Source organism: Streptomyces chryseus (assembly GCF_014650755.1).
Lineage (GTDB): Bacteria > Actinomycetota > Actinomycetes > Streptomycetales > Streptomycetaceae > Streptomyces > Streptomyces chryseus.
The window spans coordinates 625,264-681,412 of record NZ_BMVO01000001.1 but is presented as its reverse complement, the minus strand read 5'-3'; the positions used below and the strand labels follow the sequence as shown (position 1 = coordinate 681,412).

The 56,149-nt window shown below is 73.4% G+C and carries 53 protein-coding genes and 1 pseudogene (2 of these 54 running past the window's edge); 27 read left to right on the top strand and 27 right to left on the bottom strand.

Annotated features, from left to right (window positions below; all coding sequences use genetic code 11):
* Positions 1-176: the 3' end of a hypothetical protein gene (locus IE185_RS03160; protein ID WP_189714551.1), read on the top strand. 229 nt of this gene lie to the left of the window's left edge; only the last 176 of its 405 coding nucleotides appear in the window; the start codon falls outside the window, past its left edge; its stop codon occupies positions 174-176.
* Positions 177-255: 79 nt separating this feature from the next.
* Positions 256-501 carry a DUF2277 domain-containing protein gene (locus IE185_RS03155; protein ID WP_138899052.1) on the top strand — a complete coding sequence of 82 codons (246 nt, stop codon included), beginning with the start codon at positions 256-258 and terminating at the stop codon, positions 499-501.
* Positions 502-505: 4 nt separating this feature from the next.
* Here IE185_RS03155 and IE185_RS03150 read toward each other — a convergent pair whose 3' ends face one another.
* The 4 genes from IE185_RS03150 to IE185_RS03135 form a co-directional block, all read right to left on the bottom strand.
* Positions 506-1,156, bottom strand: a complete 651-nt coding sequence (locus tag IE185_RS03150) for a DedA family protein (protein WP_189714549.1) — start codon at positions 1,154-1,156, stop codon at positions 506-508.
* Between the two features lie 244 nt (positions 1,157-1,400).
* Positions 1,401-3,308: an FAD/NAD(P)-binding protein gene (locus tag IE185_RS03145; protein ID WP_189714547.1), complete on the bottom strand. Its 1,908-nt coding sequence runs from the start codon at positions 3,306-3,308 to the stop codon at positions 1,401-1,403.
* Between the two features lie 159 nt (positions 3,309-3,467).
* Positions 3,468-5,156 carry an alkaline phosphatase D family protein gene (locus tag IE185_RS03140; RefSeq protein ID WP_138899122.1) on the bottom strand — a complete coding sequence of 563 codons (1,689 nt, stop codon included), beginning with the start codon at positions 5,154-5,156 and terminating at the stop codon, positions 3,468-3,470.
* 89 nt (positions 5,157-5,245) lie between these two features.
* Positions 5,246-5,902, bottom strand: a complete 657-nt coding sequence (locus IE185_RS03135; protein WP_189714546.1) for an HNH endonuclease family protein — start codon at positions 5,900-5,902, stop codon at positions 5,246-5,248.
* Positions 5,903-6,125: 223 nt separating this feature from the next.
* Here IE185_RS03135 and IE185_RS03130 point away from each other — a divergent pair, with 223 nt between their 5' ends.
* Both IE185_RS03130 and IE185_RS03125 read left to right on the top strand, forming a co-directional pair.
* Positions 6,126-6,959 carry an ABC transporter permease gene (locus IE185_RS03130; protein ID WP_189714544.1) on the top strand — a complete coding sequence of 278 codons (834 nt, stop codon included), beginning with the start codon at positions 6,126-6,128 and terminating at the stop codon, positions 6,957-6,959.
* A 256-nt stretch (positions 6,960-7,215) separates the two neighbouring features.
* Positions 7,216-7,797, top strand: coding sequence for a TMEM165/GDT1 family protein (locus IE185_RS03125; protein ID WP_138897715.1), 582 nt, complete (start codon positions 7,216-7,218; stop codon positions 7,795-7,797).
* 23 nt (positions 7,798-7,820) lie between these two features.
* Here the strand turns inward: IE185_RS03125 and IE185_RS03120 are convergent, their stop codons facing one another.
* Positions 7,821-8,486, bottom strand: a complete 666-nt coding sequence (locus IE185_RS03120) for an HAD-IA family hydrolase (RefSeq protein WP_138897714.1) — start codon at positions 8,484-8,486, stop codon at positions 7,821-7,823.
* Between the two features lie 127 nt (positions 8,487-8,613).
* Entirely contained in the window at positions 8,614-9,501 is an 888-nt protein-coding gene (locus IE185_RS03115; protein ID WP_229843323.1) for a peptidoglycan-binding domain-containing protein, read from the bottom strand.
* 272 nt (positions 9,502-9,773) lie between these two features.
* Here IE185_RS03115 and IE185_RS03110 point away from each other — a divergent pair, with 272 nt between their 5' ends.
* Entirely contained in the window at positions 9,774-11,837 is a 2,064-nt protein-coding gene (locus IE185_RS03110) for an MDR family MFS transporter (RefSeq protein WP_138897712.1), read from the top strand.
* Positions 11,838-11,874: 37 nt separating this feature from the next.
* Here IE185_RS03110 and IE185_RS03105 read toward each other — a convergent pair whose 3' ends face one another.
* A complete protein-coding gene (locus tag IE185_RS03105; protein ID WP_138897711.1) occupies positions 11,875-12,351 on the bottom strand; it encodes a GNAT family N-acetyltransferase in 477 nt (158 codons plus the stop codon).
* A gap of 99 nt (positions 12,352-12,450) precedes the next feature.
* On the opposite strand from IE185_RS03105, the gene IE185_RS03100 reads away from it, so the two are divergent.
* Together IE185_RS03100 and IE185_RS03095 are read left to right on the top strand one after the other, a co-directional pair.
* Positions 12,451-13,092 (top strand): hypothetical protein, encoded by a 642-nt coding sequence (locus IE185_RS03100; RefSeq protein ID WP_138897710.1) that lies wholly within the window; start codon positions 12,451-12,453, stop codon positions 13,090-13,092.
* Positions 13,092-13,661: a hypothetical protein gene (locus IE185_RS03095; RefSeq protein WP_229843322.1), complete on the top strand. Its 570-nt coding sequence runs from the start codon at positions 13,092-13,094 to the stop codon at positions 13,659-13,661. Before IE185_RS03100 ends, IE185_RS03095 begins: the two co-directional genes overlap by 1 nt.
* Before the next feature lie 24 nt (positions 13,662-13,685).
* Here the strand turns inward: IE185_RS03095 and IE185_RS03090 are convergent, their stop codons facing one another.
* Both IE185_RS03090 and proP read right to left on the bottom strand, forming a co-directional pair.
* A complete protein-coding gene (locus IE185_RS03090; protein ID WP_138898565.1) occupies positions 13,686-14,021 on the bottom strand; it encodes an antibiotic biosynthesis monooxygenase family protein in 336 nt (111 codons plus the stop codon).
* On the bottom strand, positions 14,018-15,478 hold the full coding sequence (gene proP / locus IE185_RS03085) for a glycine betaine/L-proline transporter ProP (protein WP_138898564.1): 1,461 nt from the start codon (positions 15,476-15,478) through the stop codon (positions 14,018-14,020). The genes IE185_RS03090 and proP overlap by 4 nt, the downstream gene beginning before the upstream one ends.
* 384 nt (positions 15,479-15,862) lie before the next feature.
* On the opposite strand from proP, the gene IE185_RS03080 reads away from it, so the two are divergent.
* The 6 genes from IE185_RS03080 (at position 15,863) to IE185_RS03055 (ending at position 22,643) form a co-directional block, all read left to right on the top strand.
* A complete protein-coding gene (locus tag IE185_RS03080; RefSeq protein ID WP_189714662.1) occupies positions 15,863-17,941 on the top strand; it encodes a bifunctional glycosyltransferase 87/phosphatase PAP2 family protein in 2,079 nt (692 codons plus the stop codon).
* A gap of 211 nt (positions 17,942-18,152) precedes the next feature.
* The gene (locus IE185_RS03075) at positions 18,153-19,871 is read left to right on the top strand and encodes a sensor histidine kinase (RefSeq protein ID WP_189714543.1); all 1,719 of its coding nucleotides are present in this window, start codon (positions 18,153-18,155) and stop codon (positions 19,869-19,871) included.
* A 112-nt stretch (positions 19,872-19,983) separates the two neighbouring features.
* Positions 19,984-20,412, top strand: a complete 429-nt coding sequence (locus tag IE185_RS03070; RefSeq protein WP_138898592.1) for a roadblock/LC7 domain-containing protein — start codon at positions 19,984-19,986, stop codon at positions 20,410-20,412.
* The gene (locus tag IE185_RS03065; protein WP_028811218.1) at positions 20,409-20,771 is read left to right on the top strand and encodes a DUF742 domain-containing protein; all 363 of its coding nucleotides are present in this window, start codon (positions 20,409-20,411) and stop codon (positions 20,769-20,771) included. Before IE185_RS03070 ends, IE185_RS03065 begins: the two co-directional genes overlap by 4 nt.
* Entirely contained in the window at positions 20,752-21,378 is a 627-nt protein-coding gene (locus IE185_RS03060) for a GTP-binding protein (RefSeq protein ID WP_138898589.1), read from the top strand. Before IE185_RS03065 ends, IE185_RS03060 begins: the two co-directional genes overlap by 20 nt.
* Positions 21,375-22,643, top strand: a complete 1,269-nt coding sequence (locus IE185_RS03055) for a cytochrome P450 (protein WP_138898590.1) — start codon at positions 21,375-21,377, stop codon at positions 22,641-22,643. The genes IE185_RS03060 and IE185_RS03055 overlap by 4 nt, the downstream gene beginning before the upstream one ends.
* A 77-nt stretch (positions 22,644-22,720) precedes the next feature.
* Here the strand turns inward: IE185_RS03055 and IE185_RS03050 are convergent, their stop codons facing one another.
* A complete protein-coding gene (locus IE185_RS03050) occupies positions 22,721-23,944 on the bottom strand; it encodes a cytochrome P450 (RefSeq protein WP_138898591.1) in 1,224 nt (407 codons plus the stop codon).
* A 188-nt stretch (positions 23,945-24,132) separates the two neighbouring features.
* Positions 24,133-25,377 carry a cytochrome P450 gene (locus IE185_RS03045; protein ID WP_189714661.1) on the bottom strand — a complete coding sequence of 415 codons (1,245 nt, stop codon included), beginning with the start codon at positions 25,375-25,377 and terminating at the stop codon, positions 24,133-24,135.
* A gap of 236 nt (positions 25,378-25,613) precedes the next feature.
* On the opposite strand from IE185_RS03045, the gene IE185_RS03040 reads away from it, so the two are divergent.
* Entirely contained in the window at positions 25,614-26,783 is a 1,170-nt protein-coding gene (locus tag IE185_RS03040; RefSeq protein ID WP_138898830.1) for a steroid 3-ketoacyl-CoA thiolase, read from the top strand.
* 21 nt (positions 26,784-26,804) lie between these two features.
* On the opposite strand, the gene IE185_RS03035 is transcribed toward IE185_RS03040, so the two are convergent.
* From IE185_RS03035 to IE185_RS03010, 6 genes are all read right to left on the bottom strand, one after another.
* Positions 26,805-27,632, bottom strand: a complete 828-nt coding sequence (locus IE185_RS03035) for an ECF transporter S component (RefSeq protein ID WP_138898829.1) — start codon at positions 27,630-27,632, stop codon at positions 26,805-26,807.
* Entirely contained in the window at positions 27,629-29,410 is a 1,782-nt protein-coding gene (locus IE185_RS03030; RefSeq protein WP_189714541.1) for an ABC transporter ATP-binding protein, read from the bottom strand. Before IE185_RS03030 ends, IE185_RS03035 begins: the two co-directional genes overlap by 4 nt.
* The gene (locus IE185_RS03025) at positions 29,407-30,549 is read right to left on the bottom strand and encodes an energy-coupling factor transporter transmembrane component T (RefSeq protein ID WP_138899340.1); all 1,143 of its coding nucleotides are present in this window, start codon (positions 30,547-30,549) and stop codon (positions 29,407-29,409) included. The genes IE185_RS03030 and IE185_RS03025 overlap by 4 nt, the downstream gene beginning before the upstream one ends.
* The gene (locus tag IE185_RS03020) at positions 30,546-31,181 is read right to left on the bottom strand and encodes an SCO2322 family protein (RefSeq protein ID WP_138909356.1); all 636 of its coding nucleotides are present in this window, start codon (positions 31,179-31,181) and stop codon (positions 30,546-30,548) included. The genes IE185_RS03025 and IE185_RS03020 overlap by 4 nt, the downstream gene beginning before the upstream one ends.
* A 65-nt stretch (positions 31,182-31,246) precedes the next feature.
* On the bottom strand, positions 31,247-32,503 hold the full coding sequence (locus IE185_RS03015) for an SCO2321 family membrane protein (protein ID WP_138898654.1): 1,257 nt from the start codon (positions 32,501-32,503) through the stop codon (positions 31,247-31,249).
* A gap of 288 nt (positions 32,504-32,791) precedes the next feature.
* On the bottom strand, positions 32,792-33,385 hold the full coding sequence (locus tag IE185_RS03010) for an MBL fold metallo-hydrolase (protein WP_138898655.1): 594 nt from the start codon (positions 33,383-33,385) through the stop codon (positions 32,792-32,794).
* 104 nt (positions 33,386-33,489) lie between these two features.
* Here IE185_RS03010 and IE185_RS03005 point away from each other — a divergent pair, with 104 nt between their 5' ends.
* Positions 33,490-34,434: a GlxA family transcriptional regulator gene (locus IE185_RS03005; RefSeq protein WP_229843320.1), complete on the top strand. Its 945-nt coding sequence runs from the start codon at positions 33,490-33,492 to the stop codon at positions 34,432-34,434.
* Here IE185_RS03005 and IE185_RS03000 read toward each other — a convergent pair.
* Positions 34,415-35,491, bottom strand: coding sequence for a Strvi_7410 family MBL fold metallo-hydrolase (locus IE185_RS03000; protein ID WP_189714531.1), 1,077 nt, complete (start codon positions 35,489-35,491; stop codon positions 34,415-34,417). The two genes, IE185_RS03005 and IE185_RS03000, sit on opposite strands and share 20 nt — an antisense overlap.
* A 200-nt stretch (positions 35,492-35,691) precedes the next feature.
* On the opposite strand from IE185_RS03000, the gene IE185_RS02995 reads away from it, so the two are divergent.
* From IE185_RS02995 to IE185_RS33815, 6 genes are all read left to right on the top strand, one after another.
* The gene (locus tag IE185_RS02995) at positions 35,692-37,158 is read left to right on the top strand and encodes an aldehyde dehydrogenase (protein WP_138897592.1); all 1,467 of its coding nucleotides are present in this window, start codon (positions 35,692-35,694) and stop codon (positions 37,156-37,158) included.
* Complete coding sequence (locus IE185_RS02990; protein WP_138897593.1) at positions 37,155-37,391, top strand: ferredoxin; 237 nt, start codon at positions 37,155-37,157, stop codon at positions 37,389-37,391. Before IE185_RS02995 ends, IE185_RS02990 begins: the two co-directional genes overlap by 4 nt.
* Before the next feature lie 154 nt (positions 37,392-37,545).
* Positions 37,546-40,119 (top strand): class III lanthionine synthetase LanKC, encoded by a 2,574-nt coding sequence (gene lanKC, locus IE185_RS02985; protein WP_138897594.1) that lies wholly within the window; start codon positions 37,546-37,548, stop codon positions 40,117-40,119.
* Positions 40,120-40,201: 82 nt separating this feature from the next.
* A complete protein-coding gene (locus tag IE185_RS02980) occupies positions 40,202-40,321 on the top strand; it encodes a SapB/AmfS family lanthipeptide (protein ID WP_107357889.1) in 120 nt (39 codons plus the stop codon).
* A 141-nt stretch (positions 40,322-40,462) separates the two neighbouring features.
* Positions 40,463-42,232: an ABC transporter ATP-binding protein gene (locus tag IE185_RS02975; RefSeq protein WP_229843319.1), complete on the top strand. Its 1,770-nt coding sequence runs from the start codon at positions 40,463-40,465 to the stop codon at positions 42,230-42,232.
* Positions 42,222-44,144 (top strand): ATP-binding cassette domain-containing protein, encoded by a 1,923-nt coding sequence (locus IE185_RS33815; RefSeq protein WP_189714529.1) that lies wholly within the window; start codon positions 42,222-42,224, stop codon positions 44,142-44,144. Before IE185_RS02975 ends, IE185_RS33815 begins: the two co-directional genes overlap by 11 nt.
* Here IE185_RS33815 and IE185_RS33810 read toward each other — a convergent pair.
* A pseudogene (locus tag IE185_RS33810) lies at positions 44,070-44,297 on the bottom strand (LuxR C-terminal-related transcriptional regulator); the annotation flags it as partial. The gene IE185_RS33815 and the pseudogene IE185_RS33810 sit on opposite strands and share 75 nt — an antisense overlap.
* A 486-nt stretch (positions 44,298-44,783) precedes the next feature.
* Complete coding sequence (locus IE185_RS02965) at positions 44,784-45,395, bottom strand: TetR family transcriptional regulator (protein ID WP_138898340.1); 612 nt, start codon at positions 45,393-45,395, stop codon at positions 44,784-44,786.
* Positions 45,396-45,625: 230 nt separating this feature from the next.
* On the opposite strand from IE185_RS02965, the gene IE185_RS02960 reads away from it, so the two are divergent.
* The 3 genes from IE185_RS02960 (at position 45,626) to IE185_RS02950 (ending at position 48,897) form a co-directional block, all read left to right on the top strand.
* Complete coding sequence (locus tag IE185_RS02960) at positions 45,626-46,945, top strand: glycosyltransferase family 4 protein (RefSeq protein ID WP_138898339.1); 1,320 nt, start codon at positions 45,626-45,628, stop codon at positions 46,943-46,945.
* 117 nt (positions 46,946-47,062) lie between these two features.
* Positions 47,063-47,818 carry a class I SAM-dependent methyltransferase gene (locus IE185_RS02955; protein ID WP_138897729.1) on the top strand — a complete coding sequence of 252 codons (756 nt, stop codon included), beginning with the start codon at positions 47,063-47,065 and terminating at the stop codon, positions 47,816-47,818.
* Positions 47,815-48,897: a prenyltransferase/squalene oxidase repeat-containing protein gene (locus IE185_RS02950; protein WP_138897730.1), complete on the top strand. Its 1,083-nt coding sequence runs from the start codon at positions 47,815-47,817 to the stop codon at positions 48,895-48,897. Before IE185_RS02955 ends, IE185_RS02950 begins: the two co-directional genes overlap by 4 nt.
* Before the next feature lie 42 nt (positions 48,898-48,939).
* Here IE185_RS02950 and IE185_RS02945 read toward each other — a convergent pair whose 3' ends face one another.
* Positions 48,940-49,233, bottom strand: coding sequence for a hypothetical protein (locus IE185_RS02945; protein WP_138897731.1), 294 nt, complete (start codon positions 49,231-49,233; stop codon positions 48,940-48,942).
* Between the two features lie 71 nt (positions 49,234-49,304).
* Here IE185_RS02945 and IE185_RS02940 point away from each other — a divergent pair, with 71 nt between their 5' ends.
* Complete coding sequence (locus IE185_RS02940; protein WP_138897732.1) at positions 49,305-50,087, top strand: maleylpyruvate isomerase family mycothiol-dependent enzyme; 783 nt, start codon at positions 49,305-49,307, stop codon at positions 50,085-50,087.
* Positions 50,088-50,097: 10 nt separating this feature from the next.
* Here IE185_RS02940 and IE185_RS33805 read toward each other — a convergent pair whose 3' ends face one another.
* From IE185_RS33805 to IE185_RS02905, 6 genes are all read right to left on the bottom strand, one after another.
* Positions 50,098-50,679: a type II toxin-antitoxin system RelE/ParE family toxin gene (locus IE185_RS33805; RefSeq protein ID WP_308432710.1), complete on the bottom strand. Its 582-nt coding sequence runs from the start codon at positions 50,677-50,679 to the stop codon at positions 50,098-50,100.
* A gap of 181 nt (positions 50,680-50,860) precedes the next feature.
* Positions 50,861-51,871, bottom strand: coding sequence for an LLM class F420-dependent oxidoreductase (locus IE185_RS02925; protein WP_138897733.1), 1,011 nt, complete (start codon positions 51,869-51,871; stop codon positions 50,861-50,863).
* A 121-nt stretch (positions 51,872-51,992) separates the two neighbouring features.
* Complete coding sequence (locus tag IE185_RS02920; protein WP_138897734.1) at positions 51,993-52,838, bottom strand: DUF5336 domain-containing protein; 846 nt, start codon at positions 52,836-52,838, stop codon at positions 51,993-51,995.
* A gap of 120 nt (positions 52,839-52,958) precedes the next feature.
* Positions 52,959-53,948, bottom strand: coding sequence for an N-acetylmuramoyl-L-alanine amidase (locus IE185_RS02915; protein ID WP_189714527.1), 990 nt, complete (start codon positions 53,946-53,948; stop codon positions 52,959-52,961).
* 22 nt (positions 53,949-53,970) lie between these two features.
* Entirely contained in the window at positions 53,971-54,618 is a 648-nt protein-coding gene (locus IE185_RS02910) for a class I SAM-dependent methyltransferase (RefSeq protein WP_138899735.1), read from the bottom strand.
* 37 nt (positions 54,619-54,655) lie between these two features.
* Positions 54,656-55,096, bottom strand: coding sequence for an ATP-binding protein (locus IE185_RS02905; RefSeq protein WP_229843318.1), 441 nt, complete (start codon positions 55,094-55,096; stop codon positions 54,656-54,658).
* A gap of 84 nt (positions 55,097-55,180) precedes the next feature.
* Here IE185_RS02905 and IE185_RS02900 point away from each other — a divergent pair, with 84 nt between their 5' ends.
* Together IE185_RS02900 and IE185_RS02895 are read left to right on the top strand one after the other, a co-directional pair.
* Positions 55,181-56,029 (top strand): helix-turn-helix domain-containing protein, encoded by an 849-nt coding sequence (locus IE185_RS02900; RefSeq protein ID WP_138897943.1) that lies wholly within the window; start codon positions 55,181-55,183, stop codon positions 56,027-56,029.
* Positions 55,989-56,149, top strand: partial view of a DUF397 domain-containing protein gene (locus IE185_RS02895; protein WP_138897944.1) — the 5' portion only. The gene runs 118 nt beyond the window's last position; the window shows 161 of its 279 coding nt (coding positions 1-161); it begins with the start codon at positions 55,989-55,991; the stop codon falls past the right edge of the window. Before IE185_RS02900 ends, IE185_RS02895 begins: the two co-directional genes overlap by 41 nt.

The window sequence follows — 56,149 nt, the reverse complement described above, 5'->3', positions numbered from 1 at the left end:
CGGAACTGCCGACCATCGGCGTCTCCGAGACGGTCATCGAGGGCACCATCAAGATGTACGCCGCCGAGCTGGAGCAGCTCAACCGCCTCGCGCGCGCCGTCCGCCTCATCACCGAGGCGCTCCTCGGCGGCGGGGGCGGCGGGACCGGCGCCGGGCGGGGATGGCCCGGGCGCTGAAGGTCCGGGCGCCGAGGCCCCGCGTATTTCCGGCCCGACGGCCGTGCCAAGGGCGGGGTCGCGGAGTTACGGTCGAGTCATGTGCCGCAGCATCAAGACGCTCCGTCCGCCCGTCCTCCCCGAAGAGGCCACCTCCGAGGACATCCACGCGGCTGCCTTGCAGTACGTGCGCAAGGTCTCCGGCTTCCGGGCGCCCGCCGCCCACAACCGTGAGGTCTTCGACGAGGCCGTCGACGCGGTGGCCGAGGCGACCCGCAAGCTGCTCGCCGGGCTCGAAGTGCGAGGAGCGGGCGGAACCCGGACAGTGCGAGAAGCGGCCCGGTAGCGGGTTAGAGCGCCGCGGGAGCCTCGGCCGGCGCGGGTGCCGGGACCGGGCGGCGTACGAACAGGGCCGCCAGCGACCCCGCCGCGAACAGCGCCAGCAGTGAGACCGCCGCGCCCAGCCACGACGCGCCCAGCCACTGCCCGCCGAGGTAGCCGAGGCCCACGCTGTACCCGGCCCACGCCACACCGGCCAGGACGGACCAGGGCAGGAACTCCTTCACCTTGCGGTGCGCGGCCCCCGCGCCCAGGGAGACCACCGAGCGGCCCGCCGGAGCGAAGCGGGCGATGACGACGAGGATGCCGCCGCCCCGGCTGAGGGCGGTGCCGAGACGTTCCTGCGCGGTGGTCAGGCGGCGGGAGCGGGCGATGGCCCGGTCGAGACGTTCACCGCCGCGCCAGGCCAGCCGGTAGGCGACGAAGTCACCCAGTACGGAGGCGGTCGTCGCGCACGCCAGCAGCGCGAGGATGTCGGGCACCTGGTGGGCCACCTGGCCCGCCGTCGCGACGGTGGTGGTGCCCGCGGCGGCGGCCGTGGCGGCCGTGATCACCAGGACCCCGCTGGGGAGGACCGGCAGGAAGACGTCCATGACGACGCAGAACGCGACCACCGCGTAGATCCATGGGCTGCCGGTCAGCGCCCCCACACTTTCGAACAACGTGACTCCCCGGTTCGTAACAACGCCGCGACGTCGCAGGGGAGCGGCAGGGGCGGCTGTACAGCCATACAGCGTACGCCTGCCGCTGCGGCGGAGATCGCCGGGGGCGTGACGATGTTGGACATGTCACGTTCAATGCACCTACGGGAATACGGACGGGAACACCGCCGGGAGTACGGCCCGCGTCACCGCCGCGAACGTGCCGGGGATCCGCCCCGGAACGCGGGTCGTGCGGGTCGGCCGCTCAGCCCGGTGTCCGGTGCGCCGGGGGTGAGCTGAGGACCGCTGTCGTGCGCAGGGCCGTCGCCGCGCGCAGTGCCGCGCGCGCCACCGCGTCCGCGTCCGCCAGCGTCACCGAGTCCACGCCGGGCCGGGCGCCCGCCGCCGTCACCCAGTGCACGCCCTCCGTGGGCACCCCGAACGCGAACCGCCGCGGATGGGCCTGTCCCTGACGGTCGATCAGGCGGTACGGGCGGCGGGTGACGTCCAGGCCGCCCGTCTCGTACCCGTCGACCGTGTGCGGACGGCACTGGCCGGTCTTCAGCAGCCGGGCGAGGAGTTCGTCCGCCGTACGCCGCAGATCGGGCTCCGGCAGCCGGGCCTCGACGAGGGTCGTGGCCGTGACCTCCGAGCCGGGGACGTCGGGGGACCGGGCGACGAAGGCGCCGCCGGCCGTCTCCACCGTCGTGCGCGGGCCTATGACGTCCAGTACGCCCGCCTCGATCAGCGCCGTCATCTCCTCGATCCTGCGGCGCGGCGGGCCGATCGAGAGAAAGGCGTTCAGCGGCGTGTACCAGCGGTCGAGGTGGTCGCGGCGCGACGCGCCCGGCAGACCGGCGTGGTCCACGATCTGCCGCAGCTCGTTGCGCAGGTCCCGCAGTACGTCGAGGGCCGCCTTGCGGGGACCGGCGACATTGCCGAGCGCCGCGTGGGCCGCGTCGCGCCGCAGGTGGCGCAGCAGCCAGGCGCGGTGGTCCGCCGGGTCGCGGAAGGTGTGTCCGGTGTACGGCCGGGCGGTCAGGTCCCAGCACCAGCGCTCGTCGTGCGGTACGCCGAACTCGGCCAGCACCTGCGCCTCCTGGGCGCCGCCGTGCGCGGTGGCGAGGAAGCGCCCGCGGAAACCGGTGCCTCGCGCGGCGGCGCCGAGCAGCACCTCGTAGTAGACCGTCTCCACCTCCTTGGCGACCAGCGGCCATATCTCGGCCAGGAAGTCGGGCGGATCTCCGGCGTCCGCGCGGGAGCGGAAGGCCGCGATCACGCGCGGGGTGAGGAGCAGCGGCTCGTGCCTGCCGTACGGGCCCTTCGCGTTGTCGCCGCGCGCCTGGTGCGGTACGCCGCGCCGCGATCCCGCGTACAGGCGCGGCTCGCGGCCCGACGGGTGGTAGACGAGGCCGCCGCCGGCGGCGCGGGTGAAGGCGCCGCCGCGTCCCGCCGTGAGCAGCGCCATGTGGTCGAAGAAGTTGAGGCCCAGGCCGCGCAGCAGGACCGGTTCGCCGGGGGCGAGCGGGGACAGGTCGAGGTCGGCCGGGTTCGCCGGGGGCAGGTGGCGCAGGCCGTGGCGGGCGGCGTGCGCGGCGAGGTGCGACTGCGCGGGGTCCTCGTGCACCGGCAGATGCCCCTGGGCGAGGACGACCGCGCCCAGGCCGGTGAGCGTCTCGCCGTTGTCGAGGGTGAGGGTCTGGGCGCCGCCGGGGGCGTCCTGGAGGCGCACGGCGCGCGCCGCGTGCACCCGCACGGTGACCGACTCCGGGGCCCCGCGCACCACTTGGCCGAAGACCCACTCCAGGTAGCGGCCGTAGCGGGCGCGGGTCGGGTAGTCGTCGGGGCCGAGCGCCGCCTCGCCGGGCGGGGTCCCGCCGCTTCGGGAGGCGGCCCATTCGTACAGGCTCGGCCCCGTCCGTATCGGGCCCTCGCAGGCGACGCTCGGGTCGGTGAAGAGCGTGACCTGGGAGGCGACCGTGTTCATCAGCAGTTCGGCGGACTGCCCGGTGCGCCAGACCTGGCCCGCTCCCGGCGGCGCCGGGTCGACGACGTGCACGGTCAGCCGGGTGTCCGGGGCCAGCGCGGGCACCGAGGCGCAGAGCCGTTCGAGCACGCTGGTGCCGCGGGGACCGGCGCCCACGACGGCTAGGGCTTGGTGCACTGCGGACAAAGCGGTGACTCCCGGGGCGAGCGTGGTGGGGGGCGCTGGAAGCGGAGGGTCCGCATCATCATGCCGGTGGAGTGCGACAAGTCGTAGCCCTGTCGCGCAGGATCCCCGCCGCTGTGGGAAGGATCACGGGACGGCGGGGGATCCGGCCTCGCGGTTCCCTCACCGGCGGGCCGCCCGGGTCGTGTCCGCTTCGGTCAGTTCCCTCTCCAGCACGGTCGTGAGGCCCGTGCCGCCGCCCTTCCGCGCCCGCGCCTGGTCCAGGCGCAGCACCGCCGACCGGCCGCGCAGTGACAAGGACATCAGTTGGTTGCCGAACCACGGCCCGGACGTCTTGCGCCAGCCGATGCGCGGCTCGTCGGCCCGCCCGTGCCGGGCCAGGAAGCGGCCGAGGCGGCGGCCCGTACCGCTCCACCCGAAGCGGAAGCCGAGCCGTATCGAGGCGGGAATGCTGTTGTGCACCGGGGAGCAGGTCAGCTGGAGCACCCGCGCCGCCGGGCCGCCGCCGCCGTGCCAGTCCGGTTCGGCGACGTACGCGTGGTGCACGTCGCCGGACAGGACGCAGACCGTCGCCGGCGCCGACGGGCCCGAGCCCGCCTCCGCGATCAGGTCCGTGAGCTGCTCGAAGGACGACGGGAACGCCGCCCAGTGCTCCAGGTCGGATCTGCGGCGCAGGTCCTCGCCGAAGCGCGCCCAGCGCCCGCCGGGCCCGCCCCGCTCGCCCCGGCACAGCGCCGCGTTCCAGCCCTCCGCGTCGTGGATCAGCGGCGGCAGCAGCCACGGCAGCGAGGTGCCGATCAGCAGGTGGTCGTACGACCCCGGGCCATCCAGCGCCTGGTCGCGCAGCCACCGCGCCTCGGCGTCGTCGAGCATCGCGCGCCGGTCCTCCTCCAGGACCCGGGCCGCCCGGGTGTCGACCATGAGCAGCCGCACCCGCCCGAAGTCGCGCCGGTAGCTCCAGCGCACGCGGGCCGGGTCGCTGTCGGCCCGCGCCGCGAACGCGCGCAGGCTGTCCGTGCCGTCGGGATCCGCCCGTACGGCCGCGAACAGCTCGTCCGCCGCGAGCTCGGCGGGTGTGAGGTTGCCCAGGTGCTGGTAGACCCAGTACGACATCAGGCCGCTGAGGATCCGCTCCCGCCACCAGGGTGTCGCCCGCATCTGCGCCACCCACGACGCGCTGGTGTTCCAGTCGTCTATCACGTCGTGGTCGTCGAAGATCATGCAGCTGGGGACGGTGGAGAGCAGCCAGCGTATGTGCGGGTCGAGCCAGGACTCGTAGTACAGCCGGGTGTACTCCTCGTAGTCCGCGACCTCGGCGCCCGGCGGCTCGCGCAGATCGCGCCGCGCGGCCAGCCACTCGCGCGTGGCCTGCGAGGTCTCGTCGGCGTACACCTGGTCGCCGAGCAGCAGCAGGACGTCGGGCCGCTTCGCCGAGGGGTCGGCCGCGAGGCCCGCCGCGAGCGTGTCCAGGGCGTCCGGGCCCACGGGGTCGTGCTCGCCCTCGGCGGGGGCGGCCCACCGGCAGGAGCCGAAGGAGACGCGCACCTCCTCGTCCGGTCCGGCGGGGGTGCGGATGGTGCTCGGCGGGAAGCCGGAGCCCTCCAGGGGCCACACCCGCCGCCCGTCGAGCAGTACCTCGTACGCCGTCTCCGAGCCGGGGCGCAGCCCGGTCACGGTGACCAGCGCGTAGTGGTGCCCGGCGATCTGGAACGTACGGGACGAACCGCCCGCACCGTCGTCGCACCGCACCTCCGCCGTACAGGGCCGGTCCGCCTCGATCCAGACGGTCGCGGTGTCACCGGCCTCCCGGTCGACGTACCGCAGCAGTGGTCCCAGCCGAAGCCCGGCCATAAGTCGTCCTCCTCAGTCGCCCCGTAGGGTACGGAACGACGGAGGCGGACGGGTAGGTTCCTGCGGTCCCGGTTCGGTTCCGGTCCAGGTCAGCAGTTGTTGAGCACGCCCTGGAGCGCGCTCTTCTCGGCGGAGTCCACGGTCAGGTTCCAGTGGTGCTTCACGTGCACCCACATCCGGGCGTACGTGCAGCGGTAGGCGGTGCGCGACGGCATCCACTCCGCCGGGTCCAGGTCGCTCTTGGCCTGGTTCACGTTGTCGGTGACCGCGATGAGCTGCGGGCGGGAGAGGTCGTTGGCGAACGCCTGCCGCTGGGAGGTCGTCCAGCCGCTCGCCCCCGAGCGCCATGCCTCGGCGAGCGCCACGACGTGGTCGATGTCGAGGTCGGAGGCAGCCGTCCAGGTGGCGCCGTCGTACTCGGAGTACCAGCTTCCGCTGACGGCGGCGCAGGCGGAGTCCTGCTGGACGTTCGTGCCGTCGCGCTTGAGGACGACCTCGCGCGTGTTGCACGCGCCCGACTGGGTGATCCAGTGCGGGAACTTGTCGCGGCTGTACCCGGTGGACGAACCCTCGGCGCGTTCGGTCAGCTGGCCGAGGTACGTGCGGGCGGTGGCGGCGCTCACGGGGGTGGGCGGGGCCGCCTGGGCGGTGGGGGCGGTGAGCAGCACGCTCGTACCGGCGAGGACGGCGGACGCGGCGGCGACGGCTATTCGGCGCCCTGCTCGACGCGCGTAGACACCTGACATGCGAACTCCCTTTGTTGTGGGGGGACCGACCGGGGACCGGGGCCGGGGCGGGCACGCGGACGGGGTGGAACCGCGCCGGTGCCGCCCGTCGCCGGGCTCGGTCAGCTTGGCGGCGCCGGGTTTCCGGGGGATGGGCGCCAGGTAACAGCGTGACGACATGAGCACGTCACATCAAGACTTCTGACGTTCCGACACCGTTCCTCCACGGTCCTAGAGTTGAGTGGTGCCCGCACCGCCCGCGACACCCCTCGCCGCCGACGCCCAGGTCCTGCTGCCCGTCGGCGGCACGCTCGCAGCGGTGCTCGCCGTACTGCTCGCGGTGGCGGTCACGGTCGTCGCGTGCGCGCGGCTGTCCGACGACGGGTCCCGCGGCCGGGGCCGGGCGGTCGCCGCCGCCGGGGTGCGGGCCGCCGTCCAGCTCCTCGCCGTCTCGCTCCTGATCGGCTGGGTCGTACGCTCCGGATGGCTGCTGCTCGCGTTCCTCGCCCTGATGTACGCCGTCGCCGTACGCACCGCCGGACGCCGCGTCACCCCCAACGCCACCTGGTGGTGGGCCGCCGTGCCGATCGCCGCCGGGGTCTTCCCGGTCGTCGCCGCGCTCCTGCTCACCGGGCTGGTGCCGGCCGACGGCATCGCGCTCGTCCCCGTCACCGGCATCCTCATCGGCGGCGCGCTCACCGCGACGGTGCTGGGCGGGCGGCGGGCGCTCGACGAGCTCGCGGTGCGGCGCGGGGAGGTGGAGGCGGGCATGGCGCTCGGCCTGCCGGACCGCGACGCCAGGCTGGAGGTCGCGCGCCCCGCCGCCTCGGACGCGCTGCTGCCCGGTCTCGACCAGACCAGGACGGTGGGCCTGGTCACGCTGCCGGGCGCCTTCGTGGGGATGCTGCTGGGCGGCGCGTCGCCGCTGCTCGCCGGGGTGGTGCAGCTGTTCGTCCTGGTCGCGCTGCTCGCGGTGCAGGCGGTCGCGGTCGCGGCGGTGCTGGAACTGGTGGCGCGGGGGCGGCTGCACCGCGACGCGCCGGACGGGGCGCGGGAGCGGCGGGACCAAGGGCCCTGACCGGCCCGGAACCCGGTCGCGTACCCTGTTCGGAGCAGAAGGGGAGTAGCTCTTCGCCGGACCGTCGACATACTGCTGAGCACGCCTCAGCCGGCGCCCGGAGGCGGACATGGGTCCCATGGGACTCACGGCCGCCAGCGAGACCTTCGGCCGCAGTGTTGTTGTCTTCTACGACGCTGCCGTGCCGAAGCGACCCCTGATTCACGCAGGCTTCTCTCGGTGCGCGCAGCCCGACCGATTGAGGAACCCACCTCCCGTGATCAGTTTCACCGTCATGGCGATCACCTTCGGCACCGTCTTCCTCGCCGAACTCCCGGACAAGACCGCCCTCGCCGGGCTCATGCTCGGCACCCGCTACCGCGCGTCGTACGTCTTCGCGGGCGTCGCCGCCGCCTTCGCCGTGCACGTGGCCCTCGCCATCGCGGCGGGCAGCGTACTGACCCTGCTGCCGCACCGGCTGGTGCAGGCGGTCGTGGGTGTGCTCTTCCTCGCGGGCGCGCTGGTGCTGCTCTTCAAGAAGGACGACGGCGAGGAAGAGGTGAAGGCCCCCGCCGACCAGTCGTTCTGGAAGGTCTCGGGGGCAGGCTTCATGCTCATCCTCGTCGCGGAGTTCGGCGACCTCACGCAGATCATGACGGCCACCCTCGCGGCCCGCTACGACAACCCGGTGTCCGTGGGCGTCGGCGCGGTGCTGGCCCTGTGGGCCGTCGCGGCCATCGGCATCGTGGGCGGCCGCACGCTCATGAGGTACGTACCCCTGGCCCTGATCACGAAGGTGGCGGCGGCGCTGATGCTGGCCCTCGCGGCGTTCAGCCTGTACGAGGCGGCCGTCGGCTGACGGGCGCGGCCCGCGGGCGGGCGTCAGGCGGTGACGCGCAGGTTCAGCGTCCCGTCGGCGAGAGGCTCGATCCGTATCCGCGTGAGGTCGTCCACGTGCACCGTCGGGTGGTGGGCGGCCGCGCGCGGCCCCACGCCCACCACGCGCATGCCGGCTGCCAGGCCCGCCGTGATGCCCGCCTCGGAGTCCTCGAACACGACGCAGTCGGCCGGCGCGTGACCGAGTTCCGCCGCGCCCTTCAGGAAGCCCTCGGGGTCCGGCTTGCTCGCGCTCACCAGCTCGGCGGTGACCCGGGTGGCCGGCATCGGCAGCCCGGCGGCCGTCATGCGGGCCTGTGCCAGCGCCTCGTCGGCCGAGGTCACCAGGGCATGCGGGAGGCCGGACAGGGCGGCCATGAAGGCGGGTGCGCCCGGGACCGGTACGACGCCGTCCACGTCGGCGGTCTCCTGGGCGAGGAGCTCGCGGTTGTCGGCGTGGTTCCGCTCGACGGGACGGTCCGGCAGGAGTACGGCCATGGTGGCGTACCCCTGGCGGCCGTGCACGACCTTGAGGGCCGCTTCCGGGTCCAGGCCGTGCGCCTCGGCCCAGCGGCGCCAGACGCGCTCCACGACGGCGTCGGAGTTGACCAGCGTGCCGTCCATGTCCAGGAGGAGCGCGCGGGCGTTCAGAGCGGTGTCGGTGGCCGGCATCGGCGTACTCCAGAGAGCGGAAGAACAAGACAAGCGGCCCCGCCCGCCGGTCAGGGAAAACGGGCGGAGGCCACTTTGTTTCTCCACGATACAAAAAAGTGGGGGCTCGGCGCCACTCCGGCTCTTCTCAGGGCTCCCGCGTCTCCGCCTCCAGGGCGCGACGGGTGTGCGGACCGTACGTGCCGGCGGGGTCGCCCTCGATGCCCCGGGACGCCTGGTACGCGGCCACGGCCCGCTCCAGCCGGTCGTTGTACCGGCCGTTGTCCGGGCCGTCGTAGTACCGCGCCTGCGCCAGCCTGTCCTGGAGCTCCGAGACCTCCGGCCCCCGGTCGCCCCTGCTCAGCACCGCGCCGGAGGGCTCCGTGGCCCCCTCCCGCGCATCGCTGGGCTGCGCCGCCGGCGGCGCCGGCGCCGAAGCCGCCGCGTCCGGCTCCGGGCCGGCGAGTGCGCCGTCCGGCGCGTCGGCGGAACCCGACGCCGTCGCGACCGCCGGCGCGACGCCCGACGCGGTGGCCGACGCCACGGCGACCGAGGCCGAGGAACCCGGGGAACCCGGTGAAGGGGACGCGCCCGCCGACGGCGTCCGCGTCGCGGAGGTTTCCGACGCCCGGGGGGACTCCGCCGTCGCCGGCGCGCTGGTCGGCACGTCCGGCAGCGCGAACTCCTGCTCCTCGCTCCCGGAGAACAGCCCGCCCGCGAACCCCGCGACGCCCACGACCGCGACGACGGCCGCGCCCGCCGCGAGCCACAGCGCCGGGCCCTTGCCACGCCGCTCCCGGCGGCGCGCGGAACGCTCCGTACGGGAGCCGACCTCGTACAGGTCGTCCGTGGCACCCGCGCCACCGGTGTACGGCGCCGGGTCCGCGTCGCCGTCGTAGGGGTCCGTGTACTCCTGCCGCGCGCCGGGATCCGCCGCGCCCGGCACCTCCAGCGGCATCGTGAGGGCCAAAGCGCCGTCATGGCCGGGCGCGGGATGCGCCGCGGCGCCGTACGCCTGCGGCTGCCCGTGCCTCACGTACGGACGGATCCGCAGCGGGTGGAACTCCTCCGCCGCCCGCTCGGCACACCCGCACCCGGGTCTGCCGTCCTCGGACGCGGCACCCCGGTCCGTACCGCACTCAGGACATGTGTGTCCGTTCACCGTGGGTCCCCTCCCTCGAACTGCCAGCGATTATGCAGACCGGCGGACGGGAAGCCCAGCGCGGTCCCGGCCTCGGCAGGCCATATCGGCCCACAACGATCAGGATGGAAGGGTGCACGACTCCCAGGGGACCCGAGGAGTAGTCCATGGCCCAGCAAGCGAGCGGCGCTCCCGCCGCGAAGCCGGTGGCCGGACCCGGCACCGGACCGGGCGACAGCCGGCGGACCGTTCTCGTAGCCATCGGAGCGCTGCTGCTCGGCATGCTGCTCGCCGCGCTCGACCAGACCATCGTCTCCACCGCCCTGCCGACGATCGTCAGCGAACTCGGCGGCATGGAGCACCTGTCGTGGGTCGTCACGGCGTACATGCTCGCGGCGACGGCGGCCACCCCGCTGTGGGGCAAGCTCGGTGACCAGTACGGCCGCAAGAAGCTCTTCCAGGTCGCGATCGTCATCTTCCTGATCGGCTCCGCGCTGTGCGGCGTCGCGCAGGACATGTCGCAGCTCATCGGCTTCCGCGCGGTCCAGGGACTGGGCGGCGGCGGCCTCATGGTGCTGTCCATGGCGATCGTCGGCGACCTTGTGCCGCCGCGTGAACGGGGCAGGTACCAGGGCCTGTTCGGCGCGGTCTTCGGCGCCACGAGCGTCCTCGGACCCCTCCTCGGCGGTCTCTTCACCGAACACCTCAGCTGGCGCTGGGTCTTCTACATCAACCTGCCGATCGGCGTCGTCGCCCTTCTTGTGATCGCCGCCGTACTGCACATCCCGGCCGGCACCTCCCGCCACACCATCGACTACCTCGGCACCGCCCTCATCGCCTCCGTCGCCGTCTGCCTCGTCCTCGTCGCCTCCCTCGGCGGCACCACCTGGGCGTGGGGCTCGGCGCAGATCGTCGGGCTCGCGGTCCTCGGGGCCGTCCTGCTCGTGTGGTTCGTCCTCGTGGAGCGCAAGGCCGCCGAACCGGTCCTGCCGCTGAAGCTGTTCAGACTGCGGACGTTCACCCTCGTCGCCGTGATCAGCTTCGTCGTCGGCTTCGCGATGTTCGGCGCGATGACCTACCTGCCGACGTTCCTCCAGGTCGTGCAGGGCGTCACCCCCACCATGTCCGGTGTGCACATGCTGCCGATGGTGCTCGGCATGCTGATCACCTCGACGGCCTCCGGCCAGATCGTCAGCCGTACGGGCCGCTGGAAGGTCTTCCCGATCGCCGGTACGGGCATCACCGCCCTGGGCCTGCTCCTGCTGCACCAGCTGACCGAGACCACCGGCACCTGGGAGATGAGCGCGTTCTTCTTCGTCTTCGGCGCCGGACTCGGCCTGGTCATGCAGGTGCTGGTGCTCGTCGCGCAGAACGCCGTCCGGTACGAGGACCTCGGCGTGGCCACCTCCGGCGCGACCTTCTTCCGCTCCATCGGGGCGTCGTTCGGCGTCGCGGTCTTCGGCACCGTCTTCACCAACCGGCTGATGGACAAACTCGACAGCGCCTTCGCGGGGCAGTCACTGCCGCCCGGCACCGGCCCCGACCAGGTGGCGGCCGACCCGAGGGCCATCGCCCTCCTGCCGCCCGGCCTGCGCCCGCCGGTGCTGCACGCGTACTCCACGTCGATCACGGACGTCTTCCTCTACGCCTCGCCCGTCGTCCTCATCGCCTTCGTGATCGCCTGGTTCCTCAAGGAGGACAGGCTGCGCAAGTCGGTGACGGCGCCCGACGCCGGTCAGACGCTGGCGTCCAACCCGGTCGAGCGTTCCTCGTACGACGAATGCGTCCGCGCCCTGTCGGTGCTCGCCACCCGCGAGGGGCGCCGCCACATCTACGAGAAGATCACCGTGAAGGCGGGGTACGACCTGCTGCCCGCCGCGAGTTGGCTGCTGCTGCGCATCAACCGTGCGGGCGCCGTCGAACCCGCCCGGCTCGCCGACGTCACGCCGGTGCCGCTGCGGGTCGTGACCGACGCCTCCCGGCAGGTCGAGGAGCGTGGGCTCGCCGTGCGCTACGGCCTGCAACTGGTGCTGACGGACAAGGGGCGACAGGCCGCGGTGAAGCTCAACAAGGCCCGGGAGGAGTCCCTGGCCGAGCTGCTGGGCGACTGGTGGGGGCCGGACCGGCCGACCGATCTGATCACACTGGTCGAGGAGTTGAGCGCCGAGGTGGGCGGCTCCGACGAGGACCGGCCGCACACCCGGGCGCCCACACCCGACCACCACCTGTGAACGCGGGCGCCCCGCACGGGCGTCCCGGCCGGGCGCCTCACAGCGCCTTGGCGAACCAGTGCTCGGCGTACGGGCCCCGGTTGAACGCCGGGACCTCCTCGTACCCGTGCCGGGCGTACAGCGCGCGGGCCTCCACCAGGTCGTCGCGGGTGTCCAGCCGCACGCGCCCGACGCCCAGTTCGCGGGCCGCCGTCTCCACCGCGGCCAGCAGCAGCGCGCCGCCGCCGGTGCCCCGGAAGGCGGGGCGCACGTACACCCGCGTCAGTTCGGCGGTGCCGGGATCGACCACCCGCAGTCCGGCGCAGGCCGCCGCCGCGCCGTCGTACCGGCCGACGACGAACTCGCCCGTGGGCCGCGCGAGGCGCTCGACGCCGTCGTCGGTCAGCCCCTCGTCGATCTCCCGCTCCGTGGCCGGGCGTCCCCAGTAACGGCTGGCCACCTCGTCGTAGTAGGCGCGGCGCAGGGCCGTCGACTCGGGGGTGTCGTAGCCCTCGGGGATCACGTGCCAGGTCATGGTCATGTCCTTACCGGAGCCCGCGGCCGTTTGGCCAGCGGATTACGGGCAACCCGCTGCGTACAGACCGTTGACAGACCGAGAACCGGGAAGGCAGACATGTCCACAGTGTGGATCATCGCCCTGATAGCGGTGGTCGTCGTTCTCCTCGTCGCAGTCCTTCTCGTCGCCCGGCGGCGCACGGGCGGTGGCGGGCACGGGCTGAAGAGGCGGTTCGGTCCCGAATACGACAGGGTCGTCGCCCGCCACGACGGCGACACGAAAGCCGCCGAGCGCGAGCTCGAAGAGCGCGTGAAGCGGCACGGGTCGATCGAGACGCGGCCGCTGCCCCCCGAGATCCGCGAGCAGTACGTCGCCCGCTGGGCGGCCGTCCAGGAGCAGTTCGTCGACTCCCCGCGGCGCGCCGTCGCCGAGGCCGACCGGCTGCTGGCGCGGCTCGCGGCCGACCGGGGCTTCCCGGCGGACGGGCAGTACGAGGAGCAGGTCTCCGCGCTGTCCGTGCACCACGCCGACACGGTGCAGGGTTACCGCAGGGTGCACCGCGCGGCGCACACCGACAGCAGCACGGAGCAGATGCGCGAGGCCATGCTCGACGCGCGTGAGCTCTTCGAGACGCTCGTCACCGCCAAGCCGGCGGACAGTGGCGGGCACCGCCCGCAGCGCGCGGACGACCGCCGCGGCCGTTCGCACACCCCGTGGTCGCTGGGCAAGGGCCACCACCCGAAGGGCAGTGGTGCCTGATGACGTACGACGCCGATCCGAACCCCAAGAACCAGCAGCGACCGCCGGTCGCCGCGCCCGCGGGCGACACCCGGAAGCCGACGGGTCCCGGCCCGCTCCCCGGCGCCGGAACCGGGCCCCTGCCCCCTGCCGGGCCGGCCCCGGCGGCCCCGCCGCCGGCGGGACCGTCCGCCACCGCTCACGCGCGGTCCGCGCGATCCCTCGCCACCGACCACGCCGACGCTTCGGGGACCGCCCGAACCGGCGCCGGCGGCACCGGTCACGCGGACCCGGCCGCCGGGACGGCGGAGTCCGCCGAGGCTTCGCTCTTCCCGCAGGGTGAGCGCGACAAGCTTGCGCTCCGTCTCCAGCAGGCCGTCAACACCTTCGTGGACGGCCCCCGGCGCGCGGTCGAGGAGGCCGACGGCGTCTTCGAGGAGGCGTCCCGGCGCCTGACCGAAGCCGTGGCCGAACGGCGCGGCTCCCTCCGCTCGGCCTGGGCGGGCAAGGACCGCGAGGCCGAGACGGAGGAACTGCGGGTGGCTCTGCGCACGTACCGCGAGGTGACGGAGCGCCTGTTGCGGATGTGACGCGCGAACCGTGCGAGGGGAAGGTCAGCCGCTCTTCGGACCGGCCTGCTGGACCACCTCGAACGACCACAGTGTGGAGCCGGAGGCGGCGGGCCTGGGACGCTCGCCGCCTTCACCCGCGCCCGGGCCGCCCTGGTGGGCGGCCTTCATCGGCCCCTCCATCCAGGCCTGGAACGACGCCTCGTCGGCCCACCGGGTGTAGACGAGGTACTGGTCGGTGCCCTCGACGGGGCGCAGCAGTTCGAACCACTCGAAGCCGTCGGAGTTCTCCACGGAACCGGCCCGCGCCGAGAACCGCTTCTCCAGTACCTCGCGCTGCTCGGCGGGGACGGTCAGCACATTGATCTTCACGATGCTCATGCGCCCATCCTGCCGCACGGGTCCGGCGAACCGTACGAAGCCCGCAGTTCCCGGGCCTCCTCCTCCGTCGACACCGACGGCGGGGAGCCCGGCAGGGGCCTGCGGGCGCTCTCCGTCATGAAGAAGACCGCGACGCCGCCGACGACGGCCGCGGCCATCATGTAGTAGGCGGGCATCATCAGGTCGCCGGTCGCGCCGATCAGCGCGGTGACGACCAGCGGCGTCGTGCCGCCGAAGAGCGATACGGAGATGTTGAAGCCGATCGACAGCGAGCCGTAGCGCACCCGGGTCGGGAAGAGCGCGGGCAGCGCGGACGGCATCGACGCGGTGAAGCAGACCAGCAGCAGGCCGAGCGCCCCCATGCCCAGCGCCACGGCGAGCAGAGAGCCCTGACGGATCAGCAGCAGCGCCGGGACGGACAGCGCCAGGAATCCGGCGCAGCCGGCGGCGATGACCGGGCGGCGGCCGACGCGGTCGGTGAGCCGGCCCATGAAGAGCTGCGCGCACATCATCAGCGCCATCACGCCGAGGACGACGAGAAGGCCGTGCGTGGCGTCGTACTCCAACTGCTCGGTGAGGTAGGTCGGCATGTAGGACAGGAGCATGTAGTCGGTGACGTTGAAGACGAGCACCAGGGCGACGCACAGCAGCATCGCCCGCCACTGCCCGACCACCATGTCCTTCAGTCCGGCCTTCTTCTTGCGGGCCGCCTGGTCCGCGCGTGCTTCCTTCTCCAACTGGGCGAAGGCGGGGGTCTCTTCGAGGCGCAGGCGCAGGTAGAGCCCGACCAGGCCCATCGGGCCCGCGATCAGGAACGGCACCCGCCAGCCCCAGGAGAGCAGGTCGTCGGCGCTGAGCAGGGCGGTCATCAGGGTGACCAGGCCCGCGCCGCCGATGTAGCCGGCCAGGGTGCCGAACTCCAGGAAGCTGCCGAAGAAGCCGCGGCGCCTGTCGGGGGAGTACTCCGCGATGAAGGTGGAGGCGCCGCCGTACTCGCCGCCGGTCGAGAAGCCCTGGACCAGGCGGGCCAGGAACAGGAGCGCGGGCGCCCAGAGGCCGATCGACGCGTACGACGGGATCAGGCCGATCGCGAAGGTGCCCGCGGCCATCATGATCATGGTGATCGCGAGGACCTTCTGCCGGCCGACGCGGTCGCCGAGCGGACCGAAGACCATGCCGCCGACGGGCCGTACCAGGAAGGCGGCGGCGAACGCCCCGAACGTCGAAAGCAACTGCGCGGTGGGGTCGCCGGAGGGGAAGAAGACCTTGCCGAGCGTCACCGCGAGGTAGCTGTAGACGCCGAAGTCGAACCACTCCATGGCGTTGCCCAGGGCGGCGGCCTTCACCGCCCGCCTGACCGTCCTGGGGTCGGTGACGGTGATCTCGGCGGCGCGGTCCGGCCCGGCGCCCTCGGCGGCCGTCCGGTGGTGGGGGTCAACGGGTATGGAGGTCGGCACGAATCTGCCCGCCTGCGCTTTCTCTGAGGGACGACATGGCAAACGCGACCATAGGGGCTTAACCGGCCTTTACGGACGGTGTGCCGATCGCTCCTCGTCCATCTGACCAGCGGCAACCTGGGCAAACGTGCCGAACGGCGACGGGTCCGCGCCCGCCCCGCATGTGATCCATCTCGCGCCCGACCGGCGCGGCGGGGATGGTGGAAAGCGTGGTCCTCCGGCCAAACCCGGATGACAGTCAGGCGAAGCGGGGGTTGCCTGCGTCTTCTGTACGGGTCAGTGCGAGGCTCTACGCACCCTGCACGCGGGTGCGGGGACAGTGGGGAGGGTCGGCGCGACGTGGCGAATGCGGAGCGGGGCGTACCGGGCGGCGCCGTCGGCGCGATGGGCGCCGGAAACAGGGTCGGAGCTGCCCGAATAGCACTCTGGGCCGTGGTGGCCGCGCTCGGCGTGCGGCAGATCGCGATGCTGCTGCGGACGCCGCCGGCGGAGCGCCTCACCGACCTGGAGACCTGGACCGGCGAAGAGGGCGTACTGCACGTGGCGGGCTCCCTCTACGACGCCGACCGCTTCATCGGTACGCCGTTCGCAGGACTTGTCCTGAAACCGCTGGCCCGCTCCGCCGAACAGAGCCTCGGCGTGGCCTGGACGTTCGGGACGCTGCTGCTCGTCGCCGTCCTGGGCATGGTCGTCGCCCGCGCCCTGCCGGGGCCCGTGTCCCGGCGCACCGCGCTGCTCGCCGCGCCCGTCGCCGTCACCCTGCTGATGCTGTCCCTGCCCGTACGCAACACGCTCCACCTCGGCCAGACCAGTGTCATCCCCGTCCTCTTCGTCCTCCTCGGCTGCTTCCAGGCGCGCGGGGAACGCAGTTCGGGCGTGCTCATCGGCATCGCCGCCGCCCTCCAGCCGACCGTGCTGCTGTTCGCGCCCCTGCTGTGGTTCACGGGCCGCAGACGCGCGGCGCTCACCACCGGCGCCACCTTCGCCGCCTGCTCGGCGCTGGCCTGGGCCGCGCTGCCGCAAGACTCCTGGACGCACTGGGTGCGCCATGTGGCCGGCGCCGGACTCGGCGCACGGCCCGACAGCCTCGCCAACCAGTCGCTGCACGGCGCGCTGCTGCGCCTCGGGCTCGAAGGGCCGCTGGAGATCGCCCTCTTCCTGCTGCTGGGCGCGGCCGTCGCCGTACTCGGGCTGCGGCGCGCCGTCCGGTACGCGCGCGACGGGCAACTGCTCCTCGCCGTCGCCCTGACCGGCTGCGTCGCGGTCGCCGTCTCGCCCACGGCCTGGCAGCACCAGCTGCTGTGGGTGCTGCTCGCGGTGGTCGGCCGGGTCGGCGAGCGGGCCTCGGACCGGCTGGTGTGGCCCGCCGCCGTCGTCCTGGTGATGACGCTGCCGGGGACGATGCTGCTCCCGAACGTGGGGCCGCTCATCCCGGTCCGCGACAACGCGCTGCTCGTGGCGGCGCTCGCGGCGGCGTGCGCGGTGCCGTTCCTGCCGCGCACCTCGCCGTACTGGCTCCAGCCCCTGCCCACCGACTGTGCGAGACCCGTGGCGGGCCGCTGGAGCCGGGTGCCGCTGCTGCCCTTCTGGCGCCGCGTCCTCACCCGCCCGAACCTGCTCCTCGAACTCCTGCTGATCCGCGCCGGCTACTCCGCGTACTCGCAGGTGCGCACCGCGGCCGCCGGCGGGCGCGGTGCCGCCGAGGAGAACGCCCGCCACATCGTCTCGGTGGAGCGGTTCCTGCACATCGACGTCGAGCGCTGGATCAACCACGCGGTGGCGAAGGCGGACGGCCTCGAAGCGTTCTTCGACTTCTACTACTCCTCGTTCCACTTCCTCGTGCCGCTGGCGATCCTCGGGCTGCTGTACGCCCGCCGCCCCGCCGACTACCGCTGGGCCCGCACCTCCCTCGGCTTCGCGACCGTCCTCGCCCTGGTGGGCTTCTGGCTCTTCCCGCTGGCCCCGCCGCGCCTGATGCCGGGCCTCGGATACATCGACACGGTCCACGGTCCGCAGGACCTCACGAGCCCCGAGTACGGCGCGCTGACGGCGCTGACCAACCAGTACGCCGCGATGCCCTCGCTCCACTTCGGCTGGTCGCTGTGGTGCGGCCTGGTGGTCGTCCTGCTCGCGCCGAAGCTGTGGATGAAACTCCTCGGCCTGCTGCACCCCTTCTTCACGGTGTGCGCCATCGTCGCCACCGCGAACCACTGGGTGCTGGACGCGGTGGGCGGGGCGGCGGTGGTGGGGGCGGGGTTCGGCCTGACCTACCTCCTGGCCGGCCCGCGCGCGCTCCGTCCGTCCGCGTCGGCGGAGGCCGGGGTGTCACCGCCGGACGCGGCCCCGTGCGACGGCGGACAGGTCCCGGCGGGCAGCGCGGGATCCGGTGCGCCCGAGCAGGAGCGCATCGGCACCACCGCGGCCCACGGCCCGAGCGCGCCGCCGGGCACCGGGCGGGGGTGATCCGTCGCTTCCGGCTCTTCGGTCGGTACGCGAAATCGGGAGGTTCTGCGCAGGCGCCGGAGGCAAGGGTGAGCCCGGCCCAGAGGTCTCACGGTCGGTGGTTACCATGGCCAAGGATCAGCGGATCATCGTCCTCAACTCTCCTCCGTCCGCGACCAGATGACGGACCTTCCGCCGTCTGCCCCCCCACCACCGCATGAGGGACCGTGCTATGACATTGCCCGTCGCCGCCCGCCCGCGCCGTGCACCTGAACGGCGCCCGCCCTGGGCCGTGTCGGCGGCCGGCCTGGCCGTCGCCGCCGCGGCCGGCGGCACCGCGGTGGCGCTGGCCCCGGACGCGGCGCGCTCCTGGGTGCTCGGAGCCGTCGTCGCCGGCGGCCTGTGCGTCGTCGCGCTCGTGGTCACCGCCGCGGTACTGGCCGGCCGCCTCGCCGCCGCGCGCAGCGCCGCCCACCGGGAGCAGGCCGCCCTGCACGAGCGGATATCCCGCAGCACCGGCGACACGGCGCACCTCGTCAACGTCACGCTGCCGCAGATGGTCCAGCGTCTGCGCGACGGTTCGGACGCCTACGACGCCCTGGCGTCCGCCCAGCGCCCCGCCGACCCGCAGCTCGAAAGCGTTCTGCGCATCTTCACCACCGAGCTGGCCGAGGCCGCCCGCCGCACGGCGGCGGCCGAAGCCGCCCGTGACGACGCCGTACACCAGCTCGGCCAGGGCGTGGCCGACCTGGAGCGCCTGTCGGCCACCGCGCTGCCCGCCGCCGTCGCGACGCTGCGCCGGGGCGCCTCCGCCGACACGGTGCTCGCCGCCCTCGACATGCCCGGCGAGGGACGGCTGCGCGTCCTGCTGGAGCAGATGGTGCGGGAACTCGGCGTCAGCGAGCGGCGCGCCGCCGCCGCGCAGGCCGCCAGCGCCAAGGCGCTCGGCCGGGTGCAGGCCAGGGCCGTCAGCATGCTGGCCGACCTGCGCGACATGCAGGACCGGCACGGCGCCGACGTGTTCAGCGACCTGCTGCGGCTGGACCACAGCACCTCGCAGCTCGGGCTGCTCACCGACCGGCTGGCCATCCTGATGGGCGGCCGGGCGAGCCGGGCGTGGAACAAGCCGATCGTCATGGAGAGCATCCTGCGGGGCGCGGTCGGACGCATCGCCGACTTCCGCCGGGTGCGGCTGCACTCCGCGAGCACCGTCGCGATCGCGGGGTTCGCCGCCGAGGGCGTCATGCACCTGCTGGCCGAACTGATGGACAACGCCGCGAACTTCTCGCCGCCCATCGACGAGGTCCACGTGTACGTCGAGGAGCGCAGCGCGGGCATCGTCGTCACCATCGAGGACAGCGGCCTGCGGATGTCCGACGCCGCCATGCGCCGCGCCGTGGAAGCGGTCTCCGGCAAGTCCACCGACCTGGCAACCCTTCAGGGCACCCGGCTCGGTCTCGCGGTGGTCGGGATCCTGGCCGCGAAGTACGGCATCTCCGTGAACTACCGGCCCTCCTCCCGGGGCGGCACCGGCGTGGTCGTCCTGCTCCCGCCGCAACTGCTCGCCCAGCAGCGCGGTCCGGTGCCGGTGACGGGCCGGACGCTGGAGCGGCCGCGTACCACCCAGGGGTCCGGGCAGACGGCCACGGCCGTGCTGGAGGCCCCCGCCCCCGCCGCCCTGCCCGCTCCCGCCCCCGACGACCGGCCCGCGCTGCCGCCGCTGCCCTCGCGCGCCGCCGGCGCCGAGGGTTCCGACGACGCCGCGAGGGCCGCCACCCCGGGGGGCCTGCCCGTACGGCCGCCGGGGCGCACGATGGCCGCCGCCGACCGGGGCCGCCCCGCGCCCGAGGCCGCCGACGAACCGGCCACCCCGCCCGCACGCAACCCCGGGGCGAGCTTCGGCGCCTTCCACCAGTCCCAGCGCCGCAAGGACCCCCGCCCGCCCGCCTGAGCACCACCGGCCCCACCCCCCGCCCGCCGCCGCCCCCGCGAGCGGCGGGAGCTCTCACCTGACCACCGAGATTGGAGGCACGGGCCGAGCGAGCCCCGCGCCCGACCGGCCCATGACCACCGTGCAGACCACCGACACCAGCCTCACCTGGCTCCTGGACAACCTCGTGGAGCGCACCCCCGGCACCCGGCACGCCCTGGTGCTCTCCCGCGACGGCCTCAAGCTCTGCCGCAGCAGTCACCTCACCCTCGACCAGGCCGACCAGCTGGCCGCCATCTCCTCCGGAATGCAGTCCCTCGCCCACGGCGCCTCGGTGGAGTTCGGCGACGGCACCGGAGGGGTCAACCACCTGATGGCCGAGTTCCGCGGCGGACTGCTCCTCATCGTCGAGGCCGGCGAGGGCGCCCACCTCGCCGTCGTCGCCGCTGACAGCGCCGACCCCGGTGTGGTCGGCCACAACATGAGCGAGATGGTCGAGCAGATCGGCGAGCACCTGCGGGCCGAACCGCGCAACCGTGCGCAGGACAGTCCGACGTCATGACCCGCCGCCCCGTCGACACCGGGTCTCCGGACCGCCTCTACACGGTGACCGGTGGCCGCAGCCACACCGCGGACACCACGGTGTTCGATCTGGTGACCCTGGTGGTCAGCGAGTGCGACCCGACCCCGGGCATGCAGTCGGAGCACGTACGGATCCTCACCCTGTGCCGCCACCCCGCCGCCGTGGTGGAGATCGCCGCCGAACTGCGCATGCCCATCACCGTCGTACGGATCCTCCTGGAGGACCTGCTGGCCGCCGGGCGGATCACCGCCCGCCGCCCCCGGGCCGCCGCGGCCGCCGCCGACCTGCCCGAATCCGCCCTGCTGAAGGAGGTGCTGCATGGACTCCGCAATCTCTGAGGCGCCCGCACAGGCGCCGGAGCGCACGCCCCTCGCCGACGCCGCCGACACCGGACTGAAGATCGTCGTCGTCGGCGGGTTCGGCGTGGGCAAGACCACGCTCGTCAGGTCGGTGAGCGAGATCCGCCCGCTGAACACCGAGGAGTACATGACGCAGGCCGGTGTCGGCGTCGACGAGACCACCGGGCTCGCGCACAAGACCACCACCACGGTGGCCTTCGACTTCGGCCGGATCAGTCTCAACGAGACGAAGGTGCTCTACCTGTTCGGCGCACCCGGGCAGGAACGTTTCTGGTTCCTGTGGGACCGGCTGTTCTCCGGCACCCTCGGCGCGGTCGTCCTCGTCGACACCCGCCGCATGAGCGACTCCTGGTACGCCATCGACCGCCTCGAACACCACAAGACGCCCTTCGTCGTCGCCGTCAACCGGTTCGACGACGACGCCGCGTATCACTCCCTGGACGAGATCCGCCAGGCACTGGCCCTGCCCGGGCACATCCCCCTGCTCGACTGCGACGCCCGGGTGCGCAGCGACGGCAAGCGCGTCCTGATCACCCTCGTCGACCACCTCTACAAGCTGGCCCTGGCCCAGGAGACGACCACATGAGCGACCCCACCGCCCACGCCTCCGGGGCGACTCCTCCGCCGGGCTGCCCCGCGCACGCGGGCGCGGTCCGGCTCGGCGGCCTCCAGTACCAGCAGACGCCCGCCGAGCTCTACCGCGCGCTGCGCCGCGAACACGGCGCCGTGGCGCCGGTGCTGCTGGACGGCGACATCCCGGCGTGGCTGGTCCTCGGCTACTCCGAGGTCTCCTACGTCACCACCCACGACGAGCTGTTCGCCCGCGACTCCCGCCGCTGGAACCAGTGGGACGCGATCCCCGCCGACTGGCCGCTGCTGCCGTACGTCGGCTACCAGCCCTCGGTCCTGTTCACCGAGGGCCTCGAACACCAGCGCCGCGCCGGGGTCATCAGCGAGGCCCTGGAGGCCGTCGACCAGTTCGAGTTCGGCTACAACTGCCGGCGGATCGCCGACGAGCTCATCGACGGCTTCGCGGGCAGCGGCCAGGCCGAGCTGATGGCGGCGTACGCCCACGCCCTGCCGATGCGCGCGGCGGTCCAGATGTGCGGCATGCCGGCCCACGGCACCGACACCGACGACCTCGTCGAGGACCTGCGGATGTCCCTGGACGCGGCGGAGGGCGACGACCCGGTGGCCGCGTACGGACGGGTGGGGCAGCGCCTGGCGGCGCTCGTCAAGGAGAAGCGGGACACCCCCGGCCCGGACGTCATCTCCCGGATGCTCACCCACCCGGCGGGGCTGGCGGACGAGGAGATCGTCCAGGACCTCATCTCCATCATCGCCGCCGCCCAGCAGCCGACCGCGAACTGGATCGGGAACACCCTGCGGCGGCTGCTCACCGACGACCGGTTCGCGCTGAACGTCTCGGGCGGGCGGCTGAGTGTCGGGCAGGCCCTCAACGAGGTCCTCTGGCTGGAGACCCCCACCCAGAACTTCATCGGCCGCTGGGCCGACCGCGACGTCCAGCTCGGCGGCCGCCACATCAAGGCCGGCGACTGTCTGGTGCTCGGTTTCGCGGCGGCCAACACCGACCCGCAGATCTGGCCGGAGGGCCACGTCGGCGCGGAGGGCAACTCCTCGCACCTGTCCTTCAGCAACGGTGAGCACCGCTGCCCCTACCCCGCGCCGCAGCTCGCCGACGTCATGGCCCGTACCGCCGTCGAGGCCCTCCTCGAACGCCTCCCCGACGTGATGCTCGCGGTCGAGCCGCAGGAGCTCACCTGGCGGCCGTCCATCTGGATGCGCGGCCTGACCACCCTGCCGGTGTCGTTCACCCCGTCCTCCCACTGACCGGGCGCCCGCGCCGGTGACCTGCTCGGCAGAGCCCGGTCACCGGCGGGGGGCCGCCCGAGCGGCCCCCCGGCCGCTCAGCCGACGGGCGTGAAGGCCACCGGCACGGACCGCGGTCCCCGGGTGAACACCCCCTGCTCGGTGATCTCGGCGCCGTCCGCGAGCCGGATGCCGGGCATCGCGTCGAGCAGCTGGTTCACCCCTGTCTGCACCTCGGCCCGCGCCAGCAGCGCGCCGACGCAGAAGTGCCGCCCGAGGGCGAAGGCCAGGTGGTCGGCCGCGGCGGAGAAGGCGTTCGTCGCGGTGAGGTCCTCGCGGAAGATGTCGAACCTGTCCGGGTCGGCGTACCGGCTCTCGTCGCGGTTGGCCGAGCCGATCAGGCACGTGACGGTCGCGCCGGCCGGGACGGTGCCCCCGCTGAGCGTCACGTCCGTCGCCGTCTGACGCATGATCATGTGCACCGGCGGGGTGAACCGCAGCGTCTCGGCGAAGGCCCGGTCGATGAGTCCGCGGTCCTTCTGTACGGCCGCCAGCTGGTCGGGGTGCGCCAGCAGGTTGGCGAAGAGCGCCGCGATCGCCTTGTCGGTGGTCTCGCCGCCGGCCGCGAGCAGCAGGCTGCAGAACGCCTTGATGTCCTCGTCGCTCATCCGGACGCCGTCCACCTCGGCCTCGCACAGCGTGGACAGCAGGTCGCTGCCGGGCGCCTTCCGCCGCTCCTGGATGATCGGGATCATGTACTCGGCGAACTCGACCCGCGTACGCTCACCGGCCGCCGCGACCTCCGGGTCGCCGGCCAGGTTGCCGAGGAACGCGATCACGGTGGTGTACCAGTGGTGGAACTTCGCGTGGTCGCCCTTGTCGAGGCCCAGCATGTCCGCGATGACGTTCACCGGGAAGCGGGTCGCGAAGGCGTCGACGAGATCGACCGTACCCCGGTCCCGGAAGGTGTCGATCAGCTCGCGCGCGTTGCGCTCGATGACCGGCAGGAACATCTCCTGCAGGTCCCTGCCGCGGAAGGCCGGGGCCACCAGCGCCCGGCGCACCGCGTGTTCTCGGCCGCTGAGCTGCAGGATCGTCTTCCCGTGCACGGGCTCGATCTGCCAGTCGTAGTTGTCGGTCGTGAACACCGACTCCTTGTCCTTGAAAGCCCGTTCCACGTCCTCGTAGCGGGATATCACGTAACTCCGCATCGCCTCGTGCCAGAACAGCGGGGCGGACTCGCGCATGGCCTTGTAGGCGGCGTACGGGTTCTCGGCGAACTCGGGCGAGAGAAGGTCGGGGACGTGCTGGGCCGTGGGCACGGTCGGGTGCTCCCTTGAACGATGAACAAGCGGACACCCGAACGTTATTGATCAAACGTCACCATGGGTAGACCGGGCAGCACACCGCGTCGTGCCCCCGGCCGGCGCGCGCGACGGTTTTGCCCGGTGAGAGGTGGGGGCGGGGCGTAGGGGGATCGCCCCCACCTCCCGGGTCCGGGGCCGCCGGCTCAGCGGGGGGACACCCGGAGTTCCTTGATGCCGTTCAGCCACGCCGAGCGCAGACGGCGCGGGTCGTCCGCGAGCCTCAGGTCGGGCAGGACGTCGGCGATCGCGTTGAAGATGAGGTTGATCTCCAGTACGGCGAGGGACTTGCCGAGGCAGAAGTGCGGGCCCCCGCCGCCGAAGCCCAGGTGCGGGTTCGGGTCGCGCGTGATGTCGAAGGTCTCGGGCGCGGTGAAGACCTCGGGGTCGTTGTTGGCCGAGGAGTAGAAGATGCCGACGCGGTCGCCCTTGCCGATCCGCTGCCCGCCCAGTTCGAGGTCCTGCGTCGCCGTCCGCTGGAACGCGACCACCGGCGTCGCCCAGCGCACGATCTCCTCCGCCGTCGTCTTGGGGCGCTCCCGCTTGTAGAGCTCCCACTGCCCGGGGTGGGTCAGGAAGGCGTGCATGCCGTGGCTGATCGCGTTGCGCGTCGTCTCGTTGCCCGCCACCGCGAGCAGGATGACGAAGAAGCCGAACTCGTCCGACTGCAGGTTCCCCTCGCCCTCCGCCGCCACGAGTTGCGAGACGATGTCCTTGGCCGGGCACTCCTTGCGGGCGGCCGCCAGGTTCATCGCGTACGAGACGATCTCCATCGCCGCCTCGGTGCCGACCTCCTCGGTGATGGCGTACTCGGGATCGTCGTACGCCGCCATCTTGTTCGACCAGTCGAAGATCTTGGTCCGGTCCTCCTGCGGTACGCCGATGAGTTCGGCGATCGCCTGCAGGGGGAGTTCGACCGCGATGCGGGTGACGAAGTCGAAGGTGTCGTCGTCGGCCGCCTCGGCGAGGGCCGTCTCGACGATCGAGCGGGCGCGGGCGCGCAGGGCCCCTTCCAGGGAGCGGATCGCGCGCGGGGTGAAGCCGCGCTGGACGATCTGGCGGACCCGGGTGTGCTCCGGCGGATCCATGTTGAGCATGATCAGCTTCTGGACCTCGATCTGGTCGCGGCTGATCGTCCCGTTGAAGCGGATGACCGCGGTGTTGGTGTGCGAGGAGAAGAGCTCCGGGTGCGTGGAGACGTACTTGACGTCGGCGTGCCGGGTGACGGCCCAGTAACCCTCGTCGTCGAAGCCGGAGATGCCGGGGGGCTGCGCGCACCACCAGACCGGCGCGGTCCGCCGCGCCTGCGCGAACTCCGGATGCGGTACGCGGGCTTGGAGCAGGTCGGGGTCGGTGAAGTCGAACCCGTCGGGCAGCGCGGGGCAGTGCATCGGCAGCTCCAATGTCTGACGACCCATCAGAAGTTGCCGGGAATGTAGTAACGAGTTCCACAAGAGGCAAGGCCCCCAGCGCCATCTGTTGCGTGTGGAGTACGTGCACAACGCGTGCAAGACCCTTGCGCTGCCGGGGCGGCACTCATAAGACTGCTCGGAGAACTAGAACGCGTACTAGTTGGCAGCCGCCGTGGGCGCCGGGGGAGGCCCTGCGGGTGAGGAGAGGACGGCTCATGGCCGCGGAACCCGTCATCGTCGAAGCCGTACGCACCCCCATCGGCAAGCGCGGAGGCGCGCTCGCCAACCTGCACCCCGCCTATCTGCTCGGCGAGACGTACCGCGAACTCCTCGGCCGTACGTCCATCCACGCCGACTGCGTCGAACAGATCGTCGGCGGTACGGTCACGCACGCCGGCGAGCAGTCCATGAACCCGGCCCGCAACGCCTGGCTGGCCGTCGGACTGCCGTACGAGACGGCCGCCACGACCGTCGACTGCCAGTGCGGCTCGTCCCAGCAGGCCAGTCACATGGTGGCCAACATGATCGCCGCCGGGGTCATCGACGTCGGCATCAGCTGCGGCGTCGAAGCCATGTCGCGGGTGCCGCTCGGGTCCGGGTCCAAGCACGGGCCGGGGAAGCCGTGGCCGGACGAGTGGAACGTCGACCTGCCCAACCAGTTCGAGGCGGCCGAGCGCATCGCCCGCAAGCGCGGGCTGACGCGCGAACGCGTCGACTCGCTCGGCCTGCTGTCGCAGGAACGCGCGGCGACCGCCTGGGCCGAGGAGCGCTTCAAACGGGAGACGTTCGCCGTACAGGTGCCCACGACGGAGGAGGAACAGGCGGCGGGGCAGGGCATGTGGCGGCTCGTCGACCGCGACGAGGGGCTGCGGGACACGTCGATGGAGGCACTGGCCCGGCTCAAGCCGGTCATGCCGACCGCCGTGCACACGGCGGGCAACTCCTCGCAGATATCCGACGGCGCGAGCGCGATCATGTGGGCGTCCAAGCGGATGGCGCGGGCCCTCAAGCTCAAGCCGCGCGCCCGGATCGTCGCCCAGGCGCTCGTCGGATCCGACCCGCACTTCCACCTCGACGGGCCGATCGACGCGACGCGCGCGGTGCTCGGCAAGGCGGGCATGTCCCTCAAGGACATCGACGTCGTCGAGATCAACGAGGCCTTCGCCTCGGTGGTGCTGAGCTGGGCGCAGGTCTTCGACCAGGACCTGGCGAAGGTGAACGTGAACGGCGGGGCGATCGCGCTCGGCCATCCGGTGGGCGCGACGGGCGCCCGCCTGATCGCGACGGCCCTGCACGAACTGGAGCGGCGCGACAAGGAGTTCGCGCTCGTCACGATGTGCGCGGGCGGCGCGCTCGCCACCGGGACGATCATCCAGCGGCTGTAGGCGTGCCCGGGCGCCGTGAGGTCAGGCCCGTGGTGCCTCGAAGGTGACCTCGGCCTCGAAGGCGGCGCGGCGCGTGGCCCGGCGCAGCGCCTTGAGCAGGGTGGCGCCGATGGTGAGGGTCAGTACGACGGTGAGCATGGCGCGGCCCAGGTCCCAGCCGAGGGAGGTGGTGACGCAGTACGCGAGGAAGCGGGTCAGGTTCTCGTGCACCGGATCACCCGGGTGGAAGGAGACGCCGGACGCCATGCCGCCGATGTACGTCCAGCCCTGCAGGTTCATGACGGTGCCGTAGAGGAAGGCCGCGACGAAGCCGTACGCCGCCAGCATCGCCAGCTCCGTACGGCCGCGCAGCCCCTCCGCGCCCGGCAGCAGGCCCGCGCCCATCGTGAACCAGCCCATGGACAGCATCTGGAACGGCATCCACGGCCCCACGCCACCGGTGAGCAGCGCGGAAGCGAACATGGTCACCGCGCCGAGCACGAAACCGAAGCCGGGGCCGAGGACGCGGCCGCTCAGCACCATCAGGAAGAACATCGGCTCAAGACCGGCCGTCCCCGCCCCGAGCGGGCGCAGCGCCGCCCCGACGGCGGCCAGTACGCCCAGCATCGCGACGGCCTTCGCGTCGAGCCCCGCGTCGGAGATCGTCGCGACGACCACGGCGACGAGGAGCGGCAGGAGCACGGCGAGCAGCCAGGGGGCGTCCTGGGCGTGCGCGCCCGCGAGCCCCGATCCGGGGGCGGCGAGCAGCGGCCAGCCGAAGGCGATCACTCCGACGACGCTGATGAGCAGGAGCGCGGCGACCGAGCGGGGGCCGAGGCGTACGGCGCGGGCCGGCCCGGACGTCCTCATGCGGGCGTCCCGTCCAGTGCCTCGCGCACCTGCGTCACGGTCAGCCAGTGCTGCGGGGCGAGGATCTTCGCCACCTGCGGCGCGAAGGCGGGGGAGGAGACGACGACCTCGGCCGTCGGGCCGTCGGCGACCACCTCGCCGTCGGCCAGGATCACGACGCGGTGCGCCAGTTCGGCCGCGAGCTCCACGTCGTGCGTCGCCAGTACGATCGCGTGCCCCTGGGCGGCCAGGCCGCGCAACACGGCGACCAGGCGGGCCTTGGCGGCGTAGTCGAGGCCGCGCGTGGGCTCGTCGAGCAGCAGGAGCGGGGGGCGCCCGGTGAGGACGACGGCCAGGGCCAGGGCGAGGCGCTGGCCCTCCGACAGGTCACGGGGGTGCGTGCCGTCCTGGATGCCCGGGAGCAGTCCGGCGACCAGGGCCCGGCAGGCGCCCGGCTCCGCGCCCGCGTCCCGGTCGGCCGCCGCGCATTCGGCGGCCACGGTGTCGGCGTACAGCAGGTCGCGCGGCTCCTGGGGGACCAGGCCGACCTCGCGGACCATGTCGCGGGGGCGGGTGCGGTGCGGGGTGCGGCCGCCGACGGTGACGGCGCCGGAGGTGGGCTCGATCATGCCGACGAGGGCGGCGAGCAGGGTGGACTTGCCGGCGCCGTTGCGCCCCATGAGGGCGACGGTCTCGCCGGGGGAGACGCGCAGGTCCACGCGGCGCAGGGCCTCGACGCGGTCGCGGCGGACGCCGAGGCCGGTGACGGTGGCCACCGGGGCGGTGGCTCCGCCGGCCGGGGCGGCGGCGGTGGCTCCGGCGGCGCGGGGCGGTTCGGCGCGGGAGGGTTCGGTGCGGCGGCGCAGCAGGCGGGCGAGCATGGCCCCCGCCCGCCCGCTCCCGGGCTCCTGCCCCCCGGGCTCCGGGCTCCTGGCGGGAAGCAGCCCGGCGGCGGGCACGCTCGTCGGCGTCGGTGTCGGCGCTTCGGCCAGGCGCTCCCGCAGGGCCGTGGCACGGCGGCGGGCGTCACGTACGGAAAGGGGCAGCGGGGTCCAGCCCGCCAGGCGGCCCAGGGCCACCACCGGCGGACGCACCGGCGAGTCCGCCATGATGTCGGCGGGCGCGCCCATGCGCGGCGTCTCGCCAGGCCCCGGCAACAGGATCACCTGGTCCGCGTACTGCACCACCCGCTCCAGCCGGTGCTCGGCCAACAGCACGGTCGTTCCCAGGTCGTGGACCAGGCGCTGCAGCACCGCCAGCACCTCCTCCGCGGCAGCCGGGTCCAGCGCCGACGTCGGCTCGTCCAGCACCAGCACCTTCGGGTGCGGGGTGAGCACCGAGCCGATCGCCACGCGCTGCTGCTGGCCACCGGAGAGCGTCGCGATCGGGCGGTCGCGCAGCTCGGCGAGGCCGAGCAGGTCCAGCGTCTCCTCGACCCGGCGGCGCATCACGTCCGGCGCGAGACCCAGCGACTCCATGCCGTACGCCAGTTCGTCCTCGACGGTGTCGGTGACGAAGTGGGCGAGCGGGTCCTGGCCCACCGTTCCGACCAGATCGGCCAGTTCGCGCGGCTTGTGGGTCCGGGTGTCCCGGCCGTCGACCGTCACCCGCCCGCTCAGGGTGCCGCCCGTGAAGTGCGGAACGAGACCGCAGACCGTGCCCAGCAGCGTCGACTTGCCGACTCCGGACGGGCCGACGAGGAGCACCAGCTCGCCCTCCGGCACCGTGAGATCCACGCCCCGGATCGCGGACGGCGCGGCGTCGTCGTAACGGACCGACACATTCTCGAACCGGATCACTTCGCAGTCGCTTTCATCACAGGGGACACGTGAGGCACCGGGGCCACGTCGGGCACCGGAGCCACGAACGCCGGCAGCAGGCCGATCAGCACGGACGCCGCCGGCCAGAGCGGGAGCCCGGGCGCGACCAGGGGGACCACGCCCGGGTGCAAAGCCGCCGGGTCGTACGCGGCGGCCCACATCATCAGCGCCGCGACCGCCACCCCGGATCCGGCCACCAGCCACGCCCGTACGCCCCACTCGTCGGGCCGGTAGCGGGTCCGCACGCCGCGCCGGCCGCCGAGCCGCAGCCCCGCCAGCGCGGCGAGGAGCCCCCCGGCCAGCACCGGCAGGCCGTACGACGCGCCGCCGGCGGTCAGCAGCCCGTACAGGCCGGCGCACACCCCGAGCAGCCCGCCGAGCGTCAGCGCGGTGGTCGTGTGCCGCACGGCGGGCGGGACCGGGGCGGTGCGGCCGTAGCCGCGCGCGTCCATCGACGCGGCCACCGCCACGGACCGCTCCAGCGCGCCCTCCAGCACCGGCAGCCCGATCTGGAGCACCGCGCCCACGCCCCCGGTCGGCCGGCCGCGCAGGCGGCGCGCGGTGCGCAGCCGCACCACGTCGGCCACCATGTTCGGTGCGAACGTCATCGCCACGACGACGGCGACCCCCGCCTCGTACAGCGCGCCCGGCAGCGACTTGAGCAACCGGGCCGGATTGGCGAGCGCGTTCGCCGCGCCCACGCAGATCAGGAGCGTGGCGAGCTTCGCCCCGTCGTACGCCGCGAACACCAGCTGCTCGGCCGTCACGCGCCCACCGATGCGCACGCCCTGCGCCCAGTCGGGCAGCGGCACTTCGGGGAGGTGGACCAGGGTGTGGGTGCCCGGGATCGACGAGCCGAAGAACGTCGAGAACACGAGACGGATGCCGATGACGAGCAGGCCGAGCTTCACGAAGGCCCCGTACGAACGCGCCCACGGCGCGTCCGTACCCCGGGCGGCCACCACGTACCCCGCCACCCCCACGAGCATGCCCAGCAGCAGTGGATTGGTGGTCCTGGACGCGGCGGCGGCCAGCCCGAGCGCCCACAGCCACCAGGCCCCGGCGTGCAGGGCGTTGCTGCGGCTGGCTCGCGGCGCGCGCAGGGTCATGGACGTCATCCGCGGCGGCGGCGCGCCTGCCACACGCCCGCGACGCCGAGCGCCAGGACGGCGGCGAGGCCCACGAGCAGTCCGGCGGAGGGCCCACCGCCCGCGTCGTCCGCGCCGTTCCCGTCGGCGGCCGAGGAGGCGGTCGACGGCGCCGGGGAGCCGGGCCCGTCCTCGCGGCCCGAGACCTGCTCCCCGCACCCGGTCTTCGGGTAGCCGGAGATCGCGCACAGCAGCGCCGTGCTGTCGTACCGCAGCGGTTTCGCCACCGAGGCGAGCGCGTCCGCGGCGGTGGCGTCCGCGGCGGTCCGTGCGCACGCGGTGCGCCGCGCGGGCGGCCGCTCGCCGGCCGGGGCGTCGGCCGCCGTACCGGGATCGATGACGACGGCGACCCGCTTGGCACCCTCCTCGGCGGGCGTCCCCGCGCAGATGTCGCCGAAGGAACCGGCGGCGTGACGCGGCTTCGCGGAGCCACCGGAGTCCTCGCTCACCGAGAACCGGAAGCCGATCACGTCGCCGTCCGACGGCCTGGCGGTGGCCGGCCCCAGGGTGGCGTACGTCCACGCGCCGCCGTCGCTCTCCCAGAACGACCAGTAGCGGTAGCCGGTGGCCGCCTGCGCGGGCCCGGCGCCGAGCACCGCCATGAGCGCCGCGAGGAGCGCGGCGAGGGGCACGAGGAAGGGGGCGGCCGGGCGGCCGCGCACCGCCGTCACCGCTGCTGGTTCTTCTTCTTGCGGCCGCTGAACAGGATGCCGACGCCGACGCTCGCGACGAACAGGATCGCGACGAACCACCAGTCGCCGAAGCCGTTCTCGCTGTCCTTCTTGTCCTTCTTCTCGTCCTCGCCGGACTGCGTCGCCGCCGCCTCGGGGGCGGGGCCGGTCGCGTTGAGCGCCGTCACCAGGTCGGTGCCGCCGAAGCTCTTCGGGTCGGTTCCGGTCGCGTGCGCGGCGAAGACCAGCTGCGCGTACGCGGCGGGGCCGTTCTCCTTCGCCCAGTCGGCCGCGTTCTTCTTCAGCCACTCCAGCGGCTTGCTCGCCTGCTCGGCGCCGCCCTGCGCGGCCAGCGCGACGACGGCGTCGGCCGTGTTGCCGAAGTCGGGCTGCGCCTTGGTGTCCTCGGCGCCCGGCATGGGCGGCGTGTCGAGGTGGCCCGACTTCGCGAGCACGTCGTCGAGGTGGGCGGCGCCGTTCGCGGCGGCCCGCACCGGCGTCAGGTCACCCTTGACGCACTTGACGGGCTTCGAGGAGGGCTTGTCCGCCGGCTTCTTCGCCCGGGCGTCCAGGCCCTGGCCGAGTCCGCCCAGTACACCCGCCGCCGTCGCGTCGGCGTTGGGCGCGAGCTTGCCCGACTTGTCCGGCTGGTACGCGAACGCGCCGCCGCCCGTCTTCGCGTCGCACGGCACCGAGAAGGTGACCAGCGCGTCGTACGGCGACTTGCCCTTCTGCGACGTCACCCCGGCAGGCTTCCCGCCCGCCGCGGCCAGCGCGCCGATCACGATCGACGTGGAGTTGGCGTCGCTCGGGCTGCCCGGGTTGTAGCCCCAGCCGCCGTCCTGGTTCTGCACGCCCTTCAGCCAGCCGACGCCCTTCTTCACGGCGGCGTCCTGCCCGCCGAGCGCGCTCAGCGCCTGCACGGCGGCGGCGGTGGCGTTGCTGTCCAGCATGGTCTTCGCCGTGCAGGGCTCGCCGGCGTCGGCGCGGAAGGACGGGAAGCCGCCGCTGTCGCACTGCTGCCCGACGAGCCAGTTCACGGCCTTCGCGGCGGGCTCGACGCCGACCGTGTCCTGGGCGAGGAGCGCCAGCGACTGCCGCCAGACACCGTCGTACGTCGGGTCCTTCTCGCCGTAGAGGCCCGAGGGGATCACGGGCGTGGGGGAGGGCGCGGCGACGGCGGCCGTGGCCGCGGACGCGCAGAGTACGGCGGAAGCGGCGAGCACGGCGGCTGCGCTGCGGCGAAGGGTCATGACGGGCGGGGGCCTCTCCTGCTGAGGAGCCGGGCCCGGGCGCGCGACAACCACGCACCGGGCTCCGGCTCCGTATACCTCGACGGTGCCGAGCCAGTAGTCATGCCGGACCGGGCGCTCCGACTCACCACCCTCGCGGGGCGGCACACGAAGGGGGTCCCCCCTGCTCGAACGCAGTCGAAAGCTTGGGGGAGGGTCAGTGCCGGATTCGCACCGGCTTTCCCCAGAACGGCATGATGACGACTCGCACACTCTACCGGCCCCCCTACGGGCGCCCCCGGGCCGCCTCTAGAGCGGTACGGCCTCGTCCGCCGCGAACGCGGGGCCGTGACCGGGGACGATCACGTCGGCGACCGCGAGAACCCGTTCCCTGCTCGCCCGCAGCCGGGCCAGGTCCGGGGCGACCGGGTCCTCGACCGGTCCGTCCGGCCGCCACCACAGGTCGCCCACGAACGCGACCACCGCGTCCCGGGTGCCGACGAGCACGGTCACGTCCTCCGGGCTGTGCCCCGGCGTCCTGATCAGCCGGACCGACGGGGTCAGTTCGTGCCCCTCCGCGTCCCGGTCCGTCCACTGGTCCGCCTGGTAGACGGCCTTGTGGTCGTGCATCCGGGCCCGGCCGAACAGCCCGGCGTTGATGATGTTGTCGGGGTGGTGGTGGCTGAGCACGACATCGGTGACGTCGTCGGCGCCCACACCCCGCGCGGCGAGCGGACCCAGGATGCGGTCGCGGCTCGCGACCATGCCGGGGTCGATGACGATGTGCAGGTCTCCGTCGGACACGTAGGAGACGGTGGCGGCGACGCCGGGGCCCGTGGAGGTGGTGTAACCGGTGGTCAGGATCGTGTAGTCGGCTGTGCGGCCGCGCGGTGTGTCGCTCATGGGGATCAGTCTTCCGGGGCCGCGGGCCGCGCACGAGTGGCCCTTGTGCCACGCATCGCGGGATTCGTGCCACCCGGGGCCCGCCGCACTGCGAGACTCCGGCCGTGCCTCCTTTCCGTACCGTCGCCGCCTACGCGCCTCCGGGGGTCAGCCTGCTCAGCGTCGGCGTCGTCGGCGAGATGTTCGGCGGCCCGGACTTCGACTTCGCCCTGTGCGCGGACCGCCCGGGGCCGGTACGCACCGACCTGGGCCTCCCGCTCGCCGTCGAGCACGGCCTCGACCGGCTCGCCGGGGCCGACCTGGTCCTCGCCCTGCCCTGGAGCGGCTTCCGCACCCCGCCCCCGGCCCCCGTCCTCGACGCGCTGCGGTCCGCCCACGAGCGCGGCGCCACGGTCGCCGCCCACTGCGTCGGTACGTTCGCCCTCGCCGCCGCCGGCCTGCTCGACGGCCGGCGCGCCACCACCCACTGGCGCTTCGCCGCCCTCCTCGCGACGCTCCACCCGGGCGTCGTGCTGGACACCGGCGCCCTCTACGTCGACGAGGGCCGCGTGGTCACCGGGGCGGGCGCCGCGGCGGGGTTCGACCTCTGTCTGCACCTGCTGCGCCGCGAACACGGCGCCGCCGCGGCGAACTCCGTCGCCAGGAACCTCGTCCTGCCGGCGCACCGCGAGGGCGGCCAGGCCCAGTACCTCGCGGCCCCCGTCCCCGAGGTCTGCTCGGACGACCGGCTGTCGGAGGTGCTGGACTGGGCCCGCGCCCGCCTCGGCGAGCCGCTGCCGGTCGAGGCGCTGGCGCGGCGCGCCCTCATGAGCCGCCGCTCGTTCGCCCGCCGCTTCACCGCCGCGACCGGCACCACCCCGCACGCGTGGCTGCTCGCGCAGCGTCTGAACGCCGCCGAGGAGCTCCTGGAGACCACGGACCTGCCGGTCGAGGAGGTGGCCCGCCGGGTCGGCTACGCCGGCGCCGCCGTCCTGCGCGAGCAGTTCGTGCGCCGGCGGGGGGTGCCGCCGCGCGAGTACCGCCGGGCCTTCACACAGCGACGTACGTGAGGGGCCCGTCGCCCGGGACCGCCTCCGCGTGGCCCAGCTTCACCAGGCGGCGCAGGTGGGCCTCCGCCTCCGAGACGGCGATGTTGCGCGACCCGTACGAAATCTCGTCCCACGGCCGGTTCCACTCCATCCGCTCGGCGAGCTGCCACGCGGTGAGCGGCGTGGCCAGCAGGGCGCGCAGGCCGGTGAGGCGTTCCTCGTGGTGGTCGAGGAGTTCGCGCACCCGGGCGGGCGCGTCGGTGAACGCGTGCTGGTGGGCCGGGAGGACCTCGGCGGGGGCGAGGCGGGCGACGCGTTCGAGGGAGTCGAGGTAGTCGCCAATGGGGTCTCCCCTGCTCGAGCGGAGCCGAGAGCTCGGGGAAGGGTCGGTGACCGTGGTGTCGTCCGGGTCCTCGTACAGGCCGATGTGCGGAGTGATGCCGGGGAGCAGGTGGTCGCCGGAGAAGAGGCGGCCGTTGCCGGGGAGGCGGGCCGGGTGGGTCTCCTCCAGGTGCAGGCAGACGTGGCCGGGGGTGTGGCCCGGCGTCCAGATCGCGCGCAGCCGGCGGCCGGCGAGGGGCAGCAGGTCGCCGGGGACGATCTCCCGGTCGGGGAGGGCGGCCCGCAGCCCGGGCAGGGTGCGCGTACGGCCCGACGCGCGGGCGGCGCGGAGCGGGGCGAGGTGCTCCTCGGGGGCGCCGGCGGCGGTGAGCTTGGCGGTGAGGTAGCCGAGCCAGACGCCGGGGCGCGAGGCCCGGGTCCGGCGTACCACCTCGGTGTCGGCGGCGTGCATGGCGATCCACGCGCCGGACGCCTCGCGCACCCGGCCGGACAGCCCGTGGTGATCGGGGTGGTGGTGGGTGATGACGACGCCGTGGATGTCGTGGACGGACGTGCCGAGCGCCCGCAGGCCGTCGGACAGCGTGTCCCAGGAGGTGGGGTCGTCCCAGCCCGTGTCGATCAGGACCGGGCCGGCGTCGGTGTCGAGCAGGTGGACGAGGGTGTGGCCGAGCGGGTTGTCCGGGATCGGCACCTTGAGGGACCACACGCCGCCGCCGTGCCCGGTCACCTGCGCCATGGGTCCCCGATTCCTCGTCCAGCGTCCTCGGCCCGTACTGGAACTCGTTCCAATGGTCGCCCAAGCCGACTTCTTTGCAAAGGGGCGGGGAACGCCGTCCGTGGACTGTCGGGACGGGAACTGGTATCAGTTCTGATGCATCGTCAGAAAGCTCGGGCGAGCGTCGCCGGGGCTGTGTGAGCCGTGGGAGGCAGACCGTCATGACCGAGCTTGTGGAGCACCGGAAGCTGTACATCGGCGGCCAGTTGACCGACCCGCTGGGGAGCGAGGTCATCGAGGTCGTCTCGCCGCACACCGAGCAGGTCGTCGGCCGGGTGCCGCACGCCTCCCGGGCCGACGTCGACCGCGCGGTGGCTGTGGCGCGCGAGGCGTTCGACACCGGCCCGTGGCCCCGCGCGACGCTCGACGAGCGGATCGCCGTCGTCACCCGGATCAAGGACGCGATCGCCGTACGGCACGAGGAGATCGCCCGCAGCATCACCGCGCAGAACGGGACGCCGTACACCGCGAGCGTCATGATGCAGGCGCTGGCCGCGATGATGGTCTGGGACGCCACCCTCGCCGTCGCGCGCGACTTCCCGTACGAGGAGCGGCGGACCGGAGCGCTCGGCCCGATCCTCGTGCGCCGGGAGCCGGCCGGGGTGGTCGCGGCCGTCGTGCCGTGGAACGTCCCGCAGTTCACAGCGGCGGCCAAGCTCGCGCCCGCGCTGCTGGCGGGTTGCACGGCCGTGCTCAAGGTGTCGCCGGAGACGCCCCTCGACGCGTACATCCTCGCCGACATAGCCACCGAGGCCGGGCTGCCCGAAGGCGTCCTGTCCATCATCCCGGCGGACCGGGAGGTCAGCGAGTACCTGGTCGGGCACCCCGGGATCGACAAGGTGTCGTTCACCGGTTCCGTCGCGGCGGGCCGGCGCGTCATGGAGGTCGCCTCGCGCAATCTCACCCGGGTGACGCTGGAGCTCGGCGGCAAGTCGGCGGCCGTGATCCTGCCGGACGCCGACCTGCCCACGGCCGTCGCCGGCATCGTCCCCTTCGCCTGGATGCTCAACGGCCAGGCGTGCGTGGCCCAGACCCGCATCCTCACCCCGCGCTCGCGCTACGACGAGTTCGCCGAGGCGTTCGCGGCGGCGGCCGGCGCGCTGAAGGTCGGCGACCCGTTCGACCCGGCCACCGAGGTCGGCCCGCTGGTCGCCGAGCGCCAGCAGCGGCGCTCCCTCGACTACATCAGGATCGGGCAGGAGGAGGGCGCGAAGATCCTGACGGGCGGCGGACGCCCCGCGGGCAGGGAGCGCGGCTGGTACGTCGAGCCGACGCTCTTCGGCGGCGTCGACAACTCCATGCGCATCGCCCGGGAGGAGATCTTCGGGCCGGTCATCTGCCTGCTGCCGTACGACGACGAACGCGACGCGGTGCGGATCGCCAACGACTCGGAGTACGGGCTCAGCGGCAGTGTGTGGACCGCCGACACCGAGCACGGGATCGACATCGCCCGGCAGGTCAGGACCGGCACGTACTCCGTGAACACCTTCAGCGTCGACATGCTCGGGCCCTTCGGCGGCTACAAGAACTCCGGTCTCGGCCGGGAGTTCGGCCCCGAGGGGTACGGCGAGTACCTGGAGCACAAGATGATCCATCTTCCGGCGGGCCACGGCCAGGGGGAGGCGTGACGGTGGACCGCTGGCACGTCGAGGTCGACCGGGGCGTGTGCATCGGCTCCGGCATGTGCGTGAACCACGCGCCCGGCTCCTTCGCCCTGGACTCCGCCCGCCAGTCGCACCCGGCCGACCCCGAACTCGACGCGAACGAGAAGGTGCTCGCCGCCGCCGAGGGCTGCCCGGTCGAGGCCATCGCGATCACGCTGCCGGGCAGCGGGGAGGTGGTCTTCCCGCCCGAGGAGTGAACCGGCGCGCGCCCGGGACGCGTGCGGCGTCGAACACGTGCGAACGCTTCTTTACCTATGAGTACCGCACTGCCATGACGTGACAGGTGTGACTGTTCCTCCCCCGCGGACGCATGGAAATCTCGGTGTCACCGCAACAGCCGAGGGGGGACGCATGGACAACCGGTACGAGGTCTTCTGCCTCGCCGACAGGCAGTTCTACGAGACCCCGGACCGTCTCTCGGCGGGGCGGTCCGGCGGTTCCGCGCCGGCGCCGCTCTTCGAAGTGGCCCAGCGCGAACTCCCGCTCGGGTGGCGCAGATTCGTCTCCGGCGACTGGATGCACATCAACCCGGTCGACGCGCAGGGTGCTCCGCTGCCCGGCCGGCCGCTCCAGGGCTGGAAGATCCACGTGTCGGCCTGTCTGGACAACGCGGAGAAGACGGCCGCGAAGGTGTGGGACTACTGCGTCCCGCGCGCCCTGCCGTTCAAGTTCGTGCCCGGGCCGCAGCCGCTGCACCTGCGCAACTCCAAGTACGCCGGGCGCGGCTCCAGCGGCAAGTTCGTCACGATCTACCCCGCCGACGACAACGAACTGCACCTCGTGCTCCGGGAGCTGGGCGAGCTGCTCGACGGCGAGCCGGGACCCTACATCCTCACCGACCTGCGCTGGGGCGACGGCCCGCTGTACGTCCGCTACGGCGGCTTCGCGCACCGCTACTGCGTCGACGCCAAGGGCGCTCTCGTCCCGGCGATCGAGAACGCCGGGGGAACGCTCGTCCCGGACCTGCGCGAGCCGTCCTTCCACGTCCCGGACTGGGTGGAGCTCCCCGCGTTCCTCGCCCCGCACCTCGCGGCCCGCAACGCCACCACCACCAACGATCTGCCGTACCGCATCGACAGCGCCCTGCACTTCTCCAACGGCGGCGGGGTCTACCTCGGCGAGGACCTGCGCAGCGGCGAGAAGGTGGTCCTCAAGGAGGCGCGGCCGTACGCCGGGCTCGCCGCCGACCGGGCCGACGCCGTCACCCGCCTGGAGCGGGAACGGACGGCCCTGGAACGCCTGTCGGGGCTCGGGGTCGCCCCCGAGGCCCGGGACTGGTTCCTGCTCGGCGACCACCGCTTCCTGGTGATGGACTTCCTGCCCGGCCGCACCCTCAACTCCTTCTTCGCGCAGCGCCACCCGCTGCTCGAACCCGAGCCCGACCCGGCCGCCGTCGCCGACTACACCCGCTGGGCGCTGCGCGTCCACCGCGCGGTCGAGGAAGCGGTCGCCGCCGTGCACAGCCGGGGCGTCGTCTTCAACGACCTGCACATGTTCAACATCATGGTCGGACCGGACGAGGAGTCCGTACGCCTCCTGGACTTCGAGGCCGCCGCGGGCGCCGACGAGAACCACCGCCAGGCCATCGCGCACCCCGGCTTCATCGCGCCCCGCGAGCGCACCGGCTTCGACGTCGACCTCTACGCCCTCGCCTGCCTGCGCCTCGCGCTCTTCCTGCCGATGACCACGCTGCTGGTCGTCGACCGGGACAAGGCGGGCCACCTCGCGGAGGTCGCCGCGCGCCAGTTCCCCGACGTGCCGCGCGCGTTCTTCGACGAGGCGGTCGCCGTGATCCGCGGTACGGACCCGGGGGACGAGCGGCCGTACCTGCCCGTGGCGCCCGCCGACTGGCCCGGCGGGCGGGACTCGGTCGCCGCGGGCATCCTGGCCTCCGCCACGCCCCGCCGCGACGACCGGCTCTTCCCCGGCGACATCGCCCAGTTCTCCGACGGCGGCGGCCTCGGCATCGCGCACGGCGCCGCCGGGGTCCTGCACGCCCTCGGCCAGGCCGGGGCCGGCCGGTACGAGCAGGGCGAGGAGTGGCTGCTCCGGCAGACCGCGCCGCCCCCGCTCGGCACACCGCTCGGCCTCTACGACGGGCTGACCGGCGTCGCCCTCGTCCTCGACGGGCTCGGCCACCGCGAACGGGCCCTCGAACTGGTCCAGCGGGTGCTCGACGAGAAGTGGCAGCGGCTCGTCCCCGGACTGTACGGAGGAGTCGCCGGAGTCGGGCTCGTACTGGCCGAACTGTCCCGCACCAGCGGGGAGTCGGTTCTGCGTCAGCGGGCCCTCGAAGCCGCGCAGCTCCTCGCCGACCAGCAGCAGGCCGGCGCCGCCACCGGCAAACGCACCGGACTGCTGCACGGCGCCACCGGCCCCGCGCTGCTCTTCCTGCGCCTGTACGAGGACACCGGCGCCCCGCAGCTCCTCGACCTGGCGGCCGGCGCCCTGCGCGCCGACCTGGCGCGCTGCGTACGCAACAGCACCGGCACCCTCCTCGTCGACGAGGGGACGCGGACCATGCCGTACCTCGGGGCCGGGTCCGTGGGCATCGGCATGGTGCTGGACGACTTCCTCTCCCACCGCGAGGACGAGGAGTTCGAGGCGGCGCGGGCCGGCATCGTACGAGCCGCCCGGTCGCGCTACTACGCCCAGCCCGGGCTCTTCAACGGGCGGGCCGGCATGGCGCTCTACCTGGCCAGGACCACCGCCCCCGAGGCGCGGCCCGAGCACCTCGCCGCGCAACTGGACGGACTCGGCTGGTACGCGCTGCCGTACGAGGGCCACCTGGCCTTCCCCGGCGACCAGATGATGCGCCTGTCCATGGACCTGGGCACCGGCGGCGCCGGCGTACTCCTCGCACTGGCAGCGGCGCGCGGCACCGACGCGCACCTGCCCTTCCTCCCGCCGCTGCGGCGGCCCTAGAACCGGTACGGCTCCGACCCGGAGCCGTGCCGCCCCAAAGAAACCCCGTCCCCACGGGAACGGACAACCGAAGGGAACCACCATGGCACTTCTCGACCTTCAGAGCCTGGACACGCCCGAGACCGACGGCGGCGACCAGAGCAGCCTGAGCCTGCTGGCGTGCGACAAGCACAGCTCCAACAGCTTCCTGCTGTGTCTGTGACGTCACGCCGGTGACGTCGAGCCTGTGACGTCCTGTCGGTGACGCCGGGAGAGATCTCCACGACGTACTGACAGAGCTGCGGCCCCGGTGGGCACCACGCCTCCCGGGGCCGCACATCTGCCCGCACGAGGAAGGCCGACGGTGACGCGCACGGACCCCGAACCCGACCAGGCCCGCGCGGCCGACCGGCTGCTGCGCGACTGCGTCCGGCACAGCGCGGCCCCCGGCGCGGCGATCCTGGTCCTGAGCACCCTGGGAGCGGCGACCGGCCTGGCGATGCCCGCCGTGCTCGGCCGCACCCTGGACCTGCTGCTCTCCGGGCGCCCCGCCACCGGCTGGCTCACCGCCTGCGCCGCGCTCACCTGCCTGCTCGTCGTCGTCGACGCGCTCGACGGCGTACTGACCGGCACCACCAACGCCTGCTCCACCGCCTGGCTGCGCCGACGGCTCCTGCGCCACGTCCTGGCCGCCGGGCCGCGCACCACGGACCGCACACCGCCCGGCGACGTCGTCTCCCGCCTGGTCGGCAACGCGGCGCACGCCGGAGGCGCACCGGCCGCGCTCGCCGGCACCCTGGCCGCCGTCGTCACCCCCGTCGGCGGGCTCGTCGCCCTCGCGCTCGTCGACCTGTGGACGGCGGGCGCGTTCCTCGTCGGCATGCCGGTGCTCGCGCTGCTCCTCAAGGCGTTCGTCCGCGCATCGGGCGACAGCGTCGCGCGCTACCAGGAGAGCCAGGGCGAGATCGCCGCCCGCCTCGTGGAGGCCGTGGGCGGCGCCCGTACGATCGCCGCCGCCGGCACCGCCCGCCGCGAACAGGCCCGCGTCCTGGAGCCGCTCGCCGCCCTCAGCGCCCAGGGCTACCGCATGTGGCGGGTCCAGGGCCGCTCCACCGCGCAGGCCGCCGTGATCGTGCCGCTGCTCCAGATCGCCGTGCTCGCCGTGGCCGGGGCCCGCCTGGCCGCCGGTGAACTCTCGGTGGGCGGACTGCTCGCCGCCGCGCGGTACGCCGCGCTCGCCACCGGCATCGGCATGCTCGTCGGCCGGCTGAACGGCCTGGTACGCAGCAGGGGCGCCGCCCGCCGCCTCGCCGGGCTGCTCGCCGTGCCGGCCACCGCGCACGGGGACGCGACGCTCCCGGCCGGCGACGGGACGCTGGAGCTGCGCGGCGTCACGGTGGCCCGGGGGGACCGTACGATCCTCGCCGGTGTCGACCTGACCGTGCCCGGCGGCACCTCCCTCGCGCTCGTCGGCCGCTCCGGCTCCGGCAAGTCCACCCTCGCCGAAGTCGCGGGCCGCCTCGCCGACCCCGACGCGGGCACGGCCACGCTCGACGGCGTACCGCTGCGGGACCTGCCCCACGACGTGCTGCGCCGGGCGGTCGGCCAGGCCTTCGAGCGGCCCGCGCTGCTCGGCGGCACGATCGGCGGCACCATCGCCTTCGGCGCCGACGAACCGGACGAGCGGGCGGTGCGGGAAGCGGCCCGCGCCGCCTGCGCCGACGACTTCGTACGCCGCCTCCCGCACGGCTACGACACCCCGTGCGACGAGGCGCCGCTCTCCGGCGGCGAGGCCCAACGCCTCGGCCTCGCACGGGCCTTCGCGCACCCCGGGCGGCTGCTGATCCTCGACGACGCGACCTCCAGCCTCGACACGGTCACCGAACTGCGGGTGGGCGAGGCCCTGACCCGTCAGGCCGGTGTCCGTACCCGCCTGATCATCGCGCACCGGGCCGCGACGGCGGCCCGCGCCGACCAGGTGGCCTGGCTGGACGAGGGCCGCGTCCGGGCGGTGGGGCCGCACGCCCGGCTCTGGCACGAACGAAGCGACTACCGAGCCGTCTTCGCGGACGCTGACGCGGACACGGACGCGACGGTCGACGAAGGAACGGACCGGCCGGCCCATGACGACTGACCCGCCCTCCCGCGCCTCCACCCCCCGCCTGCGCACCCGGGGCCTGCGCTTCCTGAACCGGCGGCGGCCCGTACTGGCCCGGCTGGCGGGCTGGTCGCTGCTCGAAGCCGGGCAGACCTTCCTCTTCGGGTACGCCCTCGCCCGCGCCCTCGACGACGGCTTCCTGGCCGGGGACACCACCGGCGGGCTCGGCTGGCTGGCGGCCGCGGCGGTGGCCGTGGCGGCCGGGGCGTACGGCACCGGACGGGTCTTCCGGGCCGTGTCCGAACTGGTGGAGCCGCTGCGCGACAGCCTGGTGCGCCGGGTCGTCGGCCGCGCCCTCGCGGAGGCCGACCACGGGGCGGTGTCCCGGCTCACCCATCAGGTGGAGATCGCCCGGGACACCTTCGCGGGTCTGGTGATGGTCTCCCGCTCCTTCGTCTTCACGGCGGCCGGAGCCCTGGCCGGGCTCGCCTCGCTCGCGCCCGCCCTGCTGCTCGTCGTGGTGCCGCCGCTGGTCCTGGGGCTGGCCCTGTTCCTCGTGACGCTGCGCCCGATGGCCCGCCGCCAGGAGACGTTCCTCGTCGCCGACGAGGCGGTCGCCGAGGTACTGGACGCGACCGCCGCCGGGCTGCGGGACATCGCCGCCGCGGGCGCGGAGTCGCGGACGGCCGTCGGGGCGGACGCCCGGTTCGACGCCGAGTACCGCGCCGCCCGCACCCTCGCCCGCTGGGGAGTGGTGCGGGTGCTGGCGGTGGCGGTGGCCGGCCGGCTGCCGGTGGTCCTGCTGCTGCTGACCGCTCCCTGGCTGCTGCGCCGGGGGGTGACGCCCGGCGACCTGGTGGGCGCGCTCACGTACCTCATGTACGCCCTGGTCCCCGCCCTCCAGAGCCTGATGCAGGCCCTCGGCACGGCCGGCTCCCGCCTGACGGTGGTCCTGCGCCGCCTGACGGACGGGGGGCCCGGGCCGTCCGTGTCCCAGGACGCCCCGGCCACCGGGCCGTCGGGGCCGGGCGGGCTCCCGGGCCCGCGGGCGGGCGCGCCATGGGGCGAGGCGCCGTCGGGGTCCGCCGGCCGGGAGCGGCCGGCGGTCGAGCTGCGCGGGGTCACCTTCGCCTACGGGCCGCATGCCGAACCGGTGTTCCGGGGGCTGGATCTCGCCGTACCGGCCGGCGGGCGGCTCACCGTGGTGGGGCCGAGCGGTATCGGCAAGTCCACGCTGACCGCCCTCGTCGCCGGGCTGCTGGTCCCGGACGCGGGCGAGGTCCTGCTCCGCGGCGAGCCGGTGCGCGCCGCCGCGCACCTGCGGGCGCTCGTGCCCCAGGAGGCGTACGTCTTCTCCGGCGCCCTGCGCGACAACCTGACCTATCTGTGCCCGGACCCGCCGCCCGACTCCGCCGTGCTCGCCTCCGCCCGGGCGGTCGGGGCGTACGACCTGCTCCTGCGGCTCGGCGGCCTGGACGCCGTGGTGACGCCGGGCCGTCTGTCGGCGGGCGAGCGGCAGTTGATCGCGCTCGCCCGCTCCCACCTGGCCCCGGTGGGCGTCGTCCTGCTCGACGAGGCGACCTGTCACCTCGACCCGGCCGCCGAGGCCCGCGCCGAACGGGCCTTCGCCGAGCGCCCCGGCACCACGCTGATCGTCGTCGCCCACCGGATCAGCTCCGCCCGGCGCGCCGACCGGGTGCTGGTGATGGACGGCACGCACGCCCTGTGCGGCACCCACGACGAGCTGATCCGGCGCTCCGCGCTCTACCGCGACCTGGCCGGCGGCTGGTCAGAGCCAGCCGGCGCCCTGGGAGATGCGTATGGCGTCCACGCGGTTGCGGGCCCCGGTCTTGCGGGTGATCGCGGCCATGTAGTTGCGCACCGTGCCGTTGGTCAGGTGCAGGCTGTGGGCGATCTCGGTGACACCCGCCCCCTCGGCGGCCAGTGACAGCACGCTCAGCTCGCGGGTGGTGAGGGGGCTGCGCGCGGCCTCCATGAACTCGTACGCGAGCAGGTCGTCGACGAAGCGCTCCCCGGCGGCCACCCGCCGTATCCCGTGGAGCAGCCGCTCGGCGGGGGCGTTCTTGCTGACGTATCCCATGGCGTCGGCCTCGTGGGCCCGCCGCAGGAGACCGGGCTTTCCGGACGGGGCCAGGACGAGCAGCGCGCAGTTGGGGTACGCGCCCTGAGGGCCCGACACCTCGGCGGCCGCGGCCAGGGCCGGCGACCCCGGCCCCTCCGTGTCCGCCACGCAGACGTGCGGCGGTAACGACCGGGCGATGCCCAGCGCGCCCGCCGACCCGCCGGCGGATATCTCGATGTCGGGCTCCTTTTCGAGCAGGGCGGCCAGCCCGGACCGCATCAGACCGATGTCGTGCACGAGAAGTACATGGATCACGCCGCTCACTGCCTGCTCCCCCTGGGGTACCGATGCGCAACGCTGCATGGACATGGCACGTCGCTCATTAGTACCCGGGACCGTCGATGTCACGGGTGCGGAATCAGGCCAACGGGGAGCGCGGGAGGGGCGCGGCGGGCGCACTCGCTCCGGTCGTGCGCCTGTTACTGGCGGTAACAGGCATCTCTCTCAGCGTGGTTCGGGGTCGGTCAGGTCGATCAGTCGGCACACCGTCTCGATGTCGATCTTCACCTGCGCGATCGACGCCCGGCCGGAGAGCCAGGTGATCAGGGCCGAGTGCCAGGTGTGCTCGATGACCCTGACCGCCGACAGCTGCTCCGGGCCCGGCGGGTCCGCCAGGTCCATCGCGTCCAGGATGATCGCCGTCGTCTGTCGCGAGACCGTGTCCACCTCGGGACTGACGCTGCGGTCCGCGAAGGTCAGCGCCCGCACCATCGCGTCCGCAAGCTGGGGTTCCCGCTGGAGGGCCCGGAAGGCACGCATCAGCGTCTCGGCGACGCGCTCGGCCGCGCTCTCGCCCGCCGGGGGCCGCTTGCGCAGCGTGGTGTGCATGTGCTGGAGCTGGTCCTGCATGGTGGCGACCAGCAGGTGCACCTTGGACGGGAAGTAGCGGTACAGGGTGCCCAGCGCGACGCCCGCGGCCTCGGCGACCTCGCGCATCTGCACGGCGTCGAAGCCGCCCCGGCTGGCCAGCTGGGCGCTGGCGTGCAGGATGCGGCGGCGGCGCGCCTCCTGGCGTTCCGTCAGTGGCGGCGACGAGGGCTTGACTTCCGCTGTCATGCGTCCCATTCCATGGCCTTTGTCCGTACGCCGGGTGCAGGGGGCCGGGGCCCCCGGGTGGCACAGCATGGCAGGGCGCCGGTCGTGGCGCGAATCACCTGATCCGGCGCTCATGGCGGCTCTGCCTGCCGGTAGATTCAAAGCTCGTCGGACGTTCGATACTGAAACTTGTTCTAGGTTAGCGCCAGCGGCTACGCTCCGGCCAAAGAGCAGTGAGAAGGGGGCCGGGAGTGACCGCTGAGGCCATAGAGGCGGGCCCCCACGCAGGGGGCCCTGTCCAGGGCGACCGACCGCTGCGCATCGCGCTCCTGACGTACAAGGGCAACCCCTTCTGCGGGGGCCAGGGCGTCTACGTGCGCCACCTCTCCCGGGAGCTCGCGCGCCTCGGCCACAGCGTCGAAGTCCTCGGCGCCCAGCCCTACCCCGTACTGGACGAGGGCGTACCGCTCACCGAGCTCGCCAGCCTCGACCTGTACCGCAGCCCCGACCCCTTCCGCACGCCGAGGCGCGACGAGTACCGCGACTGGATCGACGCCCTCGAAGTCGCGACGATGTGGACCGGCGGCTTCCCCGAGCCCCTCACCTTCTCGCTGCGCGCCAAGCGCCACCTGGCCGCCCGCCGGGGCGACTTCGACGTCGTCCACGACAACCAGACCCTCGGCTACGGACTGCTCGGCGACCTCGGCGCCCCCCTGGTCACCACCATCCACCACCCCATCACCGTCGACCGGCAGCTCGACCTCGACGCCGCCGGCAGCCGCCGCAAGCGCGCCTCGGTGCGCCGCTGGTACGGCTTCACGCGCATGCAGAAGCGCGTCGCCCGCCGGCTGCCGTCCGTGCTCACCGTCTCCGGCTCCTCGCAGGAGGAGATAGTCGAGCACCTCGGGGTACGCCGCGACCGCGTCCGGGTGGTGCACATCGGCGCGGACACCGGCCTCTGGTCGCCCGACCCGTCCGTCGCCGAGATCCCCGGGCGGATCGTGACGACGTCCAGCGCCGACGTCCCGCTCAAGGGCCTCGTCCACCTCGTCGAGGCGCTCGCCAAGCTCCGCACCGAGCGGCCCGACGCCCACCTCGTCGTCGTCGGCAAGCGCGCCGAGGACGGCCCGGTCGCCCAGGCCATCGAGCGGTACGGCCTCCGGGGCGCCGTCGAGTTCGTCAAGGGCATCAGCGACCAGGAGCTCGTCGACCTCGTGCGCGGCGCCCAGGTCTCCTGCGTCCCCTCCCTGTACGAGGGCTTCTCGCTGCCCGCCGCCGAGGCCATGGCCACCGGCACCCCGCTCGTCGCCACCACCGGCGGCGCGATCCCCGAGGTCGCGGGGACGGACGGCGAGACGTGCCTGGCCGTGCCGCCCGGCGACGCCGGCGCGCTGGCCGCCGCCCTCGGCCGCCTGCTCGGCGACCCCGAGCTGCGCCGGCGCCTCGGCGCGGCGGGCCGCGCCCGGGTGCTGGAGCGGTTCACCTGGGCCAAGGCCGCCCAGGGCACCGCGGACCTCTACCGCGAGCGGATCGCCGCCCACGGCGACGCGGTCCGCGGGGGAGCCCGGTGAGACCCCGCTGAAGCGGACGCCGCCGACCGACGCGGACTTCGCCGACCCCCGCCATCCCAGCCACGCGCGCCCGGTGACCCGGCGCCGTACCCACCCCCATCCGGAAGGGCAGACCCCGTGCTGACCGTGGACTTCTCCCGCTTCCCGCTCGCCCCGGGCGATCGCGTGCTCGACCTGGGCTGCGGCGCGGGCCGGCACGCCTTCGAGTGCTACCGGCGCGGCGCCCAGGTGGTGGCCCTCGACCAGAACGGCGAGGAGATCCGCGAGGTCGCCAAGTGGTTCGCCGCGATGAAGGAGGCCGGTGAGGCCCCGGCGGGCGCCACCGCCACCGCCATGGAGGGCGACGCGCTCAACCTCCCCTTCCCCGACGCCTCGTTCGACGTCGTGATCATCTCCGAGGTCATGGAGCACATCCCCGACGACAAGGGCGTGCTGGCCGAGATGGTCCGCGTCCTGAAGCCGGGCGGCCGCATCGCCGTCACCGTGCCGCGCTACGGACCGGAGAAGATCTGCTGGGCGCTGAGCGACGCGTACCACGAGGTCGAGGGCGGCCACATCCGCATCTACAAGGCCGACGAACTGCTCGGCAAGATGCGCGAAGCGGGCCTCAAACCGTACGGCACGCACCACGCCCACGCGCTGCACTCGCCGTACTGGTGGCTCAAGTGCGCGTTCGGAGTCGGCAGGGACGGTGAAGACGCAGCGCTGCCGGTGCGGGCGTACCACAAGCTGCTGGTCTGGGACATCATGAAGAAGCCGCTCGCCACGCGCATCGCCGAGCAGGCGCTGAACCCCCTCGTGGGCAAGAGCTTCGTGGCGTACGCGACCAAGCCCCACCTGCCGGCCACCTCGGTCGCGGCGGACACCAAGTGACGGGGCTCTGGCGCGGCCCCGAGCGCACGGAGCACCTCGTCCTGCCCGGTGTCCTCACCTCCGAGGAGGCCGCCGCGACCGTGGCGGGCATCCTCGCCGTACAGCGCGAGGACGGCGCCATCCCCTGGTTCCGGGGCCACCACCTCGACCCGTGGGACCACACCGAGGCCGCCATGGCGCTCGACGCGGCCGGCGAGCACGACGCCGCCGCGCGCGCCTACGCGTGGCTGGCCGCGCACCAGAACGCCGACGGCTCCTGGTACGCGGCGTACGACGACGGGGACGCCGAGCGGGTCACCGACCGGGGCCGCGAGACCAACTTCTGCGCGTACATCGCCGTCGGCGTCTGGCACCACTACCTCGCCACCGGCGACGACGCGTTCATCGACCGCATGTGGCCGGCCGTCTACGCGGCGGTCGAGTTCGTCCTCGGACTCCAGCAGCCGGGCGGCCAGATCGGCTGGAAGCGCGAGGAGGACGGCACGGCCGTCAACGACGCGCTGCTGACCGGCAGTTCCTCCATCCACCAGGCGCTGCGCTGCGCGCTGGCCATCGCCGAGCAGCGCGAGGAGCCGCAGCCCGACTGGGAGCTGGCGGTCGGCGCGCTGCGGCACGCCATCCAGCGGCACCCGGAGCGGTTCCTCGACAAGAACCGCTACTCGATGGACTGGTACTACCCGATCCTCGCCGGCGCGGTCACCGGCCCCGAGGCCAAGGCCCGCATCGAGGCGGACTGGGACCGCTTCGTCGTCCCGGGCCTGGGCGTGCGCTGCATCGTCCCCAACCCGTGGGTGACCGGCGGCGAGAGCTGCGAACTCGCCCTGGCCCTGTGGGTGATGGGGGAGTCGGACCGGGCCCTGGAGATCCTCCAGTCGATCCAGCACCTGCGGGCGCCGGACGGCATGTACTGGACGGGGTACGTCTTCGAGGGCGACCGGGCGATATGGCCCGAGGAACTCACCAGCTGGACGGCGGGTTCCCTGCTGCTGGCGGTGGCCGCCCTCGGAGGCGACGAGGCGACCACCGCGGTCTTCGGCGGGGAACGGCTGCCGCTCGGGCTGGACCCGGACTGCTGCTAGCCGTCGGCCCGGGCCCCTGACGGCGGGCCCGGGCGACCGGGGTCAGTGGCGGCGGACGACGTTCGCCAGGGCGTGCCCGACGAAGAGGTAGACGACCGCCGCGAGCCCGTACCCGGCGACGACGCGCGCCCAGGCCTCGTCGAAGGTGAACAGGTCGTGGGACCAGCCGGCCAGCCAGCGGGCGGCGTCCTGGACGAAGTTCACCAGGTCGTTCGCGCGGTTGGCGTCCAGCAGGTACATCAGGATCCACAGGCCGAGGATGAAGGCCATGATGTCGGCGACGACGATGACGACGGTCGCCGCCTGGTTGCTTCCACTGCGATGACGTGGGGACATGTCGAACGTGTTGCCGTTTTCCGCGCGATGAAACGGGGTGGTTCCGCGCCGCCGTTCACTACAGTGCCCCTATGACCGACCTGGGCCACGCACGCTACTGCGACGAAATCGAGCGGCAGACCGACCTGTTGAGGGCCGTGCTGATCGACGCCGACCTCGGCGCGAAGGTGCCGTCCTGCCCCGAGTGGACCCTCGGCCACCTCGCCCGCCACGTCGGCGGGGCCCACCGCTGGGCCGAGGCGATCGTACGCACGAAGGCCTCCGAGGCCGTGCCCGAGGACCAGGTGCCCGGCATCACCGGCCCCGGCGACGCCGAACCGGCCGCCCTGGACACGTGGCTGGAGGAGGGCGCGCGCAAGCTCGCCGACACCCTGCGCGCGGCCGGGCCGCAGGCCAAGGTGTGGTCCTGGAGCGCGGACCGGCGCGCCGGGTTCTGGGCCCGCCGCATGACCCACGAGACGGTGGTCCACCGGGCGGACGCGGCCCTCACCGCCGGCATCGTCTTCGAGGTGGAGCCCGAGGTGGCGGCCGACACCGTCGACGAGTGGCTGGAGATCGTCGCCTGGAGGCAGTCCACCGGCGCCGACGAGCAGGCGAAGGAGCTGCGCGGGGCGGGGCGCACCCTCCACCTCCACGCGACGGACGTGCCCGACGCGGAGTGGCTGATCGAGTTCGGCGAGGACGGCTTCACCTGGCGCCACGCCCACGAGAGGGCCACGGTCGCCCTGCGCGGCCCGCTCGCCGACGTGCTCCGGGTCTTCCACCGCCGCCTGCCGGCCGACAGCGACCGGGTGGAGGTTTTGGGCGACGCGCAGCTGCTGGACTTCTGGCTGGAGCGGGCGACGTTCGGCTGAGAGCCGACCACTAGGCGGCGTGGGGCACGAAAGCCAGGGACATGGCGTCGGAGCCGATGGACACGTCGAGCTGGGCGTCCAGGGCGGAGGCGAGCTGCCGAAGCAGAGGCAGCGTCGGCACAGTGCCACCGCCCTCGATCTGCTCGACCTCGGCCTCGGTGAGACCGGCCCTCCGTGCCAGTTCGGTCTCCGAGAGACCGAGCGCGACGCGGAAGTCGTACACCGCCTGACCAAGGGCGATCGAGGCGCCCGCTTCGATGTACGCGGGGTCGACGCGATGCTCGTCCGGGATCTTCCACTCGGTGTGGTAGCCGCCGCTCATCCTTGCTCCTCGAATGTGCCGGTGGTATTCGGCCTCAGCCGGGCAGTGCGCGGCCTCGCACTCCTTCTGCGCGCGCACAGCCCGCTCGACCTGTGCGTCTTCACGCATCCGAGTCTTGCGGCAGACCGTGAGCAACACGATACGGCGGTTCGGTTCCAGCCAGTAGGTGATGCGGAACGCGGCCGTGTCCAGGTGGAAACGCAGCTCGCGCAACGGCCCTCCGAGATGCCGTGAGTACGGCTCGCCGAGCAGGGTCGGATTCGACGCCAAACGGTCCGCGTGCCGTTCCACGAAACGGTAGTGCTCTCTCGGAAGGGAGCCGGAGCCACTCCCGTACCTCGGGTTCGATCTCGATGTCGTACCGCGGTTCCATGTGGGCGAACCTAAGCGGGGCGGCCGATGTCGCGGGGCAGAAGCCGTCTGGCTCACTCGATGGTGAGAGATCGGCCCGTCAGGTGTTCAGATCGGCCAGTACGCGCAACGTGTGCGGGTCCGGGGCCGTCACCAGCAGGTCGGTCACCGGGCCCGCGCGCCACAGTTCCAGGCGTTCCGCGATGCGCTCGCGCGGGCCGACGAGGGAGATCTCGTCCGCGAACGCGTCGGGGACGGCCAGCACCGCCTCCTCTTTGCGGCCCGCGAGGAACAGCTCCTGGACGCGGCGGGCCTCGTCCTCGAAGCCCATGCGCCCCATCAGGTCCGCGTGGAAGTTGCGGGCCGCGTGGCCCATGCCGCCGATGTAGAAGCCCAGCATCGCCTTGACCGGCAGCAGGCCCTCGGCCACGTCGTCGCAGACCTTCGCCCGCGCCATCGGCGCGACCATGAAACCGGCGCGCAGGCCGGTCAGCGACGCCGCGTACACATCGGTGCGCATCGGTGACCAGTAGAGCGGCAGCCAGCCGTCGGCGACGCGGGTCGTCTGGGCGATGTTCTTCGGGCCCTCCGCGCCGAGCAGGACGGGGAGGGCGGACCGCAGCGGATGCGTGATGGGCTTGAGCGCCCTGCCGGTGCCCACCGCGTCCGCGCCCCGGTACGGCAGCGGGTGGAACCGCCCGTCCACCTCGACCGGCGCCTCGCGTCGCAGCACCTGGCGGATCGTGTCGACGTACTCCCGTGTCGCGGTGAGCGGGCTCGCGGGGAAGGGCCGTCCGTACCAGCCCTCGACGACCTGCGGTCCCGAGAGCCCGAGCCCGAGCATCATCCGGCCGCCGGACAGGTGGTCCAGGGTCAGCGCGTGCATCGCCGTGGCGGTGGGCGTGCGGGCCGCCATCTGCGCCACCCCTGTGCCGAGCCGGATGCGGGAGGTGTGCGCCGCGATCCAGGTGAGCGGGGTGAACGCGTCGGAGCCCCACGCCTCGGCGGTCCACACCGAGTCGTAGCCGAGCCGCTCCGCCTCGCGGGCCAGGGCGAGATGGCCGGGGTCGGGGCCGCGGCCCCAGTAGCCGAGAGCGAGTCCGAGGCGCATCCCTGAGTGTCCCTCCGACGACCGTACCTGACGGTGTGTCAGATCCCTGACCCGGGCGACTGTACGACAACGGCCCCCCGCCCGGAAGGGGCGAGGGGCCGATGGGGCCGGTGTGCGGCGGTCAGCCGCGCTGGATGCCGGTGGTGTCCTGGAGGACGCCGCGACGGCCGTCCTGCGTCTGGGCGACCAGACCGGGACCGCGCTGCTCCACCGCCAGGTACCAGGTGCCGGGGGCCAGTTCGGCGATCGGCGTCGGCGAACCGTCCTCCGCGTACAGCGGACGGGCGACCGGAACCGCGAACCAGAACGGGGCGAAGTCGCCGGCGGCGGGAGCGCCGCCCTGCTGCGCGGCCGGAGCCTGCGCCTGCTGCTGCGCCTGCGGCTGCTGGCCCTGCTGCGGCTGGGCCCCGTACGGCTGCTGCTGGCCGGGCTGGCCGCCGTACGGCGGCTGCTGCGCACCGGGGTAGCCGTAGCCACCGGGGCCCGGCTGACCGGGCTGCCCACCGTACGGCTGCGCGACCTGCGGCTTCGGGGCCGGCATGAGCGGGGCCTTGAGCGCCGGGACGAGCGGCGCGGCGACGGCGCCGGCGGCGAGGACGAGGGTGGCCAGCAGGCCGAGGATCATGCCGGCGCCCGCGTCACCGGTCATGTCGATGATCGTCCAGAAGGCGGTCCACAGCGCGAAGACGGCGAACGCGACACCGAACTGACCGAGGTCGATGTTGGCCACCTTGCGGCCCGGCATGGCGCGGCTGACGACGATCAGCGCCGCGGCGATGACGCCGGCGAGGTACACGCTCATCAGCGTGCCCAGCGAGTCCCAGGCGTTGGGCGCCGAGGACTCGCGCGGGCAGAACTGGCCGCTGCAGTCGGGAAGGGACACCAGGCTGAGGAACGAGGCGATGAACAGCACCACCGCTGCTCCGATCACCACGCCGTCGCCTCGAGTGAGGGAGCGGATGTTCACTTTGAAGGTCCTTAGTGGGTCGACTCGTCGGGGCGGCACATGGCGAAGCTCGGGGGCAGCTCCCCATCGTACGGATGAATGTATCGTCCCCTCCGGGAGGTCGGCCCCCGGGTATCGGACCTACCTTTCCAGGTAACTCCCGATCCCGTCGGCGATCCCCTGCGCCGCCTTCTGGCGCCAGCCCTCGTTCGTCAGCAGAGCGGCGTCCTTCGGGTCACGCATATTGCCGCATTCGACGAACACCTTGGGCACAGTCGACAGATTGAGCCCGCCGAGGTCTTTGCGCACGTCCAATCCCGTGCCGTCGCCCACGTAGTTGGAGGGCGCGCTGCCGGTCGCCTGGACGAACTTGCCCGCGATGCGCGTCCCCAGCTCCCGCGACGGACCGACGATCTTCGTGGTGTCCGCCGCGCCGCCCTTCACCAGTGCGGGCAGGATCACGTGGAACCCGCGGTTGCCGACCGCCGAGCCGTCGGCGTGCACGGAGACGACGGCGTCGGCCTTCGCCTCGTTGCCGATTCGGGCCCGCTCGTCCACGCACGGCCCGTACGGACGGTCCTCGTTCTGTACGAGCTTGACCGTCGCGCCCTGCTTCTCCAGGAGCGCGCGCAGGCGGCGCGAGACGTCCAGGGTGAACGACGCCTCGGTGTAGCCGGCGTTCGTGGACGTGCCGGTGGTGTCGCACTCCTTGCGGTGTGTGCCGACATTCACCAGTTTGTTGATTTCGCGCGTATGGCGGAAATTGCCCGGGTTGTGACCGGGGTCGACCACCACGACCTTGCCCGCGAGGGGCCCGGTCGCGTTCGGCTTCTCGTCCTTGTCCGTCCCCGAGGGGGACGGAGCGCCGGTGGAGGGGGAGGCGGGCGGCGTGGTGGGCGCCGACGGCTTGGCGTCGGCGGGGGGCGCCACGGACCGGCTCTGGCTCTGCCCCGGCACCACCTCGGGCTGATCGCTGTCGCCGGGACCGCTCGTCGCCTGCCACACGAGCCAGCCCGCCAGGGCGGCCGGTACCAGCGCGGCGACCGCGACGGTGGCGCTCCCCCGGCCGAAGCGGCGGGAGGAGGGCGCGGAAGTGGTCGGGGGGGTGGGGGGCTCGCTGTCGTACGACACCCGGCGATGCTAACCGCGCGGGTCAGATCCCCGGAGAAACACGGCGCAGGACGCGCAGCGAGTCGGTCGCCGAGATCTCGGTGAAGGCGCCGGACGCGAGGGCGCGCTGGTGCACGCGGTACGGGGCCTGGCCGCCGTCTGCCGGGTCGGGGAAGACGTCGTGGATCACGAGCAGCCCGCCGATGGCCACGTGCGGCGCCCAGCCCTCGTAGTCGCCGCTCGCGTGCTCGTCGGTGTGGCCGCCGTCGATGAAGACAAGGCCGACCTCGCCGCCCCACACGGCCGCGACCTGCGGCGACCGCCCGACGACCGCGATCACGTGCTCTTCGAGCCCCGCCCTGTGCAGCGTGCGGCGAAAGGTCGGGAGGGTGTCCATCAGGCCGACCTCCGGGTCCACGACCGTCGGGTCGTGGTACTCCCAGCCCGGCTGCTGCTCCTCGCTGCCCCGGTGGTGGTCGACGGTCACGGCGACCGTGCCGGCCTCGCGGGCGGCGTCGGCGAGCAGGATCGTGGACCGCCCGCAGTACGTGCCGACCTCCACCAGCGGCAGCCCGAGCGCCCCGGCCTCGGCGGCGGCGGCGTACAGGGCGAGCCCCTCGCGTACCGGCATGAAGCCCTTGGCGGCCTCGAAGGCGGCGAGCGTCTCGGGCTTGGGCGCGGCGGCGGCCATGGGTCCTCCGGTCGTACGGCACATGTCTACTGGGCGGTCACATCGTAGGCGGGTCCGAACAGGGCTTCGCATCGCACTCGAACCAGACCGTCTTGCCGCCCGGCACCGGCACCGTGCCCCAGCGGTCGGTCACGGCCTCCACCAGCATCAGCCCCCGCCCGCCCTCGGCGAGCTCGCCTCCTTCGCCGCCTCTCCTGCGGGCCGGGTCGGGACACCGGTCCGCGACCTCCACCCGCAGTCCGCCCGGCCGGCGCAGGACGAGCAGCGTGCAGTGCCGGCCCGGTACGTGCCGTACGACGTTGGCGACGAGCTCGGTGAGGGCCAGCTCGGCCGCGTCGGTCAGCTCCGACATGTCCCAACGGGCCAGAACCGTCCGCACGATGCGCCGCAGGTGCCGCGCCGAATGCTCACCGACGGTGAAGCCCATGCGGTAGCCGTGCTCAATGTGCGCTGGTGAGTGGTCAGTTGCGTGATTCATGTCACCAGAGTGCGGTGGCGCGATTACGCTCGGCTACCGACCGAAACGAACGCCGCACGGCGTGAACTTGGGGGTGGCCGCCGCATGGTCAACATCCGCGACCTCGATCCCAGCGCGTCGCCGCTGGACTACTACGGCTCCGAACTGCGCCGCTTGCGAGAGGCGGCGGGGCTGAAGCAGGGGCAGCTCGGCGACATCGTCTTCTGTACGGCCTCGCTCATCGGCCAGGTGGAGACGGCCCGGAAGGTGCCGACCCGTGACTTCTCGGAGCGGATGGACGCGGCGCTGGGGACGGGCGGGACGTTCTCGCGGCTGGTGGGCCTGGTACTGCGGAGCCAGCTGCCGCACTGGTTCCAGGCGTACGCGGAGATGGAGGCGCGGGCGGCGTACATCTCTTCGTTTCAGGCCCAGTTGGTCTACGGCTTGTTGCAGACCCCGGAGTACGCGCGCGCAGTGCTGCAAGCCGGGTGGGCGGACAAGCTCGACGAAGCGGTGGCCGCCCGAGTTGAGCGACAACGCATTCTGAATCGGCAGCGTCCACCACTGGTCTGGGTTGTGCTGGACGAAGCGGTTCTGCATAGGCCGTTCGGCGGCCGGGACGCCATGCGAAATCAACTGCTCCACTTGTTGAGCTTCCGGGACCGGCGTGAGGTCCGCATCCAGGTGCTCCCCTTCGGTGTTGGACAACATCCGGCGACAGTCGGCTCGTTCACCGTCCTCAGGTTTGAGGGCGATCCGGATATCGTCTACGCGGAGAGCTACGGATCGGCTCACGTGACCGCCAATCCGGAGACTGCCCGGGACTGTGCGCACCGATACGATCATTTGCAGGCCGCAGCCCTCTCCGTGGAAGACTCGGCGGCACTGATCGCCCGCGTACGGGAGGAACGTTATGGGGACCAGCCAGGATCTGACGGGCGCGTTGTGGCGTAAGTCGAGCTTCAGTGGGGGCACCGGTGGCGAGTGCATCGAGTGCGCCCCCCTCGGCGCCACCGCCTGGCGCAAGTCGTCGTACAGCGGTGACACCGGCGGTGACTGCGTCGAGGTAGCCAC

What these genes read in the sequence shown, in the direction of transcription:
- IE185_RS02940 (WP_138897732.1), top strand. Translation starts at nt 49,305, where the DNA reads ATGACCGACCTGGGCCACGCACGCTACTGCGACGAAATCGAGCGGCAG.
- IE185_RS03110 (WP_138897712.1), top strand. Translation starts at nt 9,774, where the DNA reads ATGGCCCAGCAAGCGAGCGGCGCTCCCGCCGCGAAGCCGGTGGCCGGA.
- IE185_RS03025 (WP_138899340.1), bottom strand. Translation starts at nt 30,549, where the DNA reads ATGACGTCCATGACCCTGCGCGCGCCGCGAGCCAGCCGCAGCAACGCC.
- IE185_RS03080 (WP_189714662.1), top strand. Translation starts at nt 15,863, where the DNA reads ATGGGCGCCGGAAACAGGGTCGGAGCTGCCCGAATAGCACTCTGGGCC.
- IE185_RS03035 (WP_138898829.1), bottom strand. Translation starts at nt 27,632, where the DNA reads ATGAGGACGTCCGGGCCGGCCCGCGCCGTACGCCTCGGCCCCCGCTCG.
- IE185_RS03040 (WP_138898830.1), top strand. Translation starts at nt 25,614, where the DNA reads ATGGCCGCGGAACCCGTCATCGTCGAAGCCGTACGCACCCCCATCGGC.
- IE185_RS03000 (WP_189714531.1), bottom strand. Translation starts at nt 35,491, where the DNA reads ATGGCGCAGGTGACCGGGCACGGCGGCGGCGTGTGGTCCCTCAAGGTG.
- IE185_RS03055 (WP_138898590.1), top strand. Translation starts at nt 21,375, where the DNA reads ATGAGCGACCCCACCGCCCACGCCTCCGGGGCGACTCCTCCGCCGGGC.
- IE185_RS33815 (WP_189714529.1), top strand. Translation starts at nt 42,222, where the DNA reads ATGACGACTGACCCGCCCTCCCGCGCCTCCACCCCCCGCCTGCGCACC.
- IE185_RS03015 (WP_138898654.1), bottom strand. Translation starts at nt 32,503, where the DNA reads ATGACCCTTCGCCGCAGCGCAGCCGCCGTGCTCGCCGCTTCCGCCGTA.
- IE185_RS02995 (WP_138897592.1), top strand. Translation starts at nt 35,692, where the DNA reads ATGACCGAGCTTGTGGAGCACCGGAAGCTGTACATCGGCGGCCAGTTG.
- IE185_RS03020 (WP_138909356.1), bottom strand. Translation starts at nt 31,181, where the DNA reads ATGGCGGTGCTCGGCGCCGGGCCCGCGCAGGCGGCCACCGGCTACCGC.
- IE185_RS03045 (WP_189714661.1), bottom strand. Translation starts at nt 25,377, where the DNA reads ATGCACTGCCCCGCGCTGCCCGACGGGTTCGACTTCACCGACCCCGAC.
- IE185_RS03070 (WP_138898592.1), top strand. Translation starts at nt 19,984, where the DNA reads ATGACCACCGTGCAGACCACCGACACCAGCCTCACCTGGCTCCTGGAC.
- IE185_RS03075 (WP_189714543.1), top strand. Translation starts at nt 18,153, where the DNA reads ATGACATTGCCCGTCGCCGCCCGCCCGCGCCGTGCACCTGAACGGCGC.
- IE185_RS03065 (WP_028811218.1), top strand. Translation starts at nt 20,409, where the DNA reads ATGACCCGCCGCCCCGTCGACACCGGGTCTCCGGACCGCCTCTACACG.
- IE185_RS02910 (WP_138899735.1), bottom strand. Translation starts at nt 54,618, where the DNA reads ATGGCCGCCGCCGCGCCCAAGCCCGAGACGCTCGCCGCCTTCGAGGCC.
- IE185_RS03010 (WP_138898655.1), bottom strand. Translation starts at nt 33,385, where the DNA reads ATGAGCGACACACCGCGCGGCCGCACAGCCGACTACACGATCCTGACC.
- IE185_RS03090 (WP_138898565.1), bottom strand. Translation starts at nt 14,021, where the DNA reads ATGAGCATCGTGAAGATCAATGTGCTGACCGTCCCCGCCGAGCAGCGC.
- IE185_RS03140 (WP_138899122.1), bottom strand. Translation starts at nt 5,156, where the DNA reads ATGGCCGGGCTTCGGCTGGGACCACTGCTGCGGTACGTCGACCGGGAG.
- IE185_RS02965 (WP_138898340.1), bottom strand. Translation starts at nt 45,395, where the DNA reads ATGACAGCGGAAGTCAAGCCCTCGTCGCCGCCACTGACGGAACGCCAG.
- lanKC (WP_138897594.1), top strand. Translation starts at nt 37,546, where the DNA reads ATGGACAACCGGTACGAGGTCTTCTGCCTCGCCGACAGGCAGTTCTAC.
- IE185_RS03155 (WP_138899052.1), top strand. Translation starts at nt 256, where the DNA reads ATGTGCCGCAGCATCAAGACGCTCCGTCCGCCCGTCCTCCCCGAAGAG.
- IE185_RS02905 (WP_229843318.1), bottom strand. Translation starts at nt 55,096, where the DNA reads ATGAATCACGCAACTGACCACTCACCAGCGCACATTGAGCACGGCTAC.
- IE185_RS02925 (WP_138897733.1), bottom strand. Translation starts at nt 51,871, where the DNA reads ATGCGCCTCGGACTCGCTCTCGGCTACTGGGGCCGCGGCCCCGACCCC.
- IE185_RS02945 (WP_138897731.1), bottom strand. Translation starts at nt 49,233, where the DNA reads ATGTCCCCACGTCATCGCAGTGGAAGCAACCAGGCGGCGACCGTCGTC.
- IE185_RS03120 (WP_138897714.1), bottom strand. Translation starts at nt 8,486, where the DNA reads ATGCCGGCCACCGACACCGCTCTGAACGCCCGCGCGCTCCTCCTGGAC.
- IE185_RS03105 (WP_138897711.1), bottom strand. Translation starts at nt 12,351, where the DNA reads ATGACCTGGCACGTGATCCCCGAGGGCTACGACACCCCCGAGTCGACG.
- IE185_RS03100 (WP_138897710.1), top strand. Translation starts at nt 12,451, where the DNA reads ATGTCCACAGTGTGGATCATCGCCCTGATAGCGGTGGTCGTCGTTCTC.
- IE185_RS03135 (WP_189714546.1), bottom strand. Translation starts at nt 5,902, where the DNA reads ATGTCAGGTGTCTACGCGCGTCGAGCAGGGCGCCGAATAGCCGTCGCC.
- IE185_RS02900 (WP_138897943.1), top strand. Translation starts at nt 55,181, where the DNA reads ATGGTCAACATCCGCGACCTCGATCCCAGCGCGTCGCCGCTGGACTAC.
- IE185_RS03095 (WP_229843322.1), top strand. Translation starts at nt 13,092, where the DNA reads ATGACGTACGACGCCGATCCGAACCCCAAGAACCAGCAGCGACCGCCG.
- IE185_RS03060 (WP_138898589.1), top strand. Translation starts at nt 20,752, where the DNA reads ATGGACTCCGCAATCTCTGAGGCGCCCGCACAGGCGCCGGAGCGCACG.
- IE185_RS02980 (WP_107357889.1), top strand. Translation starts at nt 40,202, where the DNA reads ATGGCACTTCTCGACCTTCAGAGCCTGGACACGCCCGAGACCGACGGC.